Origin of the sequence: Pseudoalteromonas sp. Of11M-6, assembly GCF_022347905.1 — a bacterium.
Taxonomy (GTDB): domain Bacteria; phylum Pseudomonadota; class Gammaproteobacteria; order Enterobacterales; family Alteromonadaceae; genus Pseudoalteromonas.
In genome coordinates, this window is the sequence record NZ_JAKRFW010000038.1 from 1 (window position 1) to 52,961 (window position 52,961).

General features: G+C 43.6%; 46 protein-coding genes and 1 pseudogene. 23 read left to right on the forward strand and 24 right to left on the reverse strand.

The window, feature by feature from the left end; genetic code table 11:
- Positions 1-132 precede the first annotated feature (132 nt).
- Both clpA and clpS read right to left on the reverse strand, forming a co-directional pair.
- Positions 133-2,397: an ATP-dependent Clp protease ATP-binding subunit ClpA gene (clpA, locus tag MHN32_RS16825; protein WP_010604915.1), complete on the reverse strand. Its 2,265-nt coding sequence runs from the start codon at positions 2,395-2,397 to the stop codon at positions 133-135.
- Positions 2,398-2,425: 28 nt separating this feature from the next.
- Entirely contained in the window at positions 2,426-2,743 is a 318-nt protein-coding gene (gene clpS, locus MHN32_RS16830) for an ATP-dependent Clp protease adapter ClpS (protein ID WP_010379297.1), read from the reverse strand.
- A 199-nt stretch (positions 2,744-2,942) separates the two neighbouring features.
- Between clpS and cspD the strand changes: the two genes are divergently transcribed.
- The 8 genes from cspD to MHN32_RS16870 all read left to right on the forward strand — a co-directional run bounded on the left by cspD (position 2,943) and on the right by MHN32_RS16870 (position 11,982).
- On the forward strand, positions 2,943-3,161 hold the full coding sequence (gene cspD, locus MHN32_RS16835; protein ID WP_010379294.1) for a cold shock domain-containing protein CspD: 219 nt from the start codon (positions 2,943-2,945) through the stop codon (positions 3,159-3,161).
- 491 nt (positions 3,162-3,652) lie between these two features.
- The gene (locus MHN32_RS16840) at positions 3,653-5,872 is read left to right on the forward strand and encodes an NADP-dependent isocitrate dehydrogenase (RefSeq protein ID WP_206471231.1); all 2,220 of its coding nucleotides are present in this window, start codon (positions 3,653-3,655) and stop codon (positions 5,870-5,872) included.
- Between the two features lie 111 nt (positions 5,873-5,983).
- Complete coding sequence (locus MHN32_RS16845; protein ID WP_010604917.1) at positions 5,984-6,652, forward strand: pseudouridine synthase; 669 nt, start codon at positions 5,984-5,986, stop codon at positions 6,650-6,652.
- A 114-nt stretch (positions 6,653-6,766) separates the two neighbouring features.
- Positions 6,767-7,867 (forward strand): tRNA 2-thiouridine(34) synthase MnmA, encoded by a 1,101-nt coding sequence (gene mnmA, locus MHN32_RS16850; RefSeq protein ID WP_010379287.1) that lies wholly within the window; start codon positions 6,767-6,769, stop codon positions 7,865-7,867.
- A complete protein-coding gene (hflD, locus tag MHN32_RS16855) occupies positions 7,867-8,469 on the forward strand; it encodes a high frequency lysogenization protein HflD (RefSeq protein WP_010604919.1) in 603 nt (200 codons plus the stop codon). Before mnmA ends, hflD begins: the two co-directional genes overlap by 1 nt.
- 275 nt (positions 8,470-8,744) lie before the next feature.
- Positions 8,745-10,115, forward strand: coding sequence for an adenylosuccinate lyase (gene purB, locus MHN32_RS16860; protein ID WP_102056909.1), 1,371 nt, complete (start codon positions 8,745-8,747; stop codon positions 10,113-10,115).
- 87 nt (positions 10,116-10,202) lie between these two features.
- Positions 10,203-11,390, forward strand: a complete 1,188-nt coding sequence (locus MHN32_RS16865) for a cupin domain-containing protein (protein ID WP_010604921.1) — start codon at positions 10,203-10,205, stop codon at positions 11,388-11,390.
- A gap of 133 nt (positions 11,391-11,523) precedes the next feature.
- A complete protein-coding gene (locus MHN32_RS16870) occupies positions 11,524-11,982 on the forward strand; it encodes a GNAT family N-acetyltransferase (RefSeq protein ID WP_239422361.1) in 459 nt (152 codons plus the stop codon).
- On the opposite strand, the gene MHN32_RS16875 is transcribed toward MHN32_RS16870, so the two are convergent.
- The 15 genes from MHN32_RS16875 to MHN32_RS16945 form a co-directional block, all read right to left on the reverse strand.
- The gene (locus tag MHN32_RS16875; RefSeq protein WP_010604923.1) at positions 11,966-12,415 is read right to left on the reverse strand and encodes a DUF4826 family protein; all 450 of its coding nucleotides are present in this window, start codon (positions 12,413-12,415) and stop codon (positions 11,966-11,968) included. The genes MHN32_RS16870 and MHN32_RS16875 overlap by 17 nt on opposite strands.
- 400 nt (positions 12,416-12,815) lie before the next feature.
- Positions 12,816-13,331 (reverse strand): hypothetical protein, encoded by a 516-nt coding sequence (locus MHN32_RS16880; protein WP_239422362.1) that lies wholly within the window; start codon positions 13,329-13,331, stop codon positions 12,816-12,818.
- Between the two features lie 63 nt (positions 13,332-13,394).
- Positions 13,395-14,411: a biotin/lipoyl-containing protein gene (locus tag MHN32_RS16885; protein ID WP_239422363.1), complete on the reverse strand. Its 1,017-nt coding sequence runs from the start codon at positions 14,409-14,411 to the stop codon at positions 13,395-13,397.
- Positions 14,412-14,530: 119 nt separating this feature from the next.
- Positions 14,531-15,481: an ATP-binding protein gene (locus MHN32_RS16890; protein ID WP_239422364.1), complete on the reverse strand. Its 951-nt coding sequence runs from the start codon at positions 15,479-15,481 to the stop codon at positions 14,531-14,533.
- 4 nt (positions 15,482-15,485) lie between these two features.
- Positions 15,486-16,025: a heme NO-binding domain-containing protein gene (locus MHN32_RS16895; protein ID WP_010604927.1), complete on the reverse strand. Its 540-nt coding sequence runs from the start codon at positions 16,023-16,025 to the stop codon at positions 15,486-15,488.
- Positions 16,026-16,155: 130 nt separating this feature from the next.
- Entirely contained in the window at positions 16,156-17,568 is a 1,413-nt protein-coding gene (locus MHN32_RS16900; protein WP_239422365.1) for a hypothetical protein, read from the reverse strand.
- A gap of 100 nt (positions 17,569-17,668) precedes the next feature.
- On the reverse strand, positions 17,669-17,965 hold the full coding sequence (locus tag MHN32_RS16905) for a DUF1330 domain-containing protein (RefSeq protein ID WP_045988103.1): 297 nt from the start codon (positions 17,963-17,965) through the stop codon (positions 17,669-17,671).
- A gap of 25 nt (positions 17,966-17,990) precedes the next feature.
- Positions 17,991-18,380, reverse strand: a complete 390-nt coding sequence (locus MHN32_RS16910) for a VOC family protein (protein WP_010604930.1) — start codon at positions 18,378-18,380, stop codon at positions 17,991-17,993.
- 118 nt (positions 18,381-18,498) lie between these two features.
- Positions 18,499-19,260, reverse strand: coding sequence for an SDR family oxidoreductase (locus MHN32_RS16915; RefSeq protein WP_010604931.1), 762 nt, complete (start codon positions 19,258-19,260; stop codon positions 18,499-18,501).
- A 6-nt stretch (positions 19,261-19,266) separates the two neighbouring features.
- Positions 19,267-20,154, reverse strand: coding sequence for a 3-hydroxyisobutyrate dehydrogenase (mmsB, locus tag MHN32_RS16920; RefSeq protein ID WP_239422366.1), 888 nt, complete (start codon positions 20,152-20,154; stop codon positions 19,267-19,269).
- 12 nt (positions 20,155-20,166) lie between these two features.
- Entirely contained in the window at positions 20,167-21,306 is a 1,140-nt protein-coding gene (locus MHN32_RS16925; RefSeq protein ID WP_239422367.1) for an enoyl-CoA hydratase/isomerase family protein, read from the reverse strand.
- On the reverse strand, positions 21,306-22,082 hold the full coding sequence (locus MHN32_RS16930) for an enoyl-CoA hydratase (protein WP_069022460.1): 777 nt from the start codon (positions 22,080-22,082) through the stop codon (positions 21,306-21,308). Before MHN32_RS16930 ends, MHN32_RS16925 begins: the two co-directional genes overlap by 1 nt.
- A 10-nt stretch (positions 22,083-22,092) precedes the next feature.
- Positions 22,093-23,250 (reverse strand): acyl-CoA dehydrogenase family protein, encoded by a 1,158-nt coding sequence (locus MHN32_RS16935; RefSeq protein ID WP_010604935.1) that lies wholly within the window; start codon positions 23,248-23,250, stop codon positions 22,093-22,095.
- Between the two features lie 107 nt (positions 23,251-23,357).
- A complete protein-coding gene (locus MHN32_RS16940; protein WP_010604936.1) occupies positions 23,358-24,848 on the reverse strand; it encodes a CoA-acylating methylmalonate-semialdehyde dehydrogenase in 1,491 nt (496 codons plus the stop codon).
- A 96-nt stretch (positions 24,849-24,944) separates the two neighbouring features.
- Complete coding sequence (locus tag MHN32_RS16945) at positions 24,945-26,123, reverse strand: acetyl-CoA C-acyltransferase (RefSeq protein WP_239422368.1); 1,179 nt, start codon at positions 26,121-26,123, stop codon at positions 24,945-24,947.
- 314 nt (positions 26,124-26,437) lie between these two features.
- On the opposite strand from MHN32_RS16945, the gene MHN32_RS16950 reads away from it, so the two are divergent.
- The 9 genes from MHN32_RS16950 to MHN32_RS16990 all read left to right on the forward strand — a co-directional run bounded on the left by MHN32_RS16950 (position 26,438) and on the right by MHN32_RS16990 (position 36,972).
- Positions 26,438-26,830 (forward strand): MerR family DNA-binding transcriptional regulator, encoded by a 393-nt coding sequence (locus MHN32_RS16950; protein WP_010378624.1) that lies wholly within the window; start codon positions 26,438-26,440, stop codon positions 26,828-26,830.
- A gap of 24 nt (positions 26,831-26,854) precedes the next feature.
- Complete coding sequence (locus MHN32_RS16955) at positions 26,855-28,030, forward strand: isovaleryl-CoA dehydrogenase (RefSeq protein WP_010378622.1); 1,176 nt, start codon at positions 26,855-26,857, stop codon at positions 28,028-28,030.
- A gap of 9 nt (positions 28,031-28,039) precedes the next feature.
- The gene (locus tag MHN32_RS16960; protein ID WP_010604938.1) at positions 28,040-29,647 is read left to right on the forward strand and encodes a carboxyl transferase domain-containing protein; all 1,608 of its coding nucleotides are present in this window, start codon (positions 28,040-28,042) and stop codon (positions 29,645-29,647) included.
- Between the two features lie 9 nt (positions 29,648-29,656).
- The gene (locus tag MHN32_RS16965) at positions 29,657-30,439 is read left to right on the forward strand and encodes an enoyl-CoA hydratase-related protein (protein ID WP_010604939.1); all 783 of its coding nucleotides are present in this window, start codon (positions 29,657-29,659) and stop codon (positions 30,437-30,439) included.
- Between the two features lie 8 nt (positions 30,440-30,447).
- Positions 30,448-32,391: an acetyl/propionyl/methylcrotonyl-CoA carboxylase subunit alpha gene (locus MHN32_RS16970; RefSeq protein WP_239422369.1), complete on the forward strand. Its 1,944-nt coding sequence runs from the start codon at positions 30,448-30,450 to the stop codon at positions 32,389-32,391.
- Positions 32,391-33,299 carry a hydroxymethylglutaryl-CoA lyase gene (locus MHN32_RS16975; protein WP_239422370.1) on the forward strand — a complete coding sequence of 303 codons (909 nt, stop codon included), beginning with the start codon at positions 32,391-32,393 and terminating at the stop codon, positions 33,297-33,299. Before MHN32_RS16970 ends, MHN32_RS16975 begins: the two co-directional genes overlap by 1 nt.
- A 27-nt stretch (positions 33,300-33,326) precedes the next feature.
- Positions 33,327-34,025 carry a CoA transferase subunit A gene (locus MHN32_RS16980; RefSeq protein WP_010378612.1) on the forward strand — a complete coding sequence of 233 codons (699 nt, stop codon included), beginning with the start codon at positions 33,327-33,329 and terminating at the stop codon, positions 34,023-34,025.
- A 9-nt stretch (positions 34,026-34,034) separates the two neighbouring features.
- Positions 34,035-34,700, forward strand: coding sequence for a CoA transferase subunit B (locus tag MHN32_RS16985; protein ID WP_239422371.1), 666 nt, complete (start codon positions 34,035-34,037; stop codon positions 34,698-34,700).
- A gap of 697 nt (positions 34,701-35,397) precedes the next feature.
- On the forward strand, positions 35,398-36,972 hold the full coding sequence (locus MHN32_RS16990; protein ID WP_010604943.1) for a BCCT family transporter: 1,575 nt from the start codon (positions 35,398-35,400) through the stop codon (positions 36,970-36,972).
- Positions 36,973-37,033: 61 nt separating this feature from the next.
- On the opposite strand, the gene MHN32_RS16995 is transcribed toward MHN32_RS16990, so the two are convergent.
- Both MHN32_RS16995 and MHN32_RS17000 read right to left on the reverse strand, forming a co-directional pair.
- Positions 37,034-37,735: a 3'-5' exonuclease gene (locus MHN32_RS16995; RefSeq protein WP_010604944.1), complete on the reverse strand. Its 702-nt coding sequence runs from the start codon at positions 37,733-37,735 to the stop codon at positions 37,034-37,036.
- Positions 37,736-37,744: 9 nt separating this feature from the next.
- Positions 37,745-39,640 (reverse strand): DUF294 nucleotidyltransferase-like domain-containing protein, encoded by a 1,896-nt coding sequence (locus MHN32_RS17000; protein WP_239422372.1) that lies wholly within the window; start codon positions 39,638-39,640, stop codon positions 37,745-37,747.
- A 332-nt stretch (positions 39,641-39,972) separates the two neighbouring features.
- Here MHN32_RS17000 and astB point away from each other — a divergent pair, with 332 nt between their 5' ends.
- Positions 39,973-41,313 carry an N-succinylarginine dihydrolase gene (astB, locus tag MHN32_RS17005; RefSeq protein ID WP_039497635.1) on the forward strand — a complete coding sequence of 447 codons (1,341 nt, stop codon included), beginning with the start codon at positions 39,973-39,975 and terminating at the stop codon, positions 41,311-41,313.
- A 62-nt stretch (positions 41,314-41,375) separates the two neighbouring features.
- Here astB and MHN32_RS17010 read toward each other — a convergent pair whose 3' ends face one another.
- Entirely contained in the window at positions 41,376-42,362 is a 987-nt protein-coding gene (locus MHN32_RS17010) for a hypothetical protein (protein ID WP_095727524.1), read from the reverse strand.
- Positions 42,363-42,478: 116 nt separating this feature from the next.
- Here MHN32_RS17010 and MHN32_RS17015 point away from each other — a divergent pair, with 116 nt between their 5' ends.
- Positions 42,479-42,928 carry a hypothetical protein gene (locus MHN32_RS17015; protein ID WP_039497631.1) on the forward strand — a complete coding sequence of 150 codons (450 nt, stop codon included), beginning with the start codon at positions 42,479-42,481 and terminating at the stop codon, positions 42,926-42,928.
- A 76-nt stretch (positions 42,929-43,004) separates the two neighbouring features.
- On the opposite strand, the gene MHN32_RS17020 is transcribed toward MHN32_RS17015, so the two are convergent.
- Complete coding sequence (locus MHN32_RS17020; RefSeq protein ID WP_239422373.1) at positions 43,005-45,275, reverse strand: acyl-CoA dehydrogenase; 2,271 nt, start codon at positions 45,273-45,275, stop codon at positions 43,005-43,007.
- Positions 45,276-45,637: 362 nt separating this feature from the next.
- Between MHN32_RS17020 and MHN32_RS17025 the strand changes: the two genes are divergently transcribed.
- From MHN32_RS17025 to MHN32_RS17035, 3 genes are all read left to right on the forward strand, one after another.
- Positions 45,638-47,458 (forward strand): M2 family metallopeptidase, encoded by a 1,821-nt coding sequence (locus MHN32_RS17025; protein WP_239422374.1) that lies wholly within the window; start codon positions 45,638-45,640, stop codon positions 47,456-47,458.
- Between the two features lie 175 nt (positions 47,459-47,633).
- Positions 47,634-48,440, forward strand: a complete 807-nt coding sequence (locus MHN32_RS17030) for an ABC transporter permease subunit (protein WP_239422375.1) — start codon at positions 47,634-47,636, stop codon at positions 48,438-48,440.
- On the forward strand, positions 48,437-49,330 hold the full coding sequence (locus MHN32_RS17035) for an ABC transporter ATP-binding protein (RefSeq protein WP_239422376.1): 894 nt from the start codon (positions 48,437-48,439) through the stop codon (positions 49,328-49,330). The genes MHN32_RS17030 and MHN32_RS17035 overlap by 4 nt, the downstream gene beginning before the upstream one ends.
- Before the next feature lie 58 nt (positions 49,331-49,388).
- On the opposite strand, the gene MHN32_RS17040 is transcribed toward MHN32_RS17035, so the two are convergent.
- From MHN32_RS17040 to MHN32_RS17050, 3 genes are all read right to left on the reverse strand, one after another.
- Positions 49,389-51,002, reverse strand: coding sequence for a M56 family metallopeptidase (locus MHN32_RS17040; RefSeq protein WP_239422377.1), 1,614 nt, complete (start codon positions 51,000-51,002; stop codon positions 49,389-49,391).
- Positions 51,002-51,394 carry a BlaI/MecI/CopY family transcriptional regulator gene (locus MHN32_RS17045; RefSeq protein WP_239422378.1) on the reverse strand — a complete coding sequence of 131 codons (393 nt, stop codon included), beginning with the start codon at positions 51,392-51,394 and terminating at the stop codon, positions 51,002-51,004. The genes MHN32_RS17040 and MHN32_RS17045 overlap by 1 nt, the downstream gene beginning before the upstream one ends.
- A 365-nt stretch (positions 51,395-51,759) precedes the next feature.
- Complete coding sequence (locus MHN32_RS17050; RefSeq protein WP_174168753.1) at positions 51,760-52,224, reverse strand: nuclear transport factor 2 family protein; 465 nt, start codon at positions 52,222-52,224, stop codon at positions 51,760-51,762.
- 323 nt (positions 52,225-52,547) lie between these two features.
- Between MHN32_RS17050 and MHN32_RS17055 the strand changes: the two are divergent.
- Positions 52,548-52,961: pseudogene (locus MHN32_RS17055) on the forward strand (transposase); the annotation flags it as partial.

Here is a 52,961-nt window from a genome sequence, read left to right on the forward strand (position 1 = left end):
TACCAAGTTCATTCAAGCAATTAGTATACACGAACGACTAACGCTGAGTTTAAAAGACGGTAATGCCGCATCAAACTCAGTGATAACAAAAAGCCCAGCAGTGCTGGGCTTTTATCCTATAGTTCAAAGGTCTTATGCTGACACCGCTTCCGTTTGGTAATCAAAAGACAACTTGTTGTCTTTCACTGTGACTTTTACCGTCCCACCATCAGACAAATGACCAAACAAGATTTCATTGGCAAGAGGCTTTTTCAGGTTGTCCTGAATAACCCTCGCCATTGGACGAGCCCCCATTGCCTTGTCGTAACCAAGATCTGCCAGCCAATCTCGTGCTTGCGCCGTAAGTTCCAGATTAACAGACTTCTTATCAAGCTGCGCTTGCAATTCAACAATGAATTTATCAACAACTTGCAAGATAACTTCTTTCTCTAGGTGGTTGAACCAAATGATGTTATCCAAGCGGTTTCTAAACTCTGGTGTGAACACCTTATTGATTTCTACCATGGCATCATGAGAGTAGTCTTGCTGCTGGAATCCAATCGATTGACGAACAGTCTCTTGCACACCCGCATTTGTTGTCATCACCAACACAATGTTTCTAAAGTCTGCCTTACGACCATTGTTGTCTGTTAGCGTACCATGATCCATAACCTGCAATAGAATGTTGTAGATGTCTGGGTGTGCTTTCTCTATTTCATCGAGCAACACCACTGCATGAGGATGCTTGATTGCAGCCTCGGTCAACAGTCCACCCTGCTCAAAGCCAACATATCCCGGAGGCGCACCAATTAGGCGGCTAACGGCATGGCGCTCAGAGTACTCAGACATATCGAAGCGAATAAACTCTATGCCCATACACTTAGCAAGTTGCTTGGTTACTTCGGTTTTACCAACCCCAGTAGGACCTGCAAACAAGAATGAACCTACAGGCTTGTCTTCATTAGCAAGACCTGAGCGTGATAAGCGAATAGCTGATGTTAACGCGTCAATCGACTCATCTTGGCCAAACACCAACATCTTTAAGTTACGATCAAGATTCTTAAGCGTTTCTTTATCACTAGATGATACGCTTTGCTGTGGAATACGCGCCATTTTAGACACAATAGCTTCAATGTCCGACACATTAATCGTTTTCTTCCGTCTTGAAGTTGGCTGTAGCCTTTGACTTGCACCCGCTTCATCAATGACATCGATTGCTTTGTCAGGCAAATGACGCTCATTAATATATTTAGCGCTCAGCTCAGCTGCCGCTTTTAACGCTTTTTGCGTGTAACGAATACCGTGGTGCTCTTCATAACGCTCTTTCAAGCCATGTAAGATCTTCGTGGTATCTTCAACACTTGGTTCAACCACGTCAATTTTCTGGAAGCGGCGCACTAATGCTCTGTCTTTCTCAAAGATATTCTTGAATTCAGAATATGTTGTCGAACCCATACAGCGAAGCTGTCCACTCGATAACAGTGGCTTAATTAGATTAGATGCATCCATCACACCACCTGAAGCAGCGCCAGCGCCGATAATGGTATGGATTTCGTCAATAAATAATATCGCATGAGGCTTTGACTGAAGTTCTTTCAGTAGCGCTTTAAAACGTTTCTCAAAGTCACCGCGATATTTTGTACCCGCAAGTAATGCTCCCATATCCAGTGAGTAAACCACAGCGTCAGCAATTACATCAGGTACCTGATTATTGACGATCCGATAAGCTAAACCTTCAGCAATCGCGGTTTTACCAACCCCCGCTTCACCAACGAGTAACGGGTTATTTTTCTTACGACGGCACAGCACCTGAACCGTACGCTCAACTTCCTCATCACGACCAACCAACGGATCAATACGTCCAGATTCCGCTTGAATATTTAGATTAGAAGTGAAATTTTCCAGCTTGGTTTTCTCTTCCTGTTGCATTTCACCGCTATCGTCTTGCATCTCTTCATGATCGTCTCGCTCGTGATCATCTTCAATTTTAGAGATACCGTGACTAATGAAATTAACAATATCTAGACGACTAACGTCGGCTTTCTTAAGTAAATAAACAGCTTGGCTTTCTTGCTCAGAAAAAATCGCGACAAGCACGTTTACCCCTGTTACTTCTGAGCGACCAGATGATTGAACATGGAATACAGCGCGTTGTAATACACGCTGAAAACCAAGTGTTGGTTGTGTTTCTCTGTCTTCCTCTAAATCAGGAATAACAGGCGTTGTTTCATCAATAAACTCTGATAACTCGCGCTTCAAGGTATCCATATCGACACCACAGGCATCAAGCGCCTCACTAGCAGAGGGGTTATCGATCAATGCAAGTAATAAATGCTCAACCGTCATAAATTCATGACGGCGAGAACGGGCCTCGCGAAACGCGGCGTTAAGAGTAAGTTCTAAGTCTTTGTTTAGCATTGGCAACCCCCAACAAGAAATTTATAGGTTATTCCTGCTCACAACTACAGAGCAGCGGGTGCTCGTTGTCACGAGCATATCGGTTTACCTGCTCAGCCTTGGTATGGGCTATGTCAGCAGGGTATACTCCACATACCGCTTTTCCCTTGTGATGCACTTCAAGCATCACCTCAGTTGCTCTCTCGCTATCCATATTGAAGAATGTCGTCAATACCTCGACAACAAAATCCATGGGCGTGTAATCATCATTGTTTAAAATCACTTTATATTTTCGCGGCGGTTGAAGCTGCTGCTTCTGTTCCTCGCGAACGGCGTCCAATACACCCGAATCTTTTGTCCCACTCATAATAAATATAGTCTTGTCTTATATACTCAAGCAAATAGATTTGAGAAATAAATAAAATGTTAAAAAAAAGAGCAAAAAACTTGACTGCTTGCTCATATAAACTACAGTCTTACATGACTGCCTAATCTATGGGCAGTTTAGCAAAATTAAAAGAGTAGATTAACATTAATTTAGTCAACTTATAGAAGGATGTAGAAGTATGGCTTGCGGAAAAGTCAAATGGTTCAATAACGCCAAAGGGTTTGGTTTCATCGTAGAAGACGGCAGTGACGAAGATATCTTTGCTCATTACTCAACGATTGTAATGGATGGATACAAGACGCTTAAAGCTGGTCAGGATGTATCATTCGAGCTACAACAAGGACCTAAGGGTCTACACGCAACCAACATCGCTCCAATTACGGAAGATGTTGTTTAAGTGTTAACGTAGTTTTTGGCTAAAGCGGGTTACATGAGTGCTCGCTTATTCCTCTTTTTTAAATATCTGCACAATAACTAAAAGAAATCTTCAATCTCTCCTTATCACGTTTGTTATAACTTTTCACTTTTACACTTTAAATTTAATAATTAGCCCCCATATGCAAACACTGTTAGACTAAAGCACGCTTGCAAAGTCAATTTCAGGTTGATTAGATATTGCTACTTGATGCATTTCAATGCTGAATGAATACCAGTTATTGTAATAAGCCAAAAGTATAAATACCTAACAAACTTGCTAATGCTGCGCTACCTAGGCATCGATTCTAACGAGGATTGTCGAGGTTTTTTGCACCTTTCATTAATCGCTTAGTGAACTGGTCCCGTTTTAACCAGCGACAACGACACGTTGTTGAGTGTGAAAATTGCGTTGCTTAGTCCTATTAGCAATTGTTGAACGGCGTAAAAGCCCACAACTATCTAGGAATGATGATGACATCGAAAATTATCTATACCAAAACAGATGAAGCCCCGGCTCTCGCAACTTACTCGCTATTGCCAATCATCCAAGCATTCACTAAGCCTGCAAATATCGAAGTTGAAACTCGCGATATTTCACTTGCAGGACGTATTATTGCGACTTTCCCTGAGTACTTAAAAGAAGAACAACGTATTGGTGATGCACTCGCTGAGCTAGGTGCACTTGCTAAAACGCCTGAAGCTAACATCATCAAGTTACCTAATATCAGTGCTTCAATTCCACAACTTCGTGCAGCAATTAAAGAATTGCAAGCTAAAGGTTACGCGCTTCCAGAGTACCCTTCTGAAGCAAAAACAGACGAAGAAGCCGATGTTAAAGCGCGTTATGACAAAATCAAAGGTAGTGCAGTAAACCCTGTACTTCGTGAAGGTAACTCAGACCGCCGTGCTCCAACTTCAGTCAAAGGCTATGCTCGTAAAAACCCGCATTCAATGGGTGCTTGGTCTAAAGACTCACAGTCTTATGTTGCATCAATGGCTGACGGTGACTTCTTCGGTTCTGAACAGTCGGTAACGGTTGCTGAAGCGACTGATGTTCGTATTGAGCACGTAGCGAACAATGGTGACATCACCGTACTAAAACAAAGCACGCCACTACTTGCGGGTGAAATCATTGACGCCTCTCGTATGAGTGTACAGGCACTACGTGAATTCTTAGCAGTACAAGTGCAAGAAGCAAAAGATAAAGGCGTTTTGTTCTCGCTACACATGAAAGCAACCATGATGAAGGTGTCAGATCCAATCATCTTTGGTCATGCTGTAAAAGTATTCTACAAAGACGTATTCGAAAAGCATGCGGCGACATTTGCTGAAATCGGTGTTGACGCAAGCAACGGTGTTGGCGACGTGTACTCAAAAATTGAGTCGTTGGACGACGCGAAGCGCAAAGAAATCGAAGCAGACCTTGCAGCCGTTTACGAGACAGCACCTGATATCGCGATGGTAGACTCAGACCGTGGTATTACAAACCTGCATGTACCTAGTGACGTGATCATTGATGCATCAATGCCTGCTGCAATTCGTTCAAGCGGTCAGATGTGGAATGCTGAAGGTAAACAACAAGATACGGCTTTTGTGATCCCAGATCGTTGTTACTCAGGTGTGTACGGCGCAACGATTGATTTCTGTAAAGAAAACGGTGCATTTGACCCACGTACTATGGGTACGATCCCTAACGTCGGTCTAATGGCACAAAAAGCGGAAGAGTACGGTTCACACGACAAAACGTTTGAAGCGCCATCAGCTGGCACAATCCGCGTTGTAGATGCGGCGGGCAACACTTTACTTGAGCACACTGTTGCAGAAGGCGACATCTGGCGTATGTGTCAGGTGAAAGATGCACCGATCAAAGACTGGGTAAAACTAGCGGTTAACCGTGCTCGCGCAACGAATACACCTGCCGTTTTCTGGTTAGACGAAGCCCGTGCTCACGACGCTGAACTTATCAAAAAGGTAAACGCATATCTGCCAGAGCATGACACTGATGGCCTTGAAATCTTAATCAAAGCACCAGTGGATGCAACACTATACTCTCTAGAGCGCATGAAAAAGGGCGAAGATACTATTTCAGTAACGGGTAACGTGTTACGTGATTACCTAACTGACCTATTCCCAATTTTAGAGCTTGGTACGAGTGCAAAAATGCTATCTATCGTTCCACTAATGAATGGCGGTGGCTTATTTGAAACTGGTGCGGGTGGTTCTGCGCCTAAACACGTTCAACAGTTCGAAAAAGAAAACCACTTGCGTTGGGACTCGCTAGGTGAATTCCTTGCACTTGCTGCTTCTTTTGAGCATTTGAGCCAAACAACGGGTAATGCTAAGGCACAAGTACTTGCAGACACACTAGACGCAGCAACGGCTAAATTCTTAGATGAAAACAAGTCACCTTCACGTAAAGTGAAAGAGCTTGATAACCGCGGTAGCCATTTTTACCTTGCAATGTACTGGGCTCAAGAGCTGGCTGCACAAGACAAAGATGCAGAGCTTAAAGCTAAGTTTGAAAATGTTGCTGCGGAACTAACAGCAAAAGAAGCTGACATTGTTGCTGCACTGAATGAAGCACAAGGTCAAGCAATGGATGTTGGTGGTTATTACCAGCCTGAAGATGACAAAGCGTTCGCAGCTATGCGTCCTTCTGCGGTATTTAACGACGTACTAGCGTCACTGTAATCTTCGGATAACAGTCAAAAAGCGGCCTGAGGGTCGCTTTTTTGCTTGCAGGCGACACTCAGGAGCAATTGCGCTAAAATGCCATTTTTCGTGAACCTTAGGAATGTGGCGATGAACACAAGTAGTAGAGCCAATACAAATAACAAAAGAAAATCACATGCTAATAAGCCCGCATTCTCTAGACACAACACAGCACGGAAAAAGCCAATAACTAATCGGCTGTCAAAACCCGCCCTACCGCCAGAGCAAGTAAAAGTCGTTCTATTTAATAAGCCTTTTGATGTTTTGTGTCAGTTTACTGATGATCAAAATCGTCAAACATTGGCTGATTTTATTGATATCAAAGATGTGTATGCTGCAGGTCGCTTGGATAGAGATAGTGAGGGGTTATTGCTACTTACCAACTGCGGAAAATTACAAAACACCCTGACTTCTCCTAAAAAATCGACATATAAAACCTACTGGGTTCAGGTCGAAGGAGAGCCAAGTAGCGAATGCCTAAACGCGCTAAGAAACGGTGTAGAACTAAAAGATGGTCCAACTTTACCTGCCAAAGTGGAAGTAATAACCGAGCCCAATGTTTGGCCGCGTAACCCGCCGATAAGAGAACGCAAAAATATCCCAACAACCTGGCTTTCTATCTCCATCAAAGAAGGACGTAATAGACAAGTTCGTCGTATGACGGCGCATATTGGTCATCCCACGCTTCGACTTATTCGCGCACAAATAGGCAAATATAGTCTGGGCGATCTTAAAAACGGTGAATATCGAGTGCTTTAGCATTTCCTACTAGGACTTTTCTCCTGCGCTTGAACGCCTCACGGACGTGCAATTTAAAGAGATTTGAGTATAATAAGCGCTTTCTATCTGAGCATTAAGATTAATAGCGAAATTATGAGCGATAATAGTCACATTAAAGTCATTGTCGGAATGTCCGGCGGTGTAGATTCTTCTGTATCTGCCTACCTTTTAAAACAACAAGGCTACCAAGTAGAAGGCCTGTTTATGAAGAACTGGGAAGAAGATGACAATGATGAGTATTGTGCAGCAGCTGAAGATCTAAAAGATGCTCAGGCAGTGTGTGATAAGCTAGGTATTGAGCTACACACCGTAAACTTTGCTGCTGAATACTGGGACAATGTGTTTGAACACTTCCTTGAAGAATACAAGGCTGGCCGTACACCAAACCCAGACATCATGTGCAACAAAGAAATCAAATTTAAAGCCTTTTTACAGTTTGCAGCAGAAGCGTTGGGCGCGGACTATATCGCAACTGGCCACTATGTTCGTCGCGCAGAGCGTGACGGTAAATTCGTTATGCTTCGTGGAGATGACGAGAACAAAGATCAAAGCTATTTCCTTTACACATTAAGCCATGAACATATTGCGCAAACACTCTTCCCTGTGGGTGAAATTGAAAAGCCAGAAGTGCGTAAAATTGCAGAAGACCAAGGCTTAATCACACACGATAAAAAAGATTCAACCGGGATCTGCTTTATCGGTGAGCGCAAATTTAAAGACTTCCTTGCCAAATTTTTACCCGCGCAGCCTGGTGTGATTGAAGATTGCGAAGGTAATCATGTTGGTGAACATGAAGGCTTGATGTACCACACGCTAGGTCAACGTAAGGGTCTATTAATTGGTGGTTCTAAAGAAGGCAACGGCGAACCTTGGTATGTGGTAGATAAAGATATCGAACGTAATGTACTGGTTGTTGGTCAAGGTAAAAACCACCCTCGCCTGTTCAGCAACGGTTTAAACGCAAATCAACTACATTGGGTCGACCGCGTAGGTCCGCAAGGTACAACTCGCTGTACGGTAAAAACACGTTATCGCCAAACCGACATTCCTTGTACGTTATTAGTTGGCCAAGATGGTATGGCACGTGTGCTATTCGATGAGCCACAAAAAGCCGTAACTCCCGGACAATCTGCGGTATTCTACGCAAATGACGTGTGCCTTGGCGGCGGTATTATTGAGTCGGTGATTAAATAATGCAAAACCAATACGTAATGCCTCTGGCGGCAATGTGTCAGATCAGTAAACTGGTACAAAAATGTGCGCGTTACGGCACCTTCAATGAAAATGAAGTTGAGGGCTTTTTAAAAAGCATTATTAATACTTCTCCTGAACGCCCAGAGGACGTTTACCCAGACAAATTTGCCATCAAAACAGGCTGTCGAACGCTAATTGAGCAGCTTTCGGCTGGCGGCGAAAAAGACGTTGAAATGGTTAAATATGTTGGCGCGATGATGCAATTAGAGCGAGTGCTAAGTAACGATAGCAAATCTCTTGATTTGTTAGCACAAAAAATTCAGCAAGTTGAGCGCCAGTTATTACACTTTGATATCTGTGAAAGCCAAGTTGTTGCCGCACTTGCCGACATTTACGGTCAAGTAATAAGCCCTCTTGGCCCTAAGATCCAAGTATTCGGTAAGCCTGAGCTATTAAAACAAACAGCAACACAACAAAAAATTCGGGCGCTATTACTTGCGGGGATCCGTAGTGCAGTATTGTGGCGCCAGCTCGGCGGTAAACGTCGTCATTTCTTTTTTGCGAAAAAGAAAATCATTACTGCTGCAAAAAGTTATATGTAATACCAATTTGTCTTAATACTTGCTCAATTTGAAGGAGCAAATCTGACGCTAACAGGGCTAAGAATTTCTTATTTAGAACAACTAAATAGCAAAATTTTCGCCTTGCCTATATGGATGTAGGTACCTTGGCGTGAGCAGGATGCGGAAGCGGCGTTATCGACTAGATTTTATCGCCTCAAAGTAGACCACTTAATTAATCAAGTTGGTATAAAATTCGTAGTGGTTCTAATACCACTATCTAAGTATCGTTCAAAAACAAATAGTTAGGAGTTATTATGGAGCTTTCAGCGTTAACCGCTATCTCTCCTGTGGATGGTCGCTATGGTAGCAAGACCAAAGAACTGAGAAGCATCTTCAGTGAATTTGGCTTGATCAAATACCGCGTCATCGTAGAAGTTCGTTGGCTACAAGCGCTAGCGAGCAGCGACGCCATTAAAGAAGTACCTGCTTTCAGCGATGAAGCCAACGCACTTCTTGATAGCATCGTTGAAAACTTCAGCGAAGCAGACGCAGCACGCGTAAAAGAGATTGAGCGCACCACTAACCACGACGTTAAAGCTGTAGAATACCTTCTTAAAGAAAAAGTAGCTGACAATGCCGAGCTAAATGCCGTCAATGAATTTATTCATTTTGCATGTACCTCTGAGGACATCAACAACCTTTCTCATGGCCTAATGCTAACTGAAGCGCGTGACACGGTATTACTGCCATACTGTGATGAGCTACTGAGCGCAATCAAAGACAAAGCGGTTGAGTATAAGTCAATTCCAATGATGACTCGTACACACGGCCAACCTGCTTCACCATCAACCATGGGTAAAGAGTTTGCAAACGTGTATGTTCGTCTGCAACGTCAACGCCAGCAAATCGCTAACGTACAAATGCTTGGTAAAATCAATGGTGCCGTTGGCAACTATAATGCTCACCTAAGCGCTTACCCTGATTACGATTGGCATGCACACAGTGAACGTTTTGTATCAAGCCTAGGTTTGACTTGGAACCCATTCACAACGCAAATCGAACCGCATGACTATATCGCTGAGCTATTCGATGCGATTGCACGCTTCAATACTATCTTAATTGACTTTGACCGTGACGTTTGGGGTTATATCGCGCTAAACCACTTCAAGCAAAAAACCATTGCTGGTGAGATTGGTTCTTCAACAATGCCTCACAAAGTTAACCCTATCGACTTTGAAAACTCTGAAGGTAACCTTGGCATTGCTAACGCTATCTTTGCGCATCTTGCACAAAAACTACCTGTTTCACGCTGGCAACGTGACCTAACCGACTCAACGGTTTTACGTAACTTAGGTGTTGGTATGGGTTATGCGCTTATCGCGTATCAAGCAACGCTAAAAGGCGTTAGCAAGTTAGAAGTTAATGCTGATCGTTTGCTTGCTGAGCTTGATGATAACTGGGAACTACTTGCAGAGCCAATCCAAACGGTAATGCGTAAGTACGGTATCGAAAAGCCATATGAAAAGCTAAAAGATCTTACTCGTGGTAAACGCGTAAACAAAGAAATCATGGCTGACTTCATCGATAACCTAGACTTGCCAAATGAAGTAAAAGCACAAATGAAAGAAATGACGCCAGCAAACTATATCGGTCGTGCTGAAGCGTTCATTGACGAACTAAACTAAGTATAAAGCGACACCAGCTTTTTACTACTTGGTATAGAATAAGCGAAAGAGTGCACTCTTTCGCTTTTTTATTACTGGAATTTCCCTATGTATCAACTGCAAATTAATGACCTTACCTTCGAACAATTTCTTGCCCAGTATTGGCAAAAGAAGCCATTACTCATCAAACAAGGATTCCGAGACTTTGAAGACCCAATTGAGCCAGAAGAACTTGCCGGCCTTGCAACTGAAGAATGCATAGAATCTCGAATTGTCACTAATCACGATAATAACTGGGAAGCTCATCACGGCCCTTTTGAACAATTTGATTTACTCACCGATAGTAACAGCACCCTATTGGTCCAAGCCGTTGATCACTGGCACCCACAAGCCGCACAATTAATAGAAGCGTTTAGATTCATACCAAATTGGCGCATAGACGATTTGATGATTAGCTTTTCGACTCCTGGTGGTGGCGTTGGTCCGCACTTAGATCAATATGATGTTTTTATAATTCAAGGACAAGGTAAACGTCATTGGCGAGTTGGCGAACGGGACAACAGCCTAAAGCAATTTGCGCGCAACAAGAGTCTATTACAAGTAGAGCAATTCGAAGCGGTCATTGATGCAGTTCTTGAACCGGGTGATATCTTATATATTCCGCCAGCTTGTCCTCACGAAGGTTATGCAGTTGAGAATGCTTTAAACTACTCAGTTGGCTTTCGAGCGCCTGATCAAAAAGACTTACTTTCAAGCTTTGCTGATCACGTAATTGATATGGAAGCTGGCAAACGCCGTTTTAGCGATCCAGAATTACAACTCAGAGCGTCTATTGGCGAAGTCACCTGCAGCGACCAACAACAGATAAAGTCTCTGCTCAATGCTTTACTTGAAGATAAGGCACTATACAGTCAATGGCTTGGAAAGACACTCAGCGAACCAAAACATGAGATGGATCTCGCGCCATTAGAACCCATAATTGATCCTCAGGAGCTTCTCGAGATCGCCAAAGATAACCCATTGGTTTATCGCGCTGGTGGAGTACGTGCTATTTACCAAATCTGTGACGATCATATTTTGTTCAGTGTTAATGGTGAAAACTATGAATTAGACCATCATTGTTTAGATGCCGTAAAGCAGCTAAGCGATCATGTTGTGTTTGAGTTTAATGCAATAATTCCTGCATTAAATAGTTTGGAATTTAAACAAACGTTAACTAAACTGATTAATGATGGGACCTACTTCGTTGAAGACAGCGATCCAGCCGATGCTGACTTCGATGAGGGCTGGGAGTAGAGCCTGTTAGAACAAGATAGCCGCGTTCACAAAAATAACAATATGCCGCGAAATCCTTGATCTTCAAGGTTTTCGCAAGCTCTAGCTTGTCGCTAAACAGGGAATGCAGGTGCAATCTGTAGATGGGGGCAGTATGAGTTATAGGATCAGTAAAGTAACTTGGCAAACCAAAAAATTGGAGCTAAAAGCGATACGCGAGCGCGTATTTGTGTATGAACTTCATATTCCTAAAGAAGTCGAATTTGATCAGCAAGATATCACTGCTGAGCACTTAATCATTATTGACGAATTCGATGGGCCAGTTGGCACAGGGAGACTGTGCGAAGACGGGTTATTAAGCCGCATTGCCATATTCAAATCTCACCGTAATCGAGATGCTTATGCTTCGTTGATCGGGGGACTTGTTGACTTGGCAAAAGACAAAGGCTTTGAAGATGTTTTTATCCAATGCATTTTGGATGAAGTGCCCGAATTTTTACAGTCGGGGTTTTCCACGCATGGGCACGTATTTATGGAAGCTGGCATTCCAAGACAGCGCTTGAAATGCCCTATTCAATCACTCAAGATGGAACCGTTTACGATGCTTCATTAGCCCAAAGTTCATCTTTAGCGAAAAGGTCATATAGACCATGAGCTCGGTTTACTAGTAGATTAGCAAACTGGGCTTGTGTTTTTTCTACTGGCTTTGCAGACATAATTTCTTCTGCTTTCATTTGCCAATGGAATGAAAAATAGCGCAGTGCTTCACGTGCTGTCGCTGCAGCGGAAGCCTCAATATGATCCGTCGGTAGATTACCTGTGATCACCCAATACTTTTTGCCGTTTTGACCTTTGATTTTCCAAAGCGCAACCAATGGCTCAATATAACGACATTCTTTTTCAATTATACTTTGCGGTAACACTCCTTTATCCGCGAGGTGTTTTTGTGCAGCTTGTACGCAGCTACGCTGCCATTGTATTGATCTTTGCTGCTGTTGTTCTGGTGTCAACGTCTCTTGCTGCGGTTGGTTTTGTTCTTCACTCATTGTTCACCCTTTTATTCTTTTTAGATTACCGAATAGCATTTTACTTTATCGTTATTTACGCGGTGTGTTTCAAAGCAAATTATTCAGCAAATCGGTTCTGATTCTTATACACCAAGCACTCAAACGCTTGCGAAGTTACCTGATACTAAGCTTTTGCAGTCATAACGGCAATACGAACGAAGGAATTTTGAGTTTATATGATTAATTACTGAACTGTAAGTTTCGAGAAAGTTTCTTTCTCTATTCTAGCCATATCAACATGATTACTTAAACTCAAGGAATACTGACTATGGCTAGATTATTGTTACTTATCGTCTTTTCATGTAGAGGCTATTAGCGCTGCACCAAACAGCGCCGTATTTATTGTCAAAAATTTTAATCGGTAGATTGAAACCTCAAATCAATAACCAAAGATAACCAAAGCTTTGTGGTTTTGAACTGCTGTATCGAAAATGAAGTTCACCGTTTCTATATAGGAAGTTTCCTTAGTATATGGTTCGTCACTACCAAGAAAAACCTGTCGTCCCTGCTCTAATTCTTCAAAAGGGACACTGTAGAATTCAGGCCAATCATCATTTCTGGGGATAGGAATAAATGCTTTATGATTAGATGGCGTCACATCTTCCATTATGTCTAGAAAGTCATCATGGCGAACCATCTCACCAAATTCTTGGCACAGCATTTCATATAGATAACCGTAAATAAAGTTGTCTTCGTCGTCCTCATCCGTACTCGTTCCATTTATAATATTCGCCATGCAAGCGGCATATCCCTTAACATCCAGCTCGTCTTCTTGTCCTGCGATTTCATCTCGGTATTTGGATAAAAATCGTTGCAAAAATTGCTGATCTTTACTTCCCCACACCGCTTTTACTTTTTCTGCATCGACTTGATATGCAATGACATTATAACTCATTAAAAATCTCCTTTTTGAGTAAAATAGCTGGTTAACTTCTTTGCAGATGCTACAAGCGCGAAGCTATATCAGCAAAAAATAACCCGCCAGCGCAATAACGATTACACTGGCTGCAAACGTAAACACTTTGCCAGAGCTTGCCCCTCCGACTCCGCTGTTGTTACCCTCCCCTATGCGCTCAATAACTGTAGACTCTGCTCGTAAAGACGTTGAAGCTGAACTAACATGGTCATTTGTTAAATCAACATAGCTATCGCCAGTTTGAATACTAAGAGGGGGAGATTCATTTTTAAGCTGTGTGTCAATAACCGTGCTATCGGTTGCTTCAACTGCCGCTATGTCTTTATGCGCTTCTAAATTATCGCATGTAGCCTGATGAGAAGGCCTATTGAACTCGACCAGCGTAGAAGGTTCATTATCCAAAGCTGGATCTAACAATACTTGAGCTATTAAGGCATCAATATTATCTTCTTTCGATTCAGGAAGTGTAGTCTCAGGCCCAATATACTCGGGGTGATACAAAGTGACGATCGTTTCACCTGCAACGACTGCTTGCTCAAGCTTTTTGATAAAATCGCACACTACGCCATCATTGGGAGCACAAACTTCGAGGATGACCTTGTCAGTATAAACATCGCAAAGCCTATCGCCACAAGCAACCTTATCTCCTTCTTTGACATAGATTTCAATAATCGTTGCGCTATCAACAAAATCGGGTAATACATCGATCTGCACATCAATATTGCCTTTTCCTTTCAACTTATGGTCAGTTGTGATGCCTTCATTACTGAGCAACCGATGAACTCTCTTCGGCTCAAGTGCAACTAAGTGGTTTAATTCTGGATCTGGAGTGATTGACATAATAAGCGCATCGGCTTTCAAAACATCGCCTTCGTTCACCACGATTTTACCGATACGGCTGGCTTCTGGCGCTCGTAGCTCCAATACGACCTTACTCGTTTCGATATCACATAAGACTTGATTTTTTGCAACTTGATGTCCTTCGGCTACATAGAGTGTTGCAATTTTTGCAGTATCTATTAACTCAGGCAACACGGGTACTTTCATTTCAACCGTCATAATTTCCCTATTACGTTTGAGTATTAAAAGATGAGGCTCGAAACCTCAGATGAAAATCACTGAGATATATCTGATTTAGTCGATTAACGTATTATAAAATAGGGACAGGCGCAAGCTTTTCACTGTTCCAGAGGAAAGGAAATAGTAAACTGACTACCCACTCCTTCTTGGCTCTGAACATCAATTTTCCCTTTGTGCTCTTTTACAATCGCATGAGTAATGGCAAGTCCCATGCCCGTACCTTCACCGACAGGCTTAGTCGTAAAAAAAGGATCGAACAATCTAGGAAGCACATCAGCATCAATTCCAATTCCGTTGTCGCTAACACTTAAGATAATATCTTGATCGTTACCCGGTGCGAGTAACACTTCTATTGATTTATGCGATTTATGGCTCATGTCTACCGCATATTTAGCATTCACCAAAAGATTGATGATCGCTTGTTTTAGCGCTCCCTCCTTGCAATAGATAGTTGGCACATCTTCGACCGCGACGGTCAGCTCGTATCCCTTAAGTTGACCATGGAGTAAGCGAAGCGTGTCTTCAACAATAGACTTTAGAGACGCCCTACCGACACTATCGTTATTGGAGCGGGAGAAATTCATTAAATCGTTTACTATGGTTTTAATTCGCTCGCAGCCGTGCAGCGTATCGTGAACGAGATCTGGCAAATCATTCGTAATTTCGTCAATACGTTGCCTTAAATATATATCAATAAGGCGAGCTTCCAATTGATCTCCTCTCAATTCATTTTGCTCAAGTGATTTTACTGTCTCAAGCAATTGTAATATGGGCGAGATATAGTAATTAAGTGACTCTAGGTTACCTGCCACATATGCCAACGGGTTATTTAATTCATGTGCAACGCCTGCTGATAGTGTCCCTAATGTCGCCATACGTTCGTTGTTTATTAATACGGCTTGCTGATTCTTAAGTTGCGCTAATTGACGTTCAAGTGTTTGATTGGCTAGATATAACGCTCGCGTTTTCTCTTCAAGTAATGACTCGACTTCATCACGCGCACAACGCTCTCTTAGATACGCCTTTTTATAGTCGTTATATTCAGACATCGAATTAATCCAAATGAAGAATGAGTACGCAATGTTTAGCGCCGCTGTGCATGCACTGTGGATGTTCAATTTTTAGTTTGCGACTGTAAAATTGGGCGGCACCATAAAGAAGCCCTTCCGCACAAAAACACAATTTACGATTCGAGCAATACTCTAATACGATAGTTTTGTCATCTTTCACTATCGCCGCAATTGAGGGGAGGTTCGGTTCATCGTAAAGCTTTTTTACCTCCATGTGTATCACGCTATCGATAGATAAAACCAATTCTTCAAACGACGTAAATTTTGATGAAATACCTTTGTGCTTTTCCGCTAAAAATCCAAATAACGACTGTCCGAAAATGGCCAATACATCTGTCAATGGCTTATTCAATTTGTCAGCAACGCCTTGCGCTAACGCAAATAACTCTGCATCTGGGTAGGATGTAGGGGAAACATAAACCCTTCCCTCAGGTGCATGTGCTTCGAGTAACTCATCCCAAGCTTGCATGCCAATCGCTTCTACAACTAATTCTTCTAAACCTCTAAATATCACGCCGCGCATTAAACTCTCCCTTAACAAAGTTGCTGCGTTATATAGTCAAGACTCACGTCGAAACAAGCCTTTGAATTAACTAGCTTGTTTCGTTCTTAATTAAGTGTAGAACAATATTTGGGATGTAATAGATCTTTCTCTATTCAGCTATAGGAGTTTGTTCGTCAAGTTCAATTGTATCGAGTTCAATTGTATCGAGTTCAATTCTTTCAAGCATAGACATATTGAGAAAGTTATCTAGTTCCTCATTATGCGCAAATACCTTGTCTTTTATGCCTTGATAGTAGTCATTTACAATTCCAGCTAAATTGCGCTCCATCCAAGTTTCGACAGAGTCTGAGCGTTTAAACGCATCGGGGTTTTCTTCAACATCTTCTAAAATAGATAGCCACATATTGAGCTCAGCTCGCACAGGCATACCTTCTGACTGCTCCATTACGTCATTCATCCAACCGAGCCCCTGATTTTCATAGGTTTTTATCAGCTGATTGTATAACCTACTTTTTTCGTTATCGTCAGCTGGTGCACCTTTAAATTTAACGTATTCTCGATTGTCAGTTCTAAAGTATTCTGTGTTCTCATTTTCGTAATTGAGTTTGCTCAATCTTGCGAACAGGTTATTCGGCTCCCGCGTATCCACTTCGTTTAACATTTCTATAAAAGTAGTTCGGTCATTTGCCTTAACCAAGGTTGCCATATCTAGCATGCCACGACTCGTATCAAAATCAGAATTTGCTATATGCGCGTTCAGATCTAAAAGATCACCGTCTGAGAATTTGTTATCAATGACAAATTTTGCATAGTCATTTAATAATTGGTTGTTCATGTCACCATACTCATTTACATCTTCAAAAAAGCCCAAATCTCTTACATTTAAATCGAAATCAGCATGGCCGTCTTTATCAAGCAGATAAGCTGGTAAATTTGGTTCTGCGAAGACTTTATTGTTAGCTTGCTCCATCAGCTTAGACATGGTCCTCACCGTATCTTTTAATACCTCATCTGACATATTGCTAAGCTTATTTATTAGCTTGGTAGAATAATCATCCTTTTTTGGATCAAGTATGTTGATAGACAACGATTCGACAATAAAATCGGTGAGCTGTCCAAGCTCCTCATCAGTTAATCTGTTAGCAACATCAAGAAGTGCTTCAGTTGGTTTAAAGTGGGAAAACTTTATTTTTTGTTCTTCGTCCAAACGATCGAAAATAGCTAGAAATTCGTCAATTTTCTCTCTTCCTTCAAAATCACCATAGGTATCTTTATAAATATGGCCATTTTCATCCGTCCCCATATGCTCTCGATGAATCCCATAGCGCTTAAGCCCAACCATGCTGAGGTCTAGGTTGAGAAAAAATTCTTTACTGTATGTGACTGGTGATTGTGTGTAAGAAAAATCAATAGTTAATTCATTGTCTGAACTAGGTAATTGATTGGGCTCATCGTCGGCCCTATTTGTCGCAACTTCTCTGACCTTTTCATGTAGTTTTTCTGACGATGTTGAGTTTACAACATTGCCGTTATTCATTTGATATGGTGGTCTTATATTCATAACCTATATCCTTGTTACAAATTCATTTTACCGCGGAGTTATTAAATGTTATCGACCCACATAGAATAAACTTTACCCAATTTTGCTCCTTGTTTTAGCCTTACCTAATGTAGCTTGCCAAAATATCGAACCCACTGACGCTATCTTCAAAGTATCGCGCTTTTACCTCTACATATTCAGCATCACTGAAGAAGGACTCCATTGAAGCTTGATCAGGAAAATATATGGTAAAAAGTCGATTCGCTTGGCACTGTCCCTCTGTTAGCAAGGTTTCTGCAATATGAAAATCGTTACTAAATCCACCACCATATTGTCTTAAGATTGGCTTCATCGCTTCACGATATTTGGCATATCGCTCGCTGTTATGAATTTCCATCGCCACTAACATCTCATACATAATTTAACCCTTTTAGAGTAGTTAACTAACATTGCTCATAAAGCTCCAGCGGCAAACCATCAGGATCGCTGAAAAAGGTAAACCGTTTGCCTGTATATTCATCTATTCGAACAGGCTCTACAGCAACTTGATACTGCACAAGGTGTGCAATACAAGCATCAATATCTGATACACTAAATGCTAAATGCCTCAGCCCTTGCGCCTCTGGATGTGATGGTCGCTTGGGAGGATTTGGAAACGAAAACAACTCAACCTGGCTCCCATCAGGCAGCGCAAGATCTAATTTATAGGACGCTCTATCTTTTCGATAGTTCTCCCTGAGTACGTGCAAACCAAGTACTTCGGTATAAAACACTTTTGATCTTTGGTAGTCAGAACAAATAACAGCGACGTGATGTATTCCAGATAACTTCAAGCACTTCTCCTAACTAATTTAATGTCTTTCAAATAAAAAAGCGGCAATTTGCATTGCCGCTTCACACACTCAAGTAGGAACTTGGACTACAAGTTGTAAAACCAAGCCTATTTTTTCATTACAAGCGAATGCCGCCGTCAATCTCAACGACACGTCCCGTAAAGAAATCGTTTTCAATGATATATTTTGCAGTATGGGCAATTTCTTGCGCTTCGCCAAGACGCCCTACTGGCTTCATTTTCACTAGGCGCTCTTTGGCTTCAGGCTTCATTGCATCGGTCATTTTTGTACGGATCACACCTGGCGCAATTGCGCCCACGCGAATACCAAAACGACCTAATTCTTTAGCCCAACTGGTAGTCATCGCAACGACTCCAGACTTTGCCGCTGAATAATTGGTTTGTCCCATATTACCAGCGCGTGCAACGCTCGACATATTAATGATCACGCCACCATTACCCGCTTCTACCATTTTGACAGCAGCTTCGCGACCGCACAGGAAAACACCCGTGAGGTTGACATCAATAACGGATTGAAATTGCGAAAGCGACATTTTGTCGATGACTTGCCCATCTTTTGCTTTGAGTAGCAAACCGTCACGCAAAATACCCGCATTATTAATTAATACCGAAATATCGCCGAAGTCATTTACGATCGCATTAAACACATTTTCGACGTCTGATTCTTGACTAACATTAGCGACATACGTGTTAACTTGGGTGCCGAATTGAGCTAGTTCGTGCTTCGCTTCTGCTAAAACGTCTTCTTGCATATCAATCAGGGCAAGTTTTGCCCCATGCTTTGCCATTTCAGTCGCCATGGCAAGACCTAAGCCTTGCGCACCACCGGTGATCACAACTGTTTTATTGTTAATATCCATAGTGTCCTATTTCTCTGAATAAAGCTTAAAAATCGCACTAAAGTCTTCATTGCCTTTGCCTTGATTTTGCATCAAGTTATACAAATTCTTCGCCAGAGCCCCCATGGGCGTCGCAGAATTCGTTTGCTGCGCAGATTGCATCGCAAGACCAAGATCTTTAGCCATTAAATCAACCATAAAGCCCGGCTTATAACCGTTCGAAGAAGGCACATTTTCTAGTACGTCAGGACATGGGTTGTATAGCTCTAGCGTCCAGTTACGACCAGAGCTGTTTAGCATGATTTCGCTCAATACTTTAGGATCTAAGCCATGATCTACACCCATCTGCAGCGCTTCACTTGTGCCCGCCATTAGTATTGATAACAGCATATTGTTACATATCTTAGCGACTTGTCCGGCACCAATATCTCCAGCATGGAAGATATTCTTACCCATATTGGTCAGTACCACATGCGCACGTTCAAAGTCCGCTTTATTACCACCGACAATAAAAGTTAAGGTACCGGCCGCTGCACCTGCCACACCGCCAGACACTGGCGCATCGACAAATGAAATACCCGATTCTGCCAACTTGTTGCCAACAAACTGAGCAGATCCAGCATCAATGGTCGAGCAATCAATTACTTGTGTGTTTTTGCTAAGGTAATTAATTAATCCGTCATCACCGGTATACACTGCTCGAACATGTTTGCCTGCAGGCAGCATACTGATCACATAATCAGCTTCGCGACATACATCGCTCACAACCGTCGCCTTCGTCGCGCCACTTGCTTCAAGCGTCGCAACGGCCTCTGGGTTCAAATCGAATACACATACTTGGTGGCCAGCCTTTAATAGGTTAATGGCCATTGGACCACCCATATTGCCTAAGCCGATAAATCCTACTTGTGCCATTTAAGTCACTCCTTATAAGTCACGCAATGGGTGATCGTTTTCATCCCAGCGAGGTGCAAAAAAGCGTTCTATTGCATCGTCTGTAACCTCGGCGACAGATTTAAATCGCCAATTTGGCTTGCCATCTTTATCGATAAGCAACGCACGTACACCCTCTTGAAACTCACCAAACTCGCCAGCCGTTACCGACATTCCTAATTCCTGCTTAAAACAGTCTCTTAGTGTTTTGCCTGCACTTCTAGTGAGCTGAGCTTTAACCAATGCGGCACTTAATGGTGAACCATGCTTTAATGCAGCCTGTGCCTTGCTTAGCCATTTGTTGTCAGTGCTATCCAACGCCAAAATAAACTCAACCTGCTCTGATAAATCATCTTTCTCATCAAGCGCTTCGAACACTTTGATAAGCGGTTTAATTTCGCTTTTGGGCGGCGCATGAGACGCTTCATCTAGTGACAACAGCAACTGAGTAAGCTTTTCATGATTTAATACATTGGTTTTGCCCCAGTTCACTTCAACTAGGTTTTGTAATAGTAAGCTCAGTTTTTCTGAGTCCATAAAATGATCGGCGAGCCCAACCAGCTTGGCATCCGCAGCGTTAATGTTTGCAGCGGTGAGACCCAAGAATAGTCCAACGCCTTTTGGCATCTTATTGAGGAAATAGCTCCCTCCCACATCAGGGTATAAGCCAATGGTGATTTCCGGCATCGCGATGCGCGACGTTTCGGTCATCACTTTATGGCTTGCGCCAGCCGTTAAGCCCAGTCCGCCCCCCATGATGATGCCATTACCCCATAGTAGGATTGGCTTATCATAGTTATGGATTTGATAATCTAACCGGTACTCTTCACTGAAAAAGGTTTCGATTAATGCGTTACTCGTATCAGACGACATTTCGCGATATAAACTCACGACATCGCCGCCGGCACAAAACGCCTTCTCTCCAGCACCTTTTAGCATAACCATTGCTATTTGCGGGTCGTTTGCCCAAGCGTCTAGTTGTGGCGCGAGCAAACGGATCATATCAAGGTTTAAGGCATTTAACGCTTTTGGTGCATTTAATGTCGCCAGCGCTATTTTCATCCCGTTATGGCACGTTGCCTGTTCGAAAATAACCGGCGCCTCTTCGTGATTTATTAGCTCAAATTCAATCATTAGCCATTTACCCAATTCGCTTTACGCTTCTCTAAAAACGCGTTTACGCCTTCTTTTTGATCTTGCGTATCGAATAGTGTTACGAAAAGTTCGCGTTCAAGTGGCAATGCGCTATTGATAGTGCCAGTGCGGCCTTTTTGAATTAGAGCCTTACAAGCCGTGACCGCAACTGGACTTTGATCTTCTACTTTCTTAGCAAGTTCAAGCGCAGCTTCCAGTGCTTTACCCTGCTCGACCACTTCTTCAACTAAGCCAATTTGCTGTGCTTTATCAGCTTTTAAGCGCTCACCGCATAAAATCATACGTTTTGCCCAGCCTTCGCCTACAAGCCACGACAAGTTTTGTGTGCCGCCAGCACAAGGTAACAACCCCACTTTCGCCTCTGGGAGTGCCATTTGTGCTTGAACTTCGGCAATGCGGATATCGCATGCTAGTGCTACTTCTAAACCGCCACCCATTGCAAAACCATTGATAGCAGCAATAGATACGCCTCTAAAGTCGCTGAGTGTTTCAAACGCTTCGCCAAATACTCGAGACATATCCGCAGCGACTCCTTTGTCACCGTCGGCAAATACGTTTAGATCAGCACCGGCTGAAAAGAACTTTTCACCTTCGCCAGTGATCACTAACGAATAGATTTCTTTATCTGCGTTCAATTCGATTACTAGATTTTTAAGTGCAGTTAATGTGTCTTTTGTCCACGTATTCGCCGGTGGATTTGACATAGTAACAACGGCAGTATGGCCTTGTTTTTCGAGTTTTAATTGTGCAGTCATGATACTCTCCTTATAGGACGCTTGCCGCGCCTTCAGCTAAGATCCGACGTGCAATAATTACACGCATGATTTCGTTTGTACCTTCAAGGATCTGATGAACACGTACGTCACGTAAATGACGTTCAAGTGGATATTCTTTGATATACCCGTAACCACCATGAATTTGCAGTGCATCATCACACACCTTAGTGCCCACATCAGTGGCAAAACGCTTCGCCATTGCACAATAAGTGGTCTTCTCTGGGTCGTTGCTATCCAGCTTAAATGCTGCAAGTCGAACCATTTGGCGCGCAGCCACAAGTTCTGTATTCATATCTGCAATTTTAAATTGCAGTGCTTGGAACGCCGCTAACGGTTTACCAAACTGAGAACGCTCTTGCATATACTGCTTGGCGGTATTGAGCGCTTGCTGGGCTGTACCTATAGAGCAAGTTGCAATATTAATACGACCACCATCAAGACCTTGCATCGCAAATTTGAAGCCTTCGCCTTCTTGGCCTAGTAGGTTGGCAGCTGGGATACGGACATTTTCAAGCGTGATAAGGCGCGTAGGTTGAGCGTTCCAACCCATTTTTTCTTCTGCTTTGCCATAAATAACGCCATCAGCATCGGCAGGTACAACAAAGGCCGAAATACCTTTTGGACCTGCTTCACCGGTTCTTGCCATTACCACCAATACGTCAGTTTCACCCGCGCCTGAGATAAACATCTTAGAGCCAGACAAAACGTACTCGTCTCCTTCTTTTATTGCTTTTGTTTTCAGCGATGCGGCATCAGAGCCAGAACCAGGCTCTGTTAGACAGTAAGAAGCCAGTAGCTCACCTGTTACTAACTGATCCATATATTTTGCTTTGGTTTCTTCCGTTGCAAAGCTCGCTATCATCCACGTTGCCATGTTATGAATAGTCAACATGGCGGTTGTTGCTGTACAACCCATTGAAAGTTGTTCAAAAATAATACTTGAGTCAAGGCGAGATAAACCCAGACCACCTGCCTCTTCAGGCGTATATAGACCGCAAAAACCAAGCTCACCTGCTTTTTGAATTACGTCTTTTGGAAAAATGTGCTCTTGATCCCATTTTGCTGCATGTGGAGCAAGCTCGCTCATTGCAAATTGGTGCGCCATATCGGCAAATGCTTGTTGATCTTCGTTTAGGTTAAAGTCCACGCTAGACCTCTCTTGCTGTTCTGACACCCTGAATGTGTGTCGGTAATTCTTATCGTTTTGGTAAAAAATAGCGTGCTCCCCCTGCAGAGCACGCTATGCAATATGAGTTATCTAAGGTTGATACTCATATTTGGACCACTGACAGCCTCATCGTCAAACCAACGTGAGGTAATCGTTTTGGTTTCTGTATAGAAACGCACGCCTTGCTTACCATAGGTGTGTTGGTCACCGTAGAATGAGTTCTTCCAACCAGTAAATGAGAAGAACGGCAATGGCACAGGAATAGGAATATTAATGCCGACCTGACCCACTTCGATTTCACGCTGGAACTTACGTGCTGCGCCACCGCTTGCAGTGAATAATGAGGTGCCGTTGCCGTATGGGTTGTTATTAATAAGCGTAATTGCTTCATCTAAACTATCGACAAATACACAGCAAAGGACTGGGCCAAAGATTTCTTCTTTGTAGATATCCATTTCAGTTGTGACATTTGAAAACAGGGTTGGACCTACCCAGTTACCACTTTCATAACCCTCAACTGTAAAATCAGAGCCGTCTAGCAAACACGTTGCGCCTTGCTGCTTACCACTGTCAATCAGCGACAGAATGCGCGCTTTAGCCTGCGGCGTCGTTTGCGGACCATAAGCGGCTTCAGGATCATCCCAAACGCCAGGACGAACCTTCGCCATTGCGTCTTTTAGTTCCTCTACCCACTGTTGTGATTGCCCAACAAACACGGCAACTGAGATCCCCATACAGCGCTGACCACCTGCGCCGACCGAAGAGCCAACCAGATTATTGATCACTTGTTCTTTTTTCGCATCAGGCATGATAACCATGTGGTTTTTCGCACCAACACATGCTTGAACGCGTTTGAGGTTTTGCGTACCTTTGCTGTAAATGTACTGACCAACACCACAAGAACCCACGAAAGAAATCGCGCGAATTTCCGGCGCTTCAAGGATTTGGTCAACCTGATCCTTACTACCGTGTACTACCTGTAGTACGCCTTTTGGCGCACCAGCTTCTTCAAACAATTCAACCAAGCGCATTGGCGTTAGTGGATCTTGCTCTGATGGCTTAAGTACAAAGGTGTTACCGCATACAATTGCCATTGGGAACATCCACAGCGGGATCATCGCTGGGAAGTTAAATGGCGTAATACCCGCACAAACGCCTAGCGGTTGGGTATATGAATAGGTGTCGATATTTCGGGCAACGTTTTCTACCGTCTCGCCCATCATCATTGAAGGGGCATTACATGCTTGCTCAACCACTTCAATACCACGCCATACATCACCTTTCGCATCTTCAAAAGTTTTGCCTAGTTCATGGCAAATGATGGTTGCGATTTCTTCTTGATGCTCTTTAAGAAGCGCTGCATAACGCATCATAATTCGCGCACGCTCAGTTACCGGAACATTACGCCACGTTTTAAATGCCTCTTGAGCTGAATGAATTGCAGCTTGTACTTCTTCGTTAGTAGCACAAGGTACTTTTGCTAACACTTCTTGATTAGCCGGATTAACAACGTCTAACCATTTGTCAGACTGAGACTGTGAAAATTCACCGTTGATGTATAAAGGTACTTGGTGCATGAAGCACTCCTCCCCATAAAACGAGTTTATGCGCTGCGTGAATGATTAGAATTATGGAAAACGCAGCGCCCCTTGAACGAAATAAATTGCAGTAACTTACACTTCTACCGCGAGCGCTACAGCTTCACCACCACCGATACATAGTGACGCTACGCCTTTTGATAAGCCGCGGTTTTTTAGTGCATGGATAAGTGTAACTAAGATGCGTGCACCGCTTGCACCGATTGGGTGACCTAGTGCACAAGCACCACCGTTGACGTTGACTTTGTTGCTATCTAACTGCATTTCGTTGATAGCCAACATAGTCACCATGGCAAACGCTTCGTTGATTTCCCAAAGGTCAACGTCTGCTGTCGACCAACCCGCTTTTTCAAGCAGCTTATTCATCGCACCGACTGGTGCCACGGTAAATTCAGCAGGCGCTTGTGAGTGAGTTGCATGGGCAACAATCTTACAAAGTGGTGTCAAACCGTGCTTTTTCGCTTCTGATTCACTCATTAAAATCAGCGCTGCTGCACCATCAGAAATAGACGAAGAGTTAGCAGCAGTGATAGTGCCGTCTTTTTTAAATGCTGGGCGAAGTGATGGAATTTTGTCTGGACGCGCGTTACCAGGTTGCTCGTCAGTATTAACCTCAACATCCCCCTTACGCGTACTCATTACATGAGGGGCAATTTCATTGCCAAAGCTGCCATTTTCGATTGCGGCGTTTGCTTTACTTAGTGAGCCAAGTGCAAATTCATCCATGTGCTCACGGGTAATGCCATATTCATCAGCAGTAGCTTGTGCGAAACAACCCATCGCTTTATTGTCATAAGCATCTTCTAAGCCATCAGCCATCATATGGTCTTTGATTTCGCCATGACCCATGCGCATTCCGCCACGGGCTTTTGGAATAAAGTAAGGTGAGTTAGTCATGCTTTCCATGCCACCAGCGATAGCAGAATGAATGCTACCTGAGCGGATGAGATCATGCGCGAACATCGCCGCTTTTAGACCCGAGCCGCACACCTTGTTAATAGTGGTTGCTCCCGTCGAGCGTGCAAGCCCCGCATGTAGCATCGCTTGACGCGCTGGCGCTTGACCAAGACCTGCAGGTAAGACACAGCCCATGATAACTTCGTCTATACTCGCGTCACTAAGACCTGTTTCATTCATTACTGCTTTAATTGCAGTCGCACCTAAGTCTGTCGCGGTTGCGTCAGATAGGCTTCCCATAAAGCCACCCATTGGTGTACGCTTAGCAGCGACGATGACAACAGCTTCGTTACTCATTGCAAAACTCCTGTTTACAAGCCAATCTTGGCTTGTTAAAAATTAACTCTGTATTCGAGCATACATAATATTTACGTTTACGCCAACGTAAATCTAAAATCAAGCCAAACGAGATCAGTGAAAGTGTAAAGCTAACTTGCACAAATTTGTTTCCAAGGCTTATTTTCTCTAGCTGTAATGAAGATTTGATGACAATTCGAACGGACAGATTATTCCTTTTATAAGACTAAAGAAGGATCTGCTATTCTTACTTTACCTTTACGTAAACTTCACTTATATTGGTCTAATCAGTGACGTTGTAAGTGTAAATAAAAATGCAAGAAATTAATGAACCTACCTATTCAATCAGCGAGTTAGCTAAAGAATTTGATATTACTACTCGCAGTATTCGTTTTTACGAAGACCAAGGACTCCTTTCTCCTAGGCGCCAAGGACAAACGCGTATTTACTCAAAACGTGACAAAGTTCGATTAAAACTGATCCTTCGCGGCAAACGCCTTGGTTTTACACTTGCTGAAACTGGCCGACTATTTGAGCTTTACGACGCCGACAAATCGAGCGAAAAGCAACTTAAAACCATGTTGCAACTCATTGAAGAGAAAAAAGCCGATTTAAGCCAACAGATGGACGACATTAAAGTTGTCTTAATGGAACTGGTGACGGCTGAGCGCCGTTGTCGCGACACCCTACACGAGCTCGAAAAATAAACTCTCACAACAGGATGAAGACCGATGAGCACAGTATCTTTATATAAAGAATTAAACTTTGGACTAGGCGAAACAGCAGACATGATCCGTGATCATGTGAATAGCTTTGCGACCAGTGAAATTGCCCCACTTGCTGAAAAAACAGATCAAGAAAATGCATTTCCAAACGAAATGTGGCCAAAGTTTGGCGAAATGGGCCTACTTGGGATCACCGTCGCTGAAGAATTTGGCGGCTCAAACATGGGTTATCTTGAACACGTTATCGCAATGGAAGAGATAAGCCGTGCGAGTGCATCAATTGGCTTAAGCTACGGCGCACACTCAAACCTATGTGTGAACCAAATTAACCGTAACGGCAACCAAGCCCAAAAAGAAAAATATCTACCAAAACTTATCAGCGGTGAACACATCGGTGCACTAGCAATGAGTGAGCCCAATGCTGGCTCTGACGTGGTGTCAATGAAACTGCGTGCTGAAAAGCAAGGTGACAAGTTCATCCTTAACGGTAATAAAATGTGGATCACTAATGGTCCAGATGCCGACGTTTTTGTGATTTACGCAAAAACGGATACCAATGCAGGCCCTCGTGGGATCACAGCCTTTATCGTCGAAAAAAGCTTCCCTGGTTTTTCAACGGCACAAAAGTTAGACAAACTTGGAATGCGTGGTTCAAACACCTGTGAGCTGGTATTCGAAAACTGCGAAGTACCTGCAGAAAACATCCTTGGCGAATACAACGAAGGCGTTAAGGTACTCATGAGTGGCCTTGACTACGAGCGTGTGGTGTTAGCAGGCGGTCCGCTTGGTATTATGCAGGCTTGTATGGATGTAGTAGTACCTTATATTCACGAGCGTAAACAATTTAACCAATCCATCGGTGAATTCCAGCTGGTGCAGGGCAAAGTTGCCGACATGTACACGCAAATGAACGCCGCACGCTCATACGTTTATACCGTGGCGAAAGCCTGTGACCGTGGCGAAACCACACGTAAAGATGCTGCTGGTGCAATTTTGTATGCCGCAGAACTTGCAACCAAACTTGCACTTGATGCCATTCAGCTACTAGGTGGAAACGGTTATATCAATGAATATCCTACAGGTCGACTACTTCGCGATGCCAAGCTGTATGAAATTGGCGCTGGTACGTCTGAGATCCGCCGTATGCTTATCGGACGTGAGCTATTCAACGAAAGTCGCTAGGAGTGCTACATGACGGTACTAAATTCTGCGGTTAATCCGCATGATCCCCAGTTCAAGGCAAACAGCGATGCGATGGCATCGCTGGTTGCTGATCTTAAAGAGAAAGTCGCCACATTGAGCCAAGGTGGTGGTGAAGCGCTTATTGCGCGTCACCAAAGTCGCGGTAAATTATTTGTACGTGACCGAATTGAAACCTTGCTTGACGAGGGCTCGCCGTTTTTAGAAATTGGCCAATTCGCCGCGTTTGGTGTTTACGAGCAAGATATTCCTTGTGCTGGTGTGGTCGCCGGGATCGGACGCGTTAAAGGCGTTGAATGCATGATTGTGGCAAATGATGCGACGGTAAAAGGGGGAACCTATTTCCCTATTACTGTAAAAAAACACCTACGAGCGCAAGAAATCGCTGAGCGCTGCCATCTTCCTTGTATTTATTTAGTGGATTCTGGCGGTGCGAACCTGCCAGAGCAAGATGAAGTATTCCCAGATAAATTGCATTTTGGTCGGATTTTCTACAATCAAGCCCGTATGTCTGCAAAGGGGATCCCACAAATCGCAGTGGTCATGGGGTTATGTACCGCTGGCGGAGCGTATGTACCAGCGATGGCCGATGAAAGTATTATCGTCAAAGAACAAGGCACCATTTTCTTGGCAGGGCCACCACTTGTTAAAGCGGCCACGGGTGAAGAAGTGAGTGCAGAAGACTTAGGCGGCGCAGATGTTCACTGTAAAGTCTCAGGTGTAGCCGATCACTATGCAGAAAATGACGAGCATGCGCTTTCTATCGCAAGACAGTGCGTGTCACGCCTTAACCATCAGCGCCCTACTCGCCCGTTCCTGCAAGATGCCAAACCACCACGTTATGACATCAGTGAGGTGTATGGCATTGTTGGTACGGATCTGAAAAAACCATTTGATGTACGCGAAGTCATTGCCCGTATCGTGGACGATTCTCAGTTTGATGAATTTAAACGCTACTTCGGCGAAACACTCGTGACTGGTTTTGCTGAAATTTATGGTCACCCTGTAGGGATCGTAGCAAACAACGGTATTCTCTTTTCTGAATCCGCGCAAAAAGGCGCACACTTTATTCAACTCTGTGCACAGCGCAATATTCCGCTGCTATTTTTGCAGAACATTACTGGATTTATGGTTGGTCAAAAATACGAAGCGGAAGGTATCGCCAAGCACGGTGCAAAAATGGTAACTGCCGTTTCCTGTGCTGATGTGCCTAAGTTTACAGTATTGATTGGCGGCTCATATGGTGCTGGTAACTATGGCATGTGTGGTAGAGCGTACGAGCCAACCATGATGTGGATGTGGCCAAACGCACGGATCTCCGTAATGGGTGGTGAACAAGCTGCAGGCGTATTAACGCAGGTTAAACAAGATGGTTTAGCGCGTAAAGGCCTTAGCATGAGCGATGCCGAAGTGAGCGAATTTAAAAAGCCAATTATCGAGCAGTACGAAAAGCAAGGACACCCATACTATGCCAGCGCAAGGCTTTGGGACGATGGCGTTATCGACCCTGCGGATACGCGCACAGTACTTGGTCTTGCCTTAGAGGCTGCGAGCAATGCGCCGCAAAAAGAATCTAAATTTGGCGTCTTCAGAATGTAAGGAGCACTTATGCCTGTCACTTTAAATATAACAAAAAGCAAAGTGGCGATTTTAGAGCTAAGTCGCCCAGAAAAACATAATGCCTTCAATGCGGAGGTGATTGCCGAACTCATTAAGAATATCGAATATGCCAGCGGCCTCGATGTCAGAGCGCTGGTATTAAAAACCGAAGGTAAACACTTTTCAGCGGGGGCTGATCTGGCGTGGATGAAATCCATGGCAGACAACGACTATGACGAAAACGTCGCTGATTCTTTAGAACTTGCTAAATTAATGCAAGTGCTGGCCACTTGCCCTCACCCAACGCTGTGTTTGGTGCAAGGTGCAGCTTTTGGCGGTGCACTCGGATTAATCGCCTGTTGCGATATCGCCATTGCAGAGCACAACTCTAAATTCTGTTTAAGCGAAGTCAAGCTTGGTCTTATTCCGGCAGTAATTAGTCCTTATGTCATTAAAGCCATTGGGGAACGCCAAGCGCGACGCTATTTTTTAACAGCCGAAGTATTCGATGGTGAAAAGGCGCTAGAAATGGGTTTAATTCACGAATTGAGCGATGATTTAGCAAAAAGCGAAGCGGATTTTCTCGAGACCTTGCTTAACAATGGCCCTGCTGCTGTGAAAAGTGCCAAAGCACTGATCAGCGAAGTTGCTGGTAAAGAAATAAATGAAGCGTTGATCGCCCATACCGCAAAGCGTATCGCTGAAATTAGAGTAAGTGACGAAGGCCAAGAAGGGCTTAGCGCCTTTTTCGATAAACGAGCACCACGCTGGCAAACCGCCGCAAGCGAATAGGAGTCTACATGCTAACTAAAATTCTAGTCGCGAACCGTGGTGAAATTGCCTGCCGCGTGATGCGCACCGCAAAGAAATTGGGCCTAACCACAGTGGCAGTTTATTCTGATGCAGATGCCAATGCGATGCATGTGAAAACAGCTGACGAAGCCTATCATATCGGTCCGGCACCAAGTAAAGAGTCTTATTTGGTCGCAGACCGAATTCTTGAAGTCGCCAAAGCGGCGGGCGTCGATTGCATCCACCCAGGTTATGGTTTTTTGTCTGAAAATGAAGTATTCGCAAAAGCGTGCGAAGCGGCAAACATTGCGTTTATCGGTCCGCTGGCAAGTTCTATTGAAGCGATGGGTTCTAAGACTCGTGCCAAGGAAATCATGCATGACGCTAATGTACCTTTGGTCCCTGGGTATTATGGCGACAAACAAGAAGATGATTTCTTACAGGCAGAAGCTGAAAAAATCGGCTTTCCGGTACTTATCAAAGCCGCTTACGGCGGTGGTGGTAAAGGGATGCGCGTGGTACGAGAAAGCAGCGAGTTTTTATCGGCATTACATGGCGCTAAACGTGAAGCTGCAGCGAGTTTTGGCAATGACTTAGTGCTGCTTGAGCGTTTTGTCGATAAGCCTCGTCACGTTGAAGTACAAGTTTTTGCCGATAGTCACGGTAACTGTGTTTACCTTGGTGATAGAGACTGTTCACTACAGCGTCGTCACCAAAAAGTGATTGAAGAAGCGCCCGCCCCAGGTTTGAGTGACGCGATGCGCAAAGCTATGGGTGAAGCGGCAGTACGCTGTGCGCAGGCGATTAACTATCGTGGCGCAGGTACAGTAGAGTTCTTACTATGTGGCGATGAGTTCTTCTTTATGGAGATGAATACTCGCCTGCAAGTAGAGCACCCAGTGACAGAAATGGTAACTGATCTCGATTTAGTCGAGTGGCAACTGATGGTTGCTGCGGGTGAACAGCTACCGCTGACCCAGGAGCAGGTTTCGTTATCCGGTCATAGCTTTGAAGCGCGTATTTACGCAGAAGACCCTGAAGAAAACTTCATGCCGTTTTCAGGTGTACTTTCACATCTTAGCTTTCCTGAAGCCAAAGATGGCATAAGAATTGACACCGGCGTGCAACAAGGCGATGAGATCAGTCCATTTTACGATCCTATGATCGCCAAGCTTATTGTTCATGGCAAAAACCGCGAGCAAGCGTTACTAAAGCTAAAATCGAGTTTAGAGCAAGTACATCTGTGTGGTTTAAAATCCAATATTGCATTTTTACATCACTTAGCAGGCCACCCTACTTTCACAGCTGGTGCGCCTGATACCCACTTTATCGACACGCAAACTGAGGTATTAACTCAATCGAATACGCCGCTGGATAAAATGGTGTTATTAGCAAGTGCGGCCTACCTTAGCCACCAACAACCATGTAAAAACACGGTGTGGGGAAACTTAGGCTTTAGGCTTAACCAAACCGCGAAAGTGGATTTACCATTTGCAGATCATGTCGCCTGTGCCTATCAATCTCAAGGTGGTTGGAAGGTTTCGTTTAACGAGCAAATCCACCAAATTGAATGTGAATTAAATGGACACCAGTTAACAGTGGTGATTGATGGTGAAAGGTTACACGCCAGTGCCATTGTGACCGAAACCGCGATCACTATTATGTATGGCCCGTATCAACATACCGTTGAACTCAAGTCAAAGCATTACATTAGCGATCATGAGCACGAAGCTGCACCGCTGGCAGCGCCATTGAACGGCACCGTGGTTAAGCATTTGTTAGCCGTCGGTACCCAAGTTAATAAAGGCGATGCCGTGGTGATAATCGAAGCCATGAAGATGGAATATACGCTCAATGCACCATTTGATGGCACGCTCACTTCATACTGCTTTGCAGAAGGCGAACTGGTTAGTCATGGCGATATGCTGGCGATTGTTGAGGAGCAGGACTAATGTCTCAGTATCCGGCTAACGTCAAAATTGTAGAAGTCGGCGCACGTGACGGCTTACAAAATGAGGTCAGTGTTGCTACAGAAGCTAAAATCTCGCTGGTTAACGCATTAAAAGACGCTGGTCTCAAGCACATAGAAGCAGGCGCGTTTGTGTCGCCCAAATGGGTGCCACAAATGGCCGATTCTGCTGCGGTGATCCAAGGCTTTGAGCGTAGTGAAGGCGTTGAAATAAGCGCCCTAACGCCAAACCTTAAAGGCGCAGAGCTTGCACTAGAAAATCAGGTCGACGAATTTGCCATTTTTACTGCCGCCAGTGAGGCATTTACGCAAAAAAACATCAACTGCACGATTGAACAAAGTATTGAACGCTTTCGTCCCGTTGTTGAACTTGCACAAAAAAACAACATAAAAGTAAGAGGTTATGTTAGCTGCGTGGTTGGTTGCCCATATCAAGGTGAAGTACAACCAAAGCAAGTTTTAGCGGTATGTAAACAATTGTTGTCACTTGGTTGTTATGAAATCAGCCTAGGCGACACTATAGGTGTTGGTACGCCTAAAAAAGTCCAGCAGCTGCTCACCTTGTTACTGCAACATATCCCTGCTGACAAGCTTGCGGTGCATTTCCATGATACCTACGGACAAGCATTAACGAATATTCACACGGCCCTGCAAATGGGGATCGCAACTGTTGATAGCGCCGTTGCAGGTCTCGGTGGTTGCCCTTACGCCAAAGGCGCGTCAGGAAATGTTGCCACTGAGGATGTAGTTTACTTGCTGCAAGGACTTGGCATTGAGTGTGGAATTGATTTAGAAAGGCTAGCAAAAGCAGGATGGACAATTTGTGATGCGCTAGGCAAGACACCAAGCAGTAAAGTGTCGTTAGCACTCAAACAAACTTGTCAATCTTAAAACAATAACATTATTAGGAGTGGGCTTATGGCCGGTTTCGATAAAGTCGTATCAAGCTACAGCGAAGCGATGGCGGGTCTTAAAGACGGCGATACCATCATCGCAGGTGGCTTTGGTTTGTGTGGTATTCCAGAAGGCTTAATTGCAGAAATTAAGCGCCTGCAAACAAAAGAACTTACCGTGGTTTCAAACAACTGTGGGGTCGACGACTTTGGTTTAGGTATTTTGCTTAAAGATCGTCAAATTAAGAAGATCATTGCCTCTTATGTTGGCGAAAATGCGCTGTTTGAACAACAACTTCTCGATGGCATTATTGACGTTGAATTAACACCACAAGGTACGCTTGCAGAGAAGATGCGCGCTGGTGGCGCTGGGATCCCAGCTTTTTACACGGCAACAGGATACGGTACTCCCGTTGCTGAAGGTAAAGAAGTAAAAGAATTTGATGGCCGACCATATATTTTGGAAGAATCAATTACCGGTGAGTTTGCTATTGTTAAGGCTTGGAAAGCAGATCGCTATGGCAACTTGGTGTTCCGCCACACAGCAATGAACTTTAACCCAATGGCGGCGACAGCCGGAAAAATCACCGTAGCGGAAGTTGAAGAAATCGTAGAACCGGGTGAGCTTGAGCCGAGTCAAATCCACACCCCAGGTATTTATGTCAATCGCGTGATCAAAGGTGACTTTGAAAAACGTATTGAACGTGTCACAACGCGCAAATAGGAGGCAATCATGGGTTTAAATCGTGAACAAATTGCGATGCGCGTGGCGCAAGAGCTTGAAGACGGTTACTACGTTAACTTAGGCATAGGTATTCCAACCTTAGTGGCTAACTACGTACCACAAGGCATTGAAGTGATGCTGCAATCGGAAAATGGCTTGTTGGGTATGGGTCCCTACCCAACTGAAGACCTAGTTGATGCCGATATGATCAACGCGGGTAAAGAAACCGTGACAGCAGCGACAGGTGCAGCAATTTTTAATAGTGCGGAAAGCTTTGCCATGATCCGTGGTGGTCATGTAGACTTGACGGTACTAGGTGCTTTTGAAGTTGATCAACAAGGCAATATCGCGTCTTGGATGATCCCGAAAAAATTAATCAAAGGCATGGGTGGTGCAATGGACTTAGTTGCTGGTGCACGCAACATCATAGTGACCATGACCCATGCTAGCAAACACGGCGATTCTAAATTGCTTGAATCATGCACATTGCCGCTAACTGGCGTAAATTGTGTTAAGAAAATCGTAACAGATTTAGCTGTGTTAGAAGTAAAAGACGGCGCATTCCATTTGCTAGAACGCGCACCGGGTGTTAGTGTTGATGAAATAATCAGCAAAACTGCAGGCAAGCTTATCGTCGACGGTGAGATCCCTGAAATGCAGTTTGAGGCATCGTAAGACACACCCTAACTTACAAATGTACCGACCTCATTCCCAGTGCCAAAGGCGCTGAGTTACCCAAAACCCCTCGCAAGAGGGGTTTTTTTTCACATGCCATCAAAGAAAAACTCCTTAGTCTACATCACTCTTCATGTCTAGTTGATGAATGTGATGATTTTTAAATAAAAAATTCAGTAGCCATTTACTTTTCAATCTCACCCCCTAAACTAGTAGAGATAGTTTTGGTTGGCATTGAATATTCACCTGCCAGTACAACTTAAAACTAAAAAGTTGCTGCTTTGAAGCATCGACTGAATATCAAGTTGACACAATATATTGATACCATAGCTTAGTAGCATAACGGTTCGGTTGGTTTATCTTAATTACAAGTATTGAGGCAGTATACTGTCGCTGTAACTAACATAAACCCATCATATATTTAGATAGTCATTCGGCTGATGTGATTGAAATGCATAAATCGAATGAATACGCTAAATAATCTAAACTAGACTAAGTAATTTTTGTGGCTTATGGCTAGCATATTTTACGACTGATAAAGTCATTCTAAGCCGCTAATGATTAGCATTAATAGCCAGATTACATTTTGCTTTGTTGCATAGTTAGTTTATGTCGAATTGTTATCACCCACTGTCTAGCGATTAATTCAGTATATCAGCTTGGTGTCGTATCACGATGAGAACAACAAGAGGATATCATGGGCAATCACCACGATAAGTACAGCATCGATAATACAGACTACACAGTTGGACAAGACAATGTTCAAAAGTGGGGATTTGACGTACATAACCCTGTATTTGGTGTAAGTGCTGGATTAATACTGGCGTTTTTAGTCGCCGTATTATTAGTTGATGCAAACACAGCTAAAACCACTTTAGACGGCATAAAGTGGGATATCATAGGTAACTTTGATGCCCTATTTATGTGGTCTGGTAATTTCTTTGTGCTATTTTGTTTGGTGCTTGTTTTATCGCCTTACGGTAAAATTCGTTTAGGTGGTGAAAACGCCAAACCAAGCTATACTCGGGCGTCATGGCTGGCGATGCTATTTGCAGCAGGTATGGGTATCGGTCTGATGTTTTGGGGTGTAGCGGAGCCTGTCGCCTATTACACTGGCTGGTACAAAACACCATTAAATGTTGCTGCAAACACACCTGAAGCGGCTGAACTTGCAATGGGCGCGACCATGTACCATTGGGGTTTACATCCTTGGGCTATTTACGCCGTTGTCGCGCTTTCTTTAGCATTCTTTGCCTACAATAAAGGCTTACCACTGTCGATCCGCTCAATCTTTTATCCTATTTTAGGAGACAGAGCTTGGGGTTGGCCGGGCCATATCATCGATATTCTCGCCGTTCTTGCTACCTTGTTTGGCCTTGCGACATCACTCGGTCTGGGCGCACAGCAAGCTGGTGCTGGGATCCAACATGTATTTGGCATAGAAGCAGGTCTCGGTCTAGAAATTGCCGTGATTGTGGGCGTTACTGCCCTTGCGATTATTTCGGTTGTTCGCGGTATTGATGGCGGTGTAAAGATACTTAGTAACGTTAATATGTTAATTGCATTTGTGTTATTAGTATTCGTTGGTATTGCAGGTTTTGCGATTGCCATGGGTAATATTCCGACGACTTTAATGGCCTATGTTGAAAACATCATTCCACTGAGTAACCCGCATGGTCGTGAAGATGAAGCATGGTTCCAAGGTTGGACCGTATTTTACTGGGCATGGTGGATTTCTTGGTCACCGTTTGTCGGTATGTTTATCGCACGCGTTTCTGAGGGGCGTACCATACGCGAGTTTATTACCGCAGTTTTATTAATCCCGACATTGGTAACCGTGATCTGGATGTCAATTTATGGTGGCCTTGCTATCGATCAGGTAAAAAATGGCATTGGCGCTCTAGGTACTGATGGCTTGACTGAAGTGCCACTGGCGATGTTCCAAATGTTTGAAAACCTACCGATGAGCGATTTACTCTCGTTCACGGCGATTGTACTTGTACTGGTTTTCTTCATCACCTCGTCGGATTCTGGTTCTTTGGTTATCGATAGTATTACCGCTGGTGGTAAAATAGATGCCCCAGTACCACAACGTATATTCTGGGCGAGTATTGAGGGTGCAATTGCTGCAGCGCTATTGTGGATCGGCGGTAAAGAGGCAATTGAAGCACTGCAAGCGGGTGCTATTTCAACAGGTTTACCGTTTACTTTTGTACTACTACTGATGTGTGTAAGTTTGATCCTCGGGCTTCGAACTGAGCCTAAAAGCTAACGGTCGTTAATCTCATTACAGGCGGAGCTTGGTGTATGCTCCGCCTTTTTGTTATTTGGGGTTAGCTCCACCAGCGTTTCACCATGTCTGATGGGTCTAAACAATATTGAGCTTGAGCTTGAAATAGCTCCGCCGTTGCTAACGCATCGGACAAGGCATGATGTGGCTGATAATAGGGAAGCCCATAGCGCTTTCTGCAGTCAGCTAAACGTACCGAAGGAATTGGTTTACGTTTGAGCTTATCAAGCCAGCCTCTGGCGTTGTTTATCGCTGACTTTTCAATTTCCATCGTATCAATCACTGGAAACTCAATACCCTCACCCAATCTCGCTTTTAGCGCAGAATCGAAAAATGACTTTTCGACAAACTGATAGTGCACCACTATGACTTTACCATGCAGCGAAGCAAACACTTCCTCAAGAATATCTTGCAGATCTGGCGCGCTTTCAACTTGTGAGTGTGTGATCCGGTGCAGTACCACAGACTCCTCAGCCAGCGGACTGGTTGGCTTCACTAACCAATGCTTCGCTTGAGCCAAGCGGATCCGTCGTAAGTCAAATGGTACGACACCAACGCTCACAATATCATCGGTGTTTGGGTCGAGCCCTGTAGTTTCAAAATCAAGGGCAACAAACTCGCACTGGCTCAATTGCTGGTAAGGATCTACCACGCCTTGCTGATAAAATGCTTGAATTCTCGGGTCTTTCGACGTTTCTACCAAATGCTGAAAGCGATTTGGCCATGACATAATCTCGCCTTGCATATTACACCGCTACTTCATCATGGATTTGTTTTGATAGCGAAACTTTAAAAAGCTCTGTGCTTTGTCTAACACGCCAAAAGCTTCTTTAAGATTACGCTGTTCAAAATCAGAGAGTGTTTCAGGCGGCAAGCTGTTATCAGGCTTTTCGCCCTGCTCAATTTGCCATGCTTGATGGCGAATACGCATGATGGCAATATATTCAAGCGCAGCTTGCAAATCTAGCACCTTACCCTTTGGCAGTATATTTGCCTCATCAATATCTTCTAATCGCTCGAAGGAGTTTTGTTTTTTAGAACCAACGCCAAGGGCATGCACTCGAACCAAATCTGAAAGCGGTGCTGTGCCACGGCGTTTAATGTTCATCGAACGCCTGTGCTCACCGTCTTGCTCAAGGACAAAACCATTAAAAAAGCCCAAAGGCGGTGTTCTTCTTAGCGCATTATGTGCCATCGCAGCCAAAAATTTAGGGGTGCTTTTGGCCTTTTTACTGATAAAAGCAGTGAGTTTCTCAGCCCATTTTGTTTCACCCCAGACGCCTTCCAGATCAAAGAAAATCGAACTGTTAAGTAAAGCCTCAGGACTGGGGTTTTCTATCCAGTCTTCAAATTGTGCTAACCATTGACTGTAAGTTAGACGCCAAGCTGGGTTGCTTGCCATGATCCCACCATCGCAATATTTATAGCCACAATTGGCTAGACCATCACACACAAACTTCGCCAACTTTTCGAAGTAAGCGCCATGCTCAGCGGGTTGATAACTGTCATCCAAGATCAGTGCATTATCCTGATCGGTCACAATTAATTGTTCATCCCGAGCCATTGAGCCAAGGGCAATAAAGCAGTAAGGAATTGGTGGTGGACCTACTTTTGCTTCCGCGAGTTCGAGTAACTTGTGTTTAAACGTTTTACCTATAATCGACATCGCAGAACCAATCATGTGTGAATTGGCGTCTTCATTCACCATCCGAGTAAAAATTGCAGGAAGCTGTTTGGCGTAACTGCTCAAGTCTTCAACACTTTGCTGGTCCATTAGCCCTCTAACAAACAACAGGCTGCTTTGAGACTCGTAGCGCAAAATATCGGATAGCGCGACCACTCCTATCGGTTTACGCTTATGAACAACAGGCAAGTGATGCACATTGTCTCTTAGCATCAGCATCATGGCTTCGAAGACGTAGGCATTGGAGTCAACAATAATAAGGTCAGTCGACATAATCTCAGAGACCGGAGTTTGATAATTCAGCCCCTCAGCGACTACTTTTGTGCGAAGATCTCTGTCACTGATAAGGCCAACCACCTGACCATCATCTTCATCTGGATCTTCGACAACTGGTTTCTCGGGGTCATAGATAAGTAGTGATGACACATGCTCTTTTGCCATCACTTGAGCTGCCTGCTGTACCGTGGCGTTGCGTTCAACGTACACCACATCGCGTAGCAATAGTTTACGCACTTTGGCCGTGGTCAAATCGTTGCTGTCGGCTTGCTCAGAAACCGTGATTTTTAGTCTCGCATTATCGTCTGCTTCAAAATAATCAGCAAACGCTTCATAAACGTCGCAATACTCATCAAAAATGCCTACAGGAATACAGTACACTAGTGTATCTTCAAGGCTTTGAGCGCCAAAACGAACTTTGCGATTCATCAATAAACCACGCTGGCCAAAGATCCCACCTGTGGAAATACGATTGTATAACTCACCTGAGCGCCGATAGAGCTCGACAGCACCAGATCGGATCACATACAAGTAAGTGATCTGCTCTCCATATTCCAAAATGCCGCTGCCCGCTCGGTAGTAACCTACTTCGACTTGGCTTGCGAGTTTATGTAGTGCCTCTTGAGGCAAATCCGAAAACGGCGGGTAAGCTACTAAAAAATTGGCAATTTCCTGATGTTCAACTTCCATGGTTTGCCTTGATATAAAAAGGAATTTAACCCTATTGTGGGCAACGAGGGATAAATTTGCAATGAAAGCTGGTTTAACTAAGGCTGCAGCAATTGTTTTTTCCACTGTTCACCATTGTGATCAGGAGACTCGCTAGGATGCAGTCGAATTTAGTAAACGTGAGGAATTGCGTTGTAATAGGTTAATTCCAATTCCCTATTAATTTGTTTTGCAATGACTGCGTGCTAAAGCTAAATAAGTACAAACGCCTAATTTGACCTAAGTCACTTTAAAAACCAGTGAAACCGCCTCATACTAGTTATCTATAACTATTCGCAACAGGAACCGCACTCATGACTTATGAAGTCAATTTCGACGGCTTAGTAGGGCCAACACATAATTATGCCGGATTATCTTATGGTAATGTCGCGTCACTTTCTAACGCTACCAGCGTCTCTAATCCAAAAGAAGCGGCATTGCAAGGTCTTGAAAAGATGAAAGCAATGCATGATATCGGCCTAAAACAAGGAATATTCGCACCTCACGCACGCCCGAGTTTAGCCCCACTGCGTCGCGTTGGCTTTTCGGGAACTGATGCACAAGTACTTGAAAAAGCATATAAACACGACCCTATATTGCTTCGAGCTTGTTACTCTGCCTCTGCAATGTGGACGGCAAATGCGGCGACTGTATCGCCTTCTATTGATTCCAGCGATGGCAAAGTACATTTCACAAGTGCCAATTTAAACTGCAAATTTCACCGTTCAATAGAGCCAGAAACCACCACGAATTTACTTCGTGCTATGTTCGCTAATGCGCAATATTTTGCACATCACCAGCATTTGCCTGAGCAGCCTTTTTTTGGCGATGAAGGTGCTGCAAACCACACTCGCCTCGCCGATAGCCATGGCAGTAAAGGTCTACAATTATTTGTGTACGGTTCAAGTGGCTTTAACAGCGATATAAAGGGTCCTACTAAATATCCTGCTCGGCAAACATTAGAAGCAAGTCAAGCGATTGCAAGGCTACATCAATTAGATGATAAGCAAGCAATTTTTATCCAGCAAAATCCAAATGTGATTGATCAAGGCGTGTTCCATAATGACGTCATTGCGGTGGGCAATGAGAATGTGCTGTTTTGCCATGATCAAGCCTTCATTGATCAAACCTCCAGTCTAACCAAAATTAGACAAGCGTATATCGGCGAAAAGCCTTTACATATTGTAGAAGTTCCGACACATGCAGTGAGTGTTGAAGACGCAGTAAAAAGCTACCTATTTAACTCACAATTGATCACCTTGCCATCAGGCGAGATGATGCTGGTTGCACCGGAGGAATGTGCGAAGAATGATAACGTTGCCGCGTATATCGAATATATGCTCGGTGCAAAAAATCCGATTTCGCAAGTACGCTTTTTTGACTTACGCCAAAGTATGCAAAATGGTGGTGGACCTGCATGTTTGAGATTACGTGTAGCACTCAATGAAGCTGAGCTAAAAGCGGTAAATCCAGAAGTGATGATGAGTGAAGACAAATTTATTCAACTAAGCGCGTGGGTCAATAAACATTATCGCGATAAAGTCACAGAGCAGGATTTAGCTGATCCGAGCCTACTGCAAGAGTCCTATGCTGCACTAGATGAACTCACCCAATTACTTAATCTTGGTAGCGTTTATGACTTCCAACGCGCCTAATTTCAAGTTTTGCTTGTCAAACTGCAATTAATCTGAGGTTTATAGGGAGTGATTTCACTCCCTTACTTTTTAGCAAGTACGTTAACCGCCCACGTCTCAAGCATACCGTCGCTATTTAGCGTTACTAAGGTGTCTGGGTTTGGGACATACATATCGACTACCGTTGCCCCCTCATTCTCAGTATGAATAGACCAAGTACCTAATTCTTCCCCGCTCTCATAGCGCCAGATGGAGAGGTGAGACTTTGACGATGATGTCGCAAGTAAGCCTGAGTCAGAAATAAATTTGGCCTTTCTAAACATCTTAAAACGCGCCATATACTTTAGCTCACTGAGCTGTTTTCCAGACTCAAAGTCTAGTACATGTTGCGCATTCAACCCATCTGAGACGAATAAGTGCTTGCCATCATGACTCACTGTTAAACTGGTAACACGATGACTAAATTGATGCTCATATAAAGGTTCTGGTGAGGCAAATTGCCAAAGGGCAACCAACCCATCTTGCGCGCCTGTAACAAAATAGTCGCCACTATTGTCAAACGCCAAATGCTCTATCGGCCGAGTATGTGGCATAAAACGATTGTTTAACTTCGTGAATAGATCCGCCATATTGAGTGAGCCATCATCCATCGCAACAAGCAAACGCTGATTGTTATGGGAAAGCGCTAAAGCAGAGATTGAAGCTAGTGGACTCACCCCTGCAAAAGGTACGTTCGTTATCAACTTTTGCTTTGGAACAGACCAAATTGAGATAAGGTTTTCACCTGCCACGATGAGCATTTCCTTATCATCTGACAGCAAAACTTCTTTAACTGGTGTTTTTATTTTGTCTTTGGGTACTGAGAATATGACAGACTGATTGGCATTGTCATAAATATGGATTTCAGCGTTACTGTCTAATGTTACGCTCCACTTTCCATCTTTAGAAAAATGCCCGAGTATTATGCCATTTTGCGTCAACTGGCTTGTTACCCCTTTACTAATTTCAGGCTGCGATCCACACCCTACTAAAAATAAAGCGAACCAAGCTAGTGATATTAAACGAGACATCTTAAACCCTTAGCACATAATACATTTATTTCATTTACTGGCTTTACATATCGGCCGTTAGCAGACAAACTTAACTTATTGTGAATAATTTTAGACTGCATATGATGTATTTTAGCATGACAAAGTCACTTATTAAGCAAACTTTCGTTGTCTTAGCCGCAATGATTTTACTCTCAGCGTGCGGCTCAGAGGATAATGTCAGTGGTGACAAGGACACTCCTGGATATGCCGCAACAATGTATTTTGACGCACTCTATAATCAAAAAGATTTAGATGCTGCAATGAAAATCGCCACTCCCCGTCACGCGCGTATCATGCGCTCTTACGGTACTGCGTCGCAATTCGCCAGAAATTTAGTGAATATGCAATACGATGAAGTCACCATAGAAGTTGATATGACCAATCAAAGTCTGCGCGAACAGTATGGCGACAGCGCAAAAATTAATTTAATTTTTACAGGTCAGCTTCACGGTGAGCAAGTAGACGACATGCGTAGTGTCAGTATGGTACGCAAAAAAGGCAAATGGTACGTAGACAAGGTACTAGCCGACCCCTTTGCGCGTTAACTCAAGAATTAGATTGGAAAGCCCCGTTGTCGGGGCTTTTTTAACAAATTAGCCAATATCCCTCCGTCACAACAAACTAGTTGGGCGCTTTTGCATCAACAGCAATCGCTTTTGCAACTAGCGTTTCAATACAAAAGATGGTTTCAGAACTCTTATCATCAATCACCTTGTCGTCCATTGCGATACTGAGTTTTTCATTCAATGTCTTACCCACCAATTTCACGCTATTTTGTTTACACCACTTACGATATTTTGCCATTAGTGGAGCATGCGCCTTTTCCAGTAAATAAGCATGCTCAACCGTATCTATCGCAGAGTGTTTTACCACGGCGCACAGATGCGAGATACGTTCACGGGTCGAGTTATGATCAGAAACATTGCTACATACCTGCACCGCCAATTTGTCGCTTGGCGCTTTGAGCCACTTACCAACAGGAAACGCCATACGCTTTAGCAAAAATGCCAGAGGTGCTGCGGTAAAGTTATCGCAAAATGCATAAATAGCCTTACTTGCTTCGTTAAGACAGTGATCTAAGGCAAACTTTACCAGCGGTAAGTCCCCTTGCTGACGGCCATCATCTTCGTATTTTTTTAATACGCACGAGGCGATATAAAGAAAGCTCAGGACATCTCCTAATTTTGCAGAGAGCATTTCTCTACGTTTTAGTGAACCGCCTAGCTTTAACATAGCGATATCACTATACACAGAAAGTGCTTGGCTCAACCATGTTAGCCGTCGGTAATACGCCGCCACATCACCACTAACTGGCGCACGTTCGAAACGTGCAAGTGTGAAGCCATTAAAAAATGCCTTAAGCCCATTCACAGAGGTATGCTGCAAGTGTTTGCAAAGCACTTCATCAAACTCTTTCAATGCGATTAATTGATCTTCTTGCTGTACGATACTCATTTCTTTGAGTATGAAAGGATGGCAACGCGTTGCACCTTGACCAAAAATCATCAAGCTTCGAGTTAAGATATTGGCGCCCTCAACGGTAATAGAAATCGGCATCCCCATATAATTGTGAGCAAGATAATTCATTTCCCCCATTTGAATGGCTTTTCCGCCATGAATATCCATCGCATCATTTAATGCCACCCTTGCATGCTCAGTGAGGTGATACTTGGCAATCGCAGTGACTACCGAAGGACTTTGCTTTAAATCAATTGCCAACGCAGTGGTTTGTCTCACCGCTTCAATAAGATAGCTATAGCCGTAAATTCTGGCTAACGCGCTTTGCACTCCCTCAAAGGCAGAGATAGGTACACCAAATTGGCGACGGACACCAGCGTAAGCCGAAGTCGTTCTGGCACTTAATTGAGCGGTTCCCGCGCTCAATGCAGGCAAAGATATCCCCCGTCCAGCACTTAAACACGACACCAGCATGCGCCACCCTTTGCCGATACCTGCCTGTTCGCCTATCACCCAAGCCAGTGGAATAAAAACATCTTCACCACTAGTTGTGCCATTCATAAAAGCTTGGCCCAGCGGGTTATGTCGATCTCCAGTTTTCACACCTTCATGTGCAGTCGGAATAAGTGCACAAGTGATCCCAAGCTCTACTTTGTTCGAAAGCAATTGATCCGGGTCGTAAACCTTAAACGCAAGTCCTAATACATCAGCGACGGGCGCCAGCGTGATGTATCGTTTTTGCCAAGTTACCGCAAGTCCAATTTGCTTTTCTCCCTCAAATTCACGCTCACACACAATCGCAAAGTCTTGGATGCTACCCGCATCCGATCCCGCCTCTGGCGAGGTCAATGCAAAACAAGGTAGCGCCTCACCCGAGGCAAGCTTTGGCAGCCAAGTATTCTGCTGTTCGTTGGTACCGTAATGAAGCAGTAACTCCGCAGGGCCTAAACTATTTGGCACCATCACGGTCACCGCCGTAGACAAACTACGGCTGGCTATTTTTGCAACGATGGTGGAGTTCGCCTGAGCACTAAATTCCCGACCACCAAAAGCCTTTGGAATAATAAAAGCAAAAAAGCCCTTTTCTTTTAAAAATTGCCAAACCTCTTCAGGCAGGTCTTGAGCCTCAGATATTTTTTCTTCATCAAGCATTTTTAGCAGCGTATGTAATTCGTTGTCTATAAATGCCTGTTCTTCATCGCTCAGCTTTGGCTTATCATTGCTCAACCACTTTCGCCAATTCGGCTTACCCGAAAACAACGCACCATCCCACCAGATACTCCCCGCTTCCATCGCTTCTCGCTCAGTTAGGGAGAGTTCAGGTAATGACGTTTTGAAATAATTAAAGAGCGGTTTAGTGATCAACTTAACCCTGATATCACGGACACAAAATACCACCACAATTGCCAATATCACCAATAAAACTAAAGTCATATGCACTCCTTTTTGCAGGCTTCAAATACGGCCTTTTGATACAATTGACTGCCTTAATTATGGTTAATAATCACACTAACTCAACTTTTATCTGCGCTCGCATCTCATTGTTTGTCCATCGCAAAATTGTCGTTTTAAAGTCGTCCTGCTATTATTCTTGCCACCACAGCAAAAAATGATGCTTTGCTGCGCGAAAAAGCCGCGCTCAGTACGATTAGTTGTTCATACGACTAATACTAATTGGATTAATTTACTTGCTGATTTTTAGCAATTAACCCAATTAGTGTAGCTGGCTATAGATACTAAAATGCCGTCTAGCGTTAAGTCGGCTCGTGTATTCATTAAAACAACAAGTGAACCCTATGAAACCAAGATTTAAGTTAAGTGTTGGCGCACTCATCGTTGCCAGTACTTTTGCACTCTCTGCCTGCAAATCCACTGAAACTACAAATAAAGCGCTATCAGAAGCCGATGCAGTTGCATTTTTAGATAAGGCGTCAGAACAGCTGGTTGACCTTAACTTCCGCTCTAGCCGCTCAGCTTGGATTTATGCAAACTTTATTACTCACGACACTGCTTCTCTTGCTGCGGACGTGAATGAGGAATACACCGCTGCGCTCGTGGAGCTTGCTAACCAAGCTGCACAATTTGATGGCTTGACGTTAAACGAAGATACTCGCCGCAAGCTTGACAAATTGAAGCTAAACCTGACATTACCTGCACCAAAAGATGCTGACAAAACAGCGGAACTTGCAAAGCTCACTGCAGAGCTTGATGGTATGTACGGCAAGGGCAAATACTGTAAAGATGATGGCACTTGCCTAAGCCTTGGCGACATGACGGCTAAGATGGCGAATAGCCGCGACTATGAAGAGCTTTTAGACATCTGGCAAGGTTGGCGAGAAGTGTCAAAGCCGATGCGTCCACTCTATGAAAAGCAAGTGGTACTTACCAATGAAGGTGCTAATGAGCTTGGCTACGCAGACACAGGCGCCATGTGGCGCAGTAAGTACGACATGCCAGCGGACGACTTTGCAAAAGAACTTGACCGTACTTGGAACCAAGTAAAGCCGCTATATGATTCGCTGCACTGTCATGTTAGAGCCAAGCTTGGCGAGAAATACGGCGAAGATAAAGTGCCTCAAGACCAGCCTATTCCTGCGCACTTGCTTGGCAATATGTGGGCACAAAGCTGGGGCAATATCTATGACTTAGTCGCGCCGGAAAACGCAGATCCGGGTTATGATGTAACAGCGCTACTGGCTAAACACAATTACGACGAAATCAAAATGGTAAAAGGTGCAGAAAAGTTCTTCACCTCTATGGGTTTTGCCCCATTACCTGAGACTTTCTACGAACGTTCTTTATTTATTAAACCACAAGACCGCGACGTACAATGTCATGCATCAGCATGGAACTTAGATGCCAAAGACGACCTACGCATCAAAATGTGTATCCAACGCACCGGTGAAGAGTTCTCAGTTATCCACCATGAACTAGGCCATAACTTCTATCAGCGCGCTTACAATCAACAGCCTGTGTATTACCAAGAAAGTGCCAACGATGGCTTCCACGAAGCTATCGGCGACACCATCGCGCTATCTGTAACACCTGGCTACTTAAAGCAAATTGGTTTGTTGGATAACGTACCGGATGAGTCAAAAGATATCGGTCTATTGATGAAGATGGCACTCGACAAAGTTGCATTTATTCCATTCGGTCTACTTGTCGACCAATGGCGCTGGAAAGTATTCTCTGGTGAGATTTCTCCAGCAGAGTACAACCAAGCGTGGTGGGAATTAAGAGAGAAATATCAAGGTGTTAAAGCACCAATTTCACGTACTGAAAATGACTTTGACCCAGGTGCAAAATACCACGTACCAGGTAATGTACCTTACACTCGTTACTTCTTAGCGCATATTTTGCAGTTCCAGTTCCACAAATCACTTTGTGAAATTGCTGGCAGCAAAGAAGCCATTCACCGCTGTTCTGTTTACAACTCGAAAGCAGCTGGTGAGCGTTTAAATGCCATGCTTGAAATGGGCAGCAGCAAACCTTGGCAACAAGCACTGAAAACGCTAACAGGTAAAGATGAAATGGATGCAACAGCAGTACTTGACTACTTTGCACCATTGCAAAAATACCTAGATGAGCAAAATAAAGGCCGTAATTGCGGCTGGTAATTGCTAGCAAATTTAAACTCAGAAACGGGCACACTCAATCGTGCCCGTTTTTTATTGGTTTAATTTTGTTACAGTTCAGTAACTTCCTTTTTTAGCGCCAATCATATACGCTCAAATCAAAGTCAGCCTACCGCTCTAGCAGTGAAAGTCTGTGTTGTCACTTGCAAGGATCCTTATGAATATAAAAAGAATTGGCCTAATTGCCATCTTTGAATTGCAACGCTTGTTTGCAACGAAACGCGGATGGATAGCCATCGCCGCATTTGTTTTGGTTTGGTACGCCATTTTGCGCTACGCCATTGCAGAAGCGGTATCCATTGTCAGCGACCCCAACTTCAAAAATATGATCCAGAGTTTTTCTGGCGTCGTTGGTATGCACCGTATTGCCCAATGGCCTGAAATGGAACTTGCACTGTACTTAGTTTGGTCAATATTTTTATTTCCTCTTTTTGTGATCTTTTCAAGCGCAGATCAAACTGTAGAAGATAGAACCCGCGGCACACTGAGATTTCTAACCCTGCGCACATCTCGCGCGGAAATTGTTGTTGGCCGCTTTGTTGGGCAGGTATTCAATACGTTGCTGCTCATAGCGATTTCTGCTGTAGGTGCTTGGATATTAATGGTGGTGCGCGACCCAAGCTTGTGGCTCACAGGGCTAAGTCGGGCTACATTAATTGTTTTAGAGCTAACGCTTATTACTGCGCCATTTATTGCCCTGATGTCTGTTGCTAATCACTTTGCTAACTCAAGCAAAATGAGTATGATTTACGCAATTTTAACCTACTTAACGCTCGCTACTTTGGTCGCTTTTGCACTTGAGTACAGCGCTTACGCGGAGTATCTGTTTTATCTTTTTCCTGGATTCCAAGGCACAGAAACCATCGCACAAAATATCAACCTCACTCGCTTTGCCACACCGGTCCTGCATAGCCTCGTGTTAATTGCAATTAGTTGTGAACTATTAAGAAGGCGCATGCTATGAGTAGCATTATTGAAGTTAATAATTTAGTGAAAGAGTATGGACGAAAGCGCGCACTAGATAACGTATCTTTTACCCTAAACGCAGGTTCACCCATTGCGCTTGTTGGCCCAAATGGTGCGGGTAAAACCACCCTTTTTAGCACACTTTGCGGGTATCTAAATGCAGATGCTGGCAATGTTCAGATTTTAGGTCACAAACCTGGCAGCGCTGCACTTTTTGGTCGCCTTGCCGCACTTCCACAGGATGCTCAGCTTGATCCAAGGTTTTCTGTCAGTAATCAGCTACGTTTATACGGACAACTTCAAGGTTTAGATGCGAAAGCGGCCGAGAGTGAAACGCACAGAGTGCTTGAGCTTGTCGACCTCAAAGACTGTTATCACGCCAAACCTCATGAGTTATCTCATGGCATGCGAAAACGTATCTGTATTGCTCAAACGCTACTTTCAAAGCCTGAAATTGTACTGCTTGACGAAGCCACGGCTGGATTAGATCCCGTGAATGCTCGTGAGATCAGAAACCTAGTAAAAAGGCTTCAATCTGAAACGACTTTTATTTTGAGTTCACACGATTTAGTAGAACTCGATGATTTGTGCGATCAGGTATTACATTTACAGCATGGTAAATTAACTGCTGTTGACCGCATCCAAGAAGCGGAACTTGCCACGCTGACTGTAAAACTTAAAGAGTCTGGCACCAGTAGTCACATAGCGCTTTTGAAATCCTTACAAGGCGTTGAAGAGGTGACAGTAAATGCCAGTGGCGCCCTGCTTATTGAGTACCGTAGCGGCCAACAGGTTGATATTGACGTACTCCGACTTTGCCGTGAACAGGGTTGGCGTTACAAGTCGTTAGTTAACGGTAAAACACTAGAAGATGAACTGTTCGGCTAGCGCACGGTTAGTTTAGTAAATTAAAAAAGCCTGCATCTTACAGGCTTTCTTAAATGATTTATAACTTCGCCAGTAACAAAGAGCCGGGTCGAGGTAAGCGAGGTAATATTGCCGGCGTTTTCGCATAATCCGCAGGTAAACGCTCTTTCAACTCGTTCACCTTTGTTTGGTTATTCAGTTTTTCGTATGCATAGTATCTTAGGATATCTTGATATGTTTGATTTTCAGCGCTGGTTACAACATCACTGTTTAATACAGCTAATGCTTTATCGTAGTCTGCCATTTCAATGTAAGCGCGTGCCAAATCAGTAGCGCTACCGATTTGAAAGCGACTTTGCATTTTTTCAGATAAACTCTCTAGTTGCTCTGCTGCCTGCTGATGTTGCCCAAGGTGCATATAAGCTGATGCCAATCTGTTTTTTAAAAATGGCGGTTGAGTAGAGCCTTCAGGAAACCAATTAGTGTAAGCGGTCAAGATTGCTTCGTGTTGACCTAGCTTATGATAGGTTTGGTCGAGCAAGGTAAAGCTTTTTACTTTTATATCCAGCTCTTCAAAACCATTTAACGAACCGCGGTTACTATGCCAATTTAAAATGTGTGAAACCGCTGCTTTAAGCTGTGTTTCATCATTCGATTTCGCGCCTTTCGCCCCAGCGAGTAGCTCTCTCAATTGCTGTTGATATCGCGCTGACTTTTCACTCTTTTGTTTACTCGCTTCTTGTGTTACCTGCTTTTCAGAGACGATTTGGTTAGCAGCTAAGGCACTACAAGACAGTGCTGCCGTGATAATCATTAAATGGGATAATTTCATTTTCTTTTCCTTGTTTAGTGTTTTAACTCTTTGAATATTGAAACTTTTCGAGTGAGATACGGCTAATACTGAATGACCTAATGACGCATGTTCATGCCGGTATTGATGTTCGGACAACAGTAAGCTGGCCAAATCGTATCTATATTTATCACTCAGTTTTTCCATACAGCTTTCATCGCAGCTGAGTTCGATTTGTTGTCGCGCCAAATTTGCTAACAACAAACAGAATGGATTCCAAAAGAAGACGCTTTCAGTCGCACATATTAGCCATAACCAATATGTGTCCTTATGCTTGATATGCGTTAACTCATGCTCAATCACGGAATCGAGTTCTGGTCGACCTTTCATCTTAAAATCTAACCAAATGGTGTGCTGTAATGGGCCTGTCGTAATTGCTGGGGTACTCAATTCTGTAAATTTTACGGTGCAAGACGTGTGTAGATATTGATGCTCTTCACTGGTGTAGGCACCTTTTTCTATGCCACTTAGTAACCTTTTATACGACCATACTCTCGCTAAAAATAGTCCTCCACCTACCACTGTCAGAAATACAAACAAATTTGAAAACACTTGGTTTATGGTATAGCCAGAAAGCCAGTTTGATTCGGTTTGCAAAGTGGTTTGCTTGATGCTGTTCGGTGGAGTTGACCCTGAGTCTGAAATAGAACTCACCTCAATAGTGTAAAGCTCCAGATCTATTAAAAAAGGGGGTGGGGAAAGTTGCTGCCATGGAATTAGCCAACTCAATAACCCTACTACCAACACATAAAAGCGCGTTCGTGCAGGCGCAGTTTTCAGAAAATAACAGCTAGTCAAACTAAACATGCTGAGCAAGCTTGCGGTGAGTAAGTAATCAAACATTAGTCGCTCTCTGTCTTCTGTTTTTTGCTCTTAAGTAGGTTTTGTAAATACTCAATATCATCATCGTCTAAACTCTCTTCTTTAATGAAATGAGCTATCAGGCTGCGTGAACTACCTTTAAAAAAGCGATCCATAAAACGCGGTGTTGCCTGCTGTGAAAGCGCTTGCTGAGTCACTTTTGCTTGATAGACGATTGACCTCCCCTGCTGACCACAGCGCTCGACTGCACCTTTTTGCTCTAGTCGATCTACGATTGTTTTGACTGTGTTATAAGCCACTTTTTTTGTTCTTGTATCATCTGCAAGAAGATATTTATGAAGCTCACTGGCAGTACATGCATTTTGTTGCCAAAGTAACTTCATCACGTCTAATTCAAATTCACTTAGTTTCACTTATCACCTCTACCACTACATCTGTAGTTTTCAACCACTACAAATGTAGTGGTTAGTACCCATGAAGTCAACTAGAAATTTTTGGTGGGACACAGAAGGTGAAACCTTTACATGAAAGCCGTATTACTTTGAAGGAAAGTGAAGACTGTGCAACAACTCCCCCAAGAAGCAGCATAAAATAGCGACGAAGGAGCGCGAGCTTGCTATTTTTCGTTCCTTGGTTAAAGCCTCTGTATGGATAATAACAACTCAAATTAGGGTAAAGTGAGACTCAAGTTTTAGCTACAACTAAAGCTCTCTATGTTGTAGTTCTATTGATCGCTGACACCCACCACTAATGTGTTAAAGCGTTTGTATGGTATTGATTACCCGTGGTGTCGACGAATGTGCTTAACTAAGCCCGCTTGATTAAACTCAAGTGAAACAATATTGGTTTTACTATATTCAATAGTTTTATCTAAATGAGCAGGTTTTACTTTACCTGATTCGGTCATTTTTACAAAGACGACATTAGCGCCAACCATTACCTCATTTATTTCTATTGAACTATGAATGACTTCATCTTTTAATTTATTAATCATATCCTCTCGGAGTTTAGATTTATCTGTATAAGTAAATTTAAATTTGACGTGTTCATCGATAAAGTCATCAGAAAGCAGTGAGATATAGTTTTCTATCTCTTTAATTGTTGTATTTGGCTGTTGACGCGCATTTTTTGCCGCTACAAATACTTTTGCTTTCTCAATTAGTTGCTCTGACGTGAAATTCTCGTGTGCACTACTAGAAAATGAAAAAAGAAAACAAAATAACACTAATATAAATTTATTCACGGTTCTTTCCTGATATACCTAGACATATTGACTCCCACATGGCACTTGTCTCCACCTCTTCGTGGGTTAGCTTAAAGCCAATGCCATAATTAGTTTGTCAAATAACTAAACAGCAGAGGCTAACATGAACAAACATAACATATTTTTCATTGGCTTAGGTATTTATAAAGAGCTTGTTAAAGTCGCTTAACGAGGCGCCCAACCCGTTCATTTTGGTCAAGAGTCAAATCGCTCAAATCGCTGACACCCACCACTAATTTGCACCTTCCTAAGATTCCGCCTACGCTTTAATTCTGCACTCAAAGGATTGAGGAAACCAAACTATGGCTACTGCCCGTAAAAAACAAATTAGTTTAACCGACACCAAATACTACCACTGTATCTCCCGTTGCGTGAGGCGCGCCTTTCTGTGCGGTGAAGATAAATTTACTGGAAAATCATACGAGCACCGCCGTGATTGGGTTGAAGAAAAGCTCCTGATGTTGGCAGATGTGTTTTGTATTGATATCTGTGCTTATGCCGTGATGAGTAATCACACCCACATTGTTTTATATGTTGATGATAAAAAGGCTAAGCGTCTGTCGGATAAAGCGATTGTGATACGATGGCACAAGTTATTTAAAGGCAATTGGGTAAGCCAAAAATTTACTGAAGGTGAGCCACTCAATGAGTCGGAGCAATTGATACTCGATGAGCATGTCGCCAAATACAGAGAAAGGCTCGCAGATATTAGCTGG

Excerpts from the sequence above, each read along its gene's own strand:
- MHN32_RS16840 (WP_206471231.1), top strand. The coding sequence starts at position 3,653 with ATGACATCGAAAATTATCTATACCAAAACAGATGAAGCCCCGGCTCTC.
- MHN32_RS16950 (WP_010378624.1), top strand. The coding sequence starts at position 26,438 with ATGCAAGAAATTAATGAACCTACCTATTCAATCAGCGAGTTAGCTAAA.
- mnmA (WP_010379287.1), top strand. The coding sequence starts at position 6,767 with ATGAGCGATAATAGTCACATTAAAGTCATTGTCGGAATGTCCGGCGGT.
- MHN32_RS16875 (WP_010604923.1), bottom strand. The coding sequence starts at position 12,415 with ATGAGTGAAGAACAAAACCAACCGCAGCAAGAGACGTTGACACCAGAA.
- MHN32_RS16940 (WP_010604936.1), bottom strand. The coding sequence starts at position 24,848 with ATGCACCAAGTACCTTTATACATCAACGGTGAATTTTCACAGTCTCAG.
- MHN32_RS16870 (WP_239422361.1), top strand. The coding sequence starts at position 11,524 with ATGAGTTATAGGATCAGTAAAGTAACTTGGCAAACCAAAAAATTGGAG.
- MHN32_RS17010 (WP_095727524.1), bottom strand. The coding sequence starts at position 42,362 with ATGTCTCGTTTAATATCACTAGCTTGGTTCGCTTTATTTTTAGTAGGG.
- MHN32_RS16930 (WP_069022460.1), bottom strand. The coding sequence starts at position 22,082 with ATGACTGCACAATTAAAACTCGAAAAACAAGGCCATACTGCCGTTGTT.
- mmsB (WP_239422366.1), bottom strand. The coding sequence starts at position 20,154 with ATGGCACAAGTAGGATTTATCGGCTTAGGCAATATGGGTGGTCCAATG.
- MHN32_RS17025 (WP_239422374.1), top strand. The coding sequence starts at position 45,638 with ATGAAACCAAGATTTAAGTTAAGTGTTGGCGCACTCATCGTTGCCAGT.
- MHN32_RS16845 (WP_010604917.1), top strand. The coding sequence starts at position 5,984 with ATGAACACAAGTAGTAGAGCCAATACAAATAACAAAAGAAAATCACAT.
- clpA (WP_010604915.1), bottom strand. The coding sequence starts at position 2,397 with ATGCTAAACAAAGACTTAGAACTTACTCTTAACGCCGCGTTTCGCGAG.
- astB (WP_039497635.1), top strand. The coding sequence starts at position 39,973 with ATGACTTATGAAGTCAATTTCGACGGCTTAGTAGGGCCAACACATAAT.
- cspD (WP_010379294.1), top strand. The coding sequence starts at position 2,943 with ATGGCTTGCGGAAAAGTCAAATGGTTCAATAACGCCAAAGGGTTTGGT.
- MHN32_RS17020 (WP_239422373.1), bottom strand. The coding sequence starts at position 45,275 with ATGACTTTAGTTTTATTGGTGATATTGGCAATTGTGGTGGTATTTTGT.
- MHN32_RS16995 (WP_010604944.1), bottom strand. The coding sequence starts at position 37,735 with ATGCAAGGCGAGATTATGTCATGGCCAAATCGCTTTCAGCATTTGGTA.
- MHN32_RS16905 (WP_045988103.1), bottom strand. The coding sequence starts at position 17,965 with ATGTATGAGATGTTAGTGGCGATGGAAATTCATAACAGCGAGCGATAT.
- purB (WP_102056909.1), top strand. The coding sequence starts at position 8,745 with ATGGAGCTTTCAGCGTTAACCGCTATCTCTCCTGTGGATGGTCGCTAT.
- MHN32_RS16990 (WP_010604943.1), top strand. The coding sequence starts at position 35,398 with ATGGGCAATCACCACGATAAGTACAGCATCGATAATACAGACTACACA.
- MHN32_RS16955 (WP_010378622.1), top strand. The coding sequence starts at position 26,855 with ATGAGCACAGTATCTTTATATAAAGAATTAAACTTTGGACTAGGCGAA.
- MHN32_RS16980 (WP_010378612.1), top strand. The coding sequence starts at position 33,327 with ATGGCCGGTTTCGATAAAGTCGTATCAAGCTACAGCGAAGCGATGGCG.
- MHN32_RS16925 (WP_239422367.1), bottom strand. The coding sequence starts at position 21,306 with ATGATTGAATTTGAGCTAATAAATCACGAAGAGGCGCCGGTTATTTTC.
- MHN32_RS16975 (WP_239422370.1), top strand. The coding sequence starts at position 32,391 with ATGTCTCAGTATCCGGCTAACGTCAAAATTGTAGAAGTCGGCGCACGT.
- hflD (WP_010604919.1), top strand. The coding sequence starts at position 7,867 with ATGCAAAACCAATACGTAATGCCTCTGGCGGCAATGTGTCAGATCAGT.
- clpS (WP_010379297.1), bottom strand. The coding sequence starts at position 2,743 with ATGAGTGGGACAAAAGATTCGGGTGTATTGGACGCCGTTCGCGAGGAA.
- MHN32_RS17040 (WP_239422377.1), bottom strand. The coding sequence starts at position 51,002 with ATGTTTGATTACTTACTCACCGCAAGCTTGCTCAGCATGTTTAGTTTG.
- MHN32_RS16885 (WP_239422363.1), bottom strand. The coding sequence starts at position 14,411 with ATGACGGTTGAAATGAAAGTACCCGTGTTGCCTGAGTTAATAGATACT.
- MHN32_RS17030 (WP_239422375.1), top strand. The coding sequence starts at position 47,634 with ATGAATATAAAAAGAATTGGCCTAATTGCCATCTTTGAATTGCAACGC.
- MHN32_RS16915 (WP_010604931.1), bottom strand. The coding sequence starts at position 19,260 with ATGGATATTAACAATAAAACAGTTGTGATCACCGGTGGTGCGCAAGGC.
- MHN32_RS16890 (WP_239422364.1), bottom strand. The coding sequence starts at position 15,481 with ATGTCTGAATATAACGACTATAAAAAGGCGTATCTAAGAGAGCGTTGT.
- MHN32_RS16880 (WP_239422362.1), bottom strand. The coding sequence starts at position 13,331 with ATGAGTTATAATGTCATTGCATATCAAGTCGATGCAGAAAAAGTAAAA.
- MHN32_RS16970 (WP_239422369.1), top strand. The coding sequence starts at position 30,448 with ATGCTAACTAAAATTCTAGTCGCGAACCGTGGTGAAATTGCCTGCCGC.
- MHN32_RS16985 (WP_239422371.1), top strand. The coding sequence starts at position 34,035 with ATGGGTTTAAATCGTGAACAAATTGCGATGCGCGTGGCGCAAGAGCTT.
- MHN32_RS16895 (WP_010604927.1), bottom strand. The coding sequence starts at position 16,025 with ATGCGCGGCGTGATATTTAGAGGTTTAGAAGAATTAGTTGTAGAAGCG.
- MHN32_RS17015 (WP_039497631.1), top strand. The coding sequence starts at position 42,479 with ATGACAAAGTCACTTATTAAGCAAACTTTCGTTGTCTTAGCCGCAATG.
- MHN32_RS16865 (WP_010604921.1), top strand. The coding sequence starts at position 10,203 with ATGTATCAACTGCAAATTAATGACCTTACCTTCGAACAATTTCTTGCC.
- MHN32_RS16945 (WP_239422368.1), bottom strand. The coding sequence starts at position 26,123 with ATGAGTAACGAAGCTGTTGTCATCGTCGCTGCTAAGCGTACACCAATG.
- MHN32_RS16900 (WP_239422365.1), bottom strand. The coding sequence starts at position 17,568 with ATGAATATAAGACCACCATATCAAATGAATAACGGCAATGTTGTAAAC.
- MHN32_RS17035 (WP_239422376.1), top strand. The coding sequence starts at position 48,437 with ATGAGTAGCATTATTGAAGTTAATAATTTAGTGAAAGAGTATGGACGA.
- MHN32_RS16965 (WP_010604939.1), top strand. The coding sequence starts at position 29,657 with ATGCCTGTCACTTTAAATATAACAAAAAGCAAAGTGGCGATTTTAGAG.
- MHN32_RS16960 (WP_010604938.1), top strand. The coding sequence starts at position 28,040 with ATGACGGTACTAAATTCTGCGGTTAATCCGCATGATCCCCAGTTCAAG.
- MHN32_RS17000 (WP_239422372.1), bottom strand. The coding sequence starts at position 39,640 with ATGGAAGTTGAACATCAGGAAATTGCCAATTTTTTAGTAGCTTACCCG.